A 47,534-nucleotide genomic window follows, 5' to 3' on the forward strand; every position below is an offset into this window, starting at 1 on the left:
GCCCGATCCGCTTCAACGGACCGATCAGGCCGCGCACGATCTGGTCGCTGCGCCCCATCGCGAAGGTCGAGAGCACCGCCAGCACGACGAAGGCGAACGAGGCCGCACTCGCGGTTTCGGTTCCGATGTGGTTGGCGGCGACGCCGGTCTGGATCACGACCAGCGAGAACTCGGAGATCTGCGCCAGGTTGATCGCCGGCAGCAGGCTGGCACGCAGGCCCTGCTTCATCAGATAGAGCGGCGTGAACGTCGTGATCAGGCGGCTCGCCACCGTGAAGGCCGCGATGACGAGCGCAAGCCAGATCACCGAGAGGCCCGGAATCGGGATCGTCATGCCGAGCGCGACAAAGAACAGCGTGATGAAGAAATCCCGCAGCGTCGTGACCTTGGCGGTGACGTCGAGCGCATAGGGAAAGGTCGAGATCGAGACGCCGGCGACCAGCGAGCCCATCTCGCGCGACAGATGCAGCCGCTCGGCGATCTCGCCGATCAGAAAGCACCAGGCGAGCGCGCCGAGCAGCACGAGCTCGGGCCGCCGCGCGATCTGGTGGAACAGCCGCGGCAGCACGTAGCGGCTCAGCACCAGCGCGGTCGCGACCAGCACCGCGACGCGGGCAATCGACAGCAGCACGACGCTGATCTGCAGATTGTCGAGGCTCGGCTGCACCGCCAGGAACAGGATCGCGAAGATGTCCTGCAGCACCAGCACGCCGAGCGTGATGCGGCCCGGCAGCGTATCCAGTTCGCGCTTCTCGTAGAGCACCTTGACGATGATCACGGTCGAGGACAGCGCGCAGGCGACGCAGAGATAGATCGCGTCGAACTTGCCGCCGCCGACCGCAAGCCCGATAGCGGCAAAGAACGCCACGCCGATCAGGCAGCCGCCGATCAGCTCGCCGGCTCCCGCGAACAGGATGACCTTGCCGGCACGGATGATCTTCTTGAGGTCGATTTCCAGCCCGATCATGAACAGCATGAAGATCAGGCCGAGCTCGGAGATGACGCTGATCGATTCCTGGGACTTGACCCAGCCCATGCCGAATGGACCAATGAAGAAGCCGGCGATAAGGTAGGCCAGTATCAGCGGTTGCCGAGAGAAATGGGCGAGCAGCCCAATCCCCCAGGCAAACAGGATACAGAGCGTGATATCGGGAATCAGTTCATGCATGCGTCAAAGACTTCCTGTTGCCGCAACCTAGAGGGCCGGGCGTGAGGATCAACCGAGCAATGTGTCACATCCGCGCAGGTGGCATTTTTCTCGCAGTTTTGCTCTGCCTGCTCACCGTGCGCATGTCAGAGGCGCTAGCACAATCCTCGGCAAGTATTGAACAAAATTTCGCGAACTCGTTGACGACGGTGCCATCGGAGGGCCTCACCGCCTCCGGTGCATTCTACGTGCCGGTGTATTCCAGCGTGTCGATGAGCCAGGGCAAGCTCAGGGCCGATTTTTCGGTGACGCTCAGCGTGCACAACGCCTCCGAGACGAAGCCGCTGGTGCTGAAGCGGATCGCCTATTTCGACACATCAGGCAAGATGGTGGAGAGCTACCTCAAATCGCCGGTCGCGCTAAAACCGTTTGCGACCGTCGAGATCGCGATCGCCACGACCGATACCCGCGGCGGCACCGGCGCGAATTTCGTGGTCGATTGGGCGGCCGCCGGCGAGATCGCGGAACCGGCGGTCGAGGCCCTGATGGTCGGCAGTGTCGGCGCAGGGCACTACGCCTTCATCAGCCAGGGCCGGCCGATCCGGCCGGTCGGCAAGAACTAACCTCATGGAAGGCCGCTCGCCGCGGCCTTCTCAACGATAACAACACGGAGCGAAACGTCCATGTCCACCTCAGCCCAGTTCGACTTTGCACCGCTACTACCGGCCGGCCTGCCTGCCCCGGCCGCACGCTGGACCGGGCTCGCCAAATACAGCTTCGTCGGCGGCAACAACGATCCCGACCAGGTCCCGGTCGACGGGCTGCTGGAGGCGGTCAACGCCGTGTTGAAGCGCGAGGGCAGGAATCTGGCGACCTACAATCTCGCGCACGGGCCGCAGGGCTATCTGCCGCTGCGCCAGTTTCTGACCGAGAAGCTGAAGCGCGACGCCGGGATTGCCTGCACCTCGGACGAGATCATGATCGTCTCCGGCTCGCTGCAGGCGCTCGATCTGGTCAATCACACCTTGCTCGCCAAGGGCGATACCGTGCTGATCGAGCAGGAAACCTATCAGGGCTCACTGAACCGGCTGACACGGCTCGGCGTCAATGCGGTCGGCATTCCCCTCGATGGCGAAGGCATCAGGATCGATGCGCTGGCTGCAGCACTCGCCGATCACAAGCGGCGCGGCATCACGCCGAAATACATCTACACCATCCCGACGGTGCAGAACCCGACCGGCTCGATCCTTCCCGAGAGCCGCCGCGCCGAGATGCTGAAGCTGTCAAAGGAATACGGCGTGCCGATCTTCGAGGACGATTGCTATGCCGATCTGATCTGGAGCGGCGAACGGCCGCCCGCGATCTATGCGATGAGCAAGCATGGCGGCGTGATCCATATCGGCTCGTTCTCGAAGTCGATCGCGCCTGCGCTGCGGGTCGGCTTCATCGTCGCGCCCTGGGAGATCATGTCGCGAATGCTGCCGCTGAAGACCGACGCCGGCTCCGGCGCACTGGAGCAGATGGTGCTCGCGGAATATTGCGCACCGCATTTTTCGACCCATGTGCCGCGCCTGACCAAGGGCCTGCGCGCCAAGCTCGATACGCTGATGGAGGCGCTAAACGAGCAGTTCGGCACTGCGGCCGAGTTCGAGGCGCCGAAGGGCGGCATCTTCCTCTGGGTCAAGCTGCCCGACAATGTCGACACGTTGAAGCTTTATCAGGCGGCGCTTGCCGCCGGCGTCTCGATCAATCCGGGACCGGAATGGTCGACCAGCAAGGCCCATTCCGGCAGCCGGCTCCGCCTCTGCTTTGCCAGCCCCTCGCACGAGCAGATCCGCGAGGGCGTTGCCGTGCTGGCCGAGGTGTGCCGCAAGGAGTTCGGCGTTCCGGCGCGCAGCAGCAATGTGGAGAAGCGCGGCTAGCTGTTTCGCTCGCCGGAAGATGGATTGCTTCGCTTTGCTCGCAATGACGGGGTAACCCGTCTCGACGTCATTGCGAGGAGCGAAGCGACGAAGCAATCCATGTTTCCACCTGCCCCTCACCTCACCGAGAACGGCGCCTGATAGGGCCGGCCGAACGGCACGCCGTTGACCACGGTCTGCACCGGCTTCAGCAGCAGATTGCCGTCGCGCTTGTTGTTGCGGGTGTCGACGAAGGAGACCGGGCCTTCGACGAGATCCATGATCGCGACGTCGCCCGGGGCGCCACGCTGCAGCGTGCCGACCTTCGGGGTCCGGTTGATGATCCGCGCCGGCACCGAGGTCGCCATCGCCACCACCTGATCCAGCGACGAGCCCATCGCCAGGAACTTGCTCATCACGTTCGGCAGGAACGGGATGCCGGGCGAGTTGCCCGAGAAGACATGGATGTCGGAGGAGATCGTATCGGGCGGGCAGCCGGCGGGGATCGCGACTTCGGCCACCGTGAAATCGAAGCTGCCGCCGCCATGGCCGACGTCGAACAGTACGCCGCGCTGCTTGGCCGCGAGCGCCGCCGGCAACAGCTTGCCCTCCTGGACGATATTGGTGAAAGCGCCGGACATGTTCGGCGCGCCGGAATAGGCATGGGTCAGGATATCGCCCGGCCGCAGCAGATCGAGGATGTCGGACATCAGCTCCCTGGTCTCGACGCCGCCGATGTGCACCATCATCCGCGCCGGCCAGCCGCACATCTCGCAGGCCTGAATGCCGCGCTTCAGCGGCTCGAGGCCATGCTTGAAGATGACGTTTTCCGACATCCGCACCTTGACCCCGATCAGGAAGTCGGGGTTCTCGGCCAGCGCCATCGCGCAGGCTTCGACCTGGGCGTTGTCGATGTTGTAGAGCTCGGCCACCGGGAATGCCGACAGGCCATTATTGGCGATATGGACGAAGGCGTAGATCCGCGCCCGCGATTGCGCCACGATGAAGCGCCGCAGCGCCGCGAGGTTGTTGACGCCGGCGTCGCCCGCCGAGACCACCGTCGTCGTGCCCTGGAATTGCACCAGTTCGTCGGCGGGAATGCCGATCGCCGATCCGTACGGGTAGACGTGGCAGTGCAGATCGACCAGGCCCGGCATCACGAGCTTGCCCGACGCGTCGATGGCCCTGGTGGCGCGAGCAGCTGGGATCTCGTCTTCGATCGACTCGATGATGCCCCAGCGGATGCCGATGTCGCGCTTGCCGCGCAGCGACTGGCTGGGATCGATGACATCGCCGTTCTTGATCACGAGGTCGAACTTGTCGTCCGGCCCCATCGCCGCAGCGGCCGGCCTCGCGATGGCTGCGGCAGCGGCCGATCCCGTCACTTTCAAAAAATCCCGGCGTGAAAATTCGCTCATGGCAACGTCCCCCCGAACATTGATTTTTATGGCGCGATGATGCGTCGGACGCAGCGGTTAGGCAAGGCCGGGAAAGCCGCCCGTGCGCTCGCTCATCGGTTGTGCGCACCAACACGCGACGGCAGCAGCGTTCGAGGCAGTTGCTGAACAAGCGTTCAGAAAACTCCTCTGATTCCTGCGGAACGTTTCAATCTCCGTACGGTTTTCTCTTCGCTTATTTGAGGAGGATGAGATGAAAAAGATTGGCTTTGTTCTCGCGGCGGTTGGTGCGCTTGCGGTGGCCGTTCCGTCGATCGCGAGCGCCGAGACGGTCGTGATCAGACATGGCGGTCATCATCACTGGGACCACGGCTGGGGCGCACGCGCCGAAATGCGCCATGACCGTGGCTGGCATCGCGGTTGGCATCATGGCTGGCATCACGGCCATGACCGCACGGTGATCATCAAGCGTCATCACTACTAAAGACCGACACAACGGAAAATGGCTCCTCACGGAGCCATTTTTTCTTTTCTGCTTCCTCGGGGCCAGCGGCCTCAATCCCACGCCGGCGCAAACCCCGGATTGACGCAGCGCATGTCCTTGCGGAGCGCCGCAATCGCCTTGCGGTCCTCGTCGTCGAGCTTGACCTTCAGTGCGTCGAGATTGGCCTTTTGGCTTTCGGCGCGCGAGGCTTTCGGAATGGCCGCCACGCCATCCTGATCGAGCAGCCATTTCAGCGCCACCTGTGCTGCGGTCGCATCATGCTTGCTACCGATTTTCGCCAGCGTCTCGTCGGTGGCGAAGCGGCCCTGGGCGAGCGGACAATAGGCCACCAGCGGGATCGATTTCGCGGCGAGATATTTGCGCACCGGCGTCTGGTCCAGCATCGCGTGATATTCGATCTGGTTGCAGGCGATCGGCGCCTTGATGTCCTCGACCACGGTCTTGAGCAGCGCGGTGGTGAAATTGGCGACGCCGATCGCGCGGGTGCGGCCTTCCTCCCTCAGCTTCATCAGCGTCTCGAAGACGGCAGGCAGCTTCATGCTCCGCGACGGCCAGTGCACCAGATAGAGATCGACGTGATCGAGCCGCAGCTTCTTCAGGCTGGCGTCGAACGCTGTTCGGATCGCATCCGGCGCCAGGTTCTCGTGCCAGACCTTGGTGGTCACGTGCAGGTCCTTGCGCGCGACATTCGAGGCAGCGATCGCCGCCCCGATCGCCTCTTCATTGCCGTACATCTCGGCGGTGTCGATATGCCGATAGCCGAGCCCAAGCGCGCTCTCGACCGCCGCGCGGCAGGTATCGCCCTGCATGCGGAAGGTGCCGAGCCCGAGCTGCGGCAGGCTGATGCCCTGTGTCTGCAGATTTTCCATGGATAGCTCCTGACGCGTGGGACGCCGATGCCATCGACGACGTCACGCCAGCAAATCGTTTCGTGGGAATGAAATTGGCAGGACTGCCGATACATAGTCTGCCCGCAAACCGGCCCTTCGGGCAAGACGCCGGCAATCAAGATGTCGCGACGGGATCAGAGAGGACGCTAGATGTGCTGCGCCATGATCTGGCCGGGCCGCGCGTCCGGCCGCGGCTCGATATCGACCGACCAGAGGTCGTGGTTGTCGACGTCCTTCAGCGTCACCGTCATCACGCCGGTCTTGCCGTCGATGTCGACGCGGCCGAAGAATTGCAACCCGAAGCACGGCGCGAGATTGTCGCCCTGTTCGGCCGAACAGCCCTTCTGGTACATCGCCTTCGGGCCAAAGGTGTTGTCGAGCTCGCCCGGCGACCAGGTGCCGGCATGCAGCGGGCCGGAGACGAACTCCCAGAACGGCTCGAACTCCTGGAACACCGCGCGATTCGGATCATAGTGATGCGCGGCTGTGTAGTGCATGTCGGCGGTGAGCCACACCGTGTTGCGGACCCCGGCGCGCTTCATGAAGGACAACAGATCGGCGATCTCGTGCTCGCGCCGCGCAGGCGGGCCGTCGCCGAGCGCGACCGCATCGAGGCTGACGAGGCCGATCGGCAGATCCGCCGCGATCACCTTCCACACAGCATCCGACGCCACCAGCTCCCGCTTCAGCCAGGCGAGCTGGCTCTGGCCGAGGATGCAGGCCTGCTCCGGATCGCCCTGCTTGTTCCAGCTGGAATCGCGGTACGAGCGCATGTCGATGATGAAGACGTCGAGCAGCGGCCCGTAGGGAATCTTGCGGTAGACGCGGCCATCGCGCTCCGGCGTCAGCCACATCGGCATGAATTCGTGGAAGGCGCGGCGTGCCCGCGCCACCAGACGCGAGCTGCCGTCCGCCTCATAGCCGGTCGCATCAGCGGTGCCGAGCGGTGACCAGTCGTCGGCCACCTCGTGGTCGTCCCACTGCGCAAACATCGGCACCTCGGCGTGGAAGGCGCGGAAATTCTCGTCGAGCCAATTGTATTTGTAGTTGCCGCGAAACTGATCGAGGCTTTGCGCGACGGCGGATTTCTCCTCGGTGACGATGTTGCGCCAGAGCTCACCGTTGGGGAGTTTCTGCTCCGACGGCACCGTGCAATCGGCGTAGATGTGATCGCCGGAATGGATGAAGAAGTCCGGACGCTCGTCCAGCATGGTGCGGTAGCTGCGCAAGCCGCCGCGCGCGGGGTCGATGCCCCAGCCCTGCCCGACGACGTCGCCGGACCAGACGAACGAGACGGGACGCCGGTCGGCCGGCGCGGTTCGGAAATGGCCGACCCGGCTTTCGCCTGATGTGCCGTCGCGGTCCTCGAAGCGCACGCGATAGAACAGGTCCTGGCCCGGCGGCAGGCCGTCGAGCAGCAGCTTGGCGGTGAAGTCGCGCTCGGGCAGCGCATCGGCGGACGCGGTGCGCAGGATGCTGGCGAAGCTTTCGACCGCGGCGCATTCGATGTGCATCCGCGCGGCGCGATCGGCGCGCGCCCAGATCACAGCGGAATCGCTTGCCACGTCGCCGGACTGGATGCCCGCAATCGCGGGCCGATCCGCGGCGCGGCTCAGATACGGTCTTGCCAGCACGCCGAATCCCGCCAGCGCCGCGGTCGACGCCGAGCGCACCAGAAGCTGGCGCCGGGTGAGGCCACGCCGCCTCGCGGAGTTCGCAGTCGGCATCGAATAACCTTCGTCGAATCGCAACGAAGGTTTTGCCTGCGCTCCTTGACTCCGGCCTTACGGTTTCTTGACTCTCCGCCGACGGTTTTGCGACGGCGGGATGACTCGGGGGGAGATGGAAATCGGAAAAGTTTGGAGTGCTAAGCACTCAGCCAAATCCGTCATCCTGAGGAGCGCGGAACGCGCGTCTCGAAGGATGAACGGCCCCCGTTCGTGGCCGATTCATCCTTCGAGACGGCCGCTTCGCGGCCTCCTCAGGATGACGGATTTGATATTGGTACGAACGCGCGCGCAAGTCGGCGTGAGACCGCCGAGCCGCCTCACCGATGCCAATTGCAGATGCCGCCGGTGCGGCACGGCCAGGTCTGGATCCTGGTGTCGCGAGCTTCCGCATCGAGCGGGTTCGAGTGGCGGCGCGCGAGCTTGGCACGGGCGGGCACGCGCGCTTCCGCGCGCTTCTTCTCGTGCGGTGCGGTCACCCTGGTGGTCCGCACGGCTTTCTTCGGCGCGACTTTCGGCTCCTCGACCTGCGGCTCGACGTTCGCATGCTGATCGGGGCCATGGTCGGTCTTCGCCTCGACCGGAACGGGCTCGAACTGCGCCGGCGGGCCAAGCGGCTTCGGCGACAACACTGCGCGTGAAAGATCGAGGCTGAAGAACTCGCTGGGGCGATACTCGTCAGCCAACGCCACGCCACCCCAAGCCAGGCACGCGGTACAAACGGTTGCAACAAAAGCATTTTTCAGGACCATCAAACGGCCTCCTGAAATCACTCGAACAGACAGCCATCATGTAGGGGCTCGGCCGTGCGAATCCAGCCACCGCTTGCAGGCAGGGTTACCGGTCAACCAGGGCGGCCGTGGAAAGTTCCCCGGCCTTACTCCGCCGCCTGCGCCAGCGGCTGGCTGATCGCGCGCTCCAGCCGAGCGCATTCGGTGCGGTAGCGGGCGACGTTGCCCTCCTTGATGTGGCCATAACCACGCACGAGCTCCGCAGCCTTCGCCAGCGCCACGAGGCGCGGCAAGTCGAGCGGCTTCTTGCCGTCGAGGTGACGCAGGATCATCGCCGAATACTCGACCGGCAATGCGCGCTCCATCTTGCGCTCGGCGGTATAGCCGAAGATGTCGAAGGCGGTGCCGCGCAGGCCCTTCAACCCCGCCAGCATGCCGAACGCGGTGAAAATCCACGGACCAAATTCACGCTTCTGCAGCCGCCCGGTGACGGGATCGCGCTGGGCCAGCAGCGGCGGCGCCAGCAAGACCTTCAAGCCGGAATTGCCTTGGAACTGCTCCCTCAAGGCCTTGCTGAACTCGCCATCGGAATAGAGCCGCGCGACCTCGTATTCGTCCTTGTAGGCCATCAGCTTGAACAGGCCCTTTGCGAAGGCTTCGGTCAGGTCCTGCGAGTCAGGCGCGGCGGCCGCCTCGGCGGCGCGGACGCGCGCGACGTCGTCGAGATAGCGCTTGGCGTAGGCCGCATCCTGATAGTCGGTGAGGAATTTGGCGCGGAACGCGATCGCCTCGTCCAGCGTCTTCTTTGCCGGCGCGGCGCCGGCGCTCTTGAAGCGTGCGGCGCTGACCACGCGTTGCAGATCATGCGCGGCGAGCCGGCCCCACGAGAACGCGGTCTTGTTCATCTCGATCGCGGCGCCGTTGAGCTCGATCGCCTTCAGGATCGCTTCCAGCGACAGCGGGATCGCGCCGCGCTGGAAGGCGAAGCCGAGCATGAAGGCGTTGGTGGCGATGCTGTCGCCCATCAGCGCCGTGGCAAGCCCGGTGGCATCGAGGATGTCGAGATCGCCAGGCGTCACCGCGCCGTTCAGCGCATCGCGCATCGAGCTGGCTTCGAAGTCGATATCGGGATCGATCACGAAGCTCGCGGTCGGCAAGAGATCGGCGTTGACGACGGCGCGGGTGACGCCGCGCTCGGCGCGGCTCAGCGCCGGCACGCTGGTGGCGACGACGAGGTCGCAGCCGAGGATCAAATTGGCATTGCCCGGCGCGATGCGCACCGTGGTCAGCATGTCGGAGGCGGGCGCGAGCCGGACGTGGCTCATCACCGCGCCGTTCTTCTGCGACAGGCCGGTGAAGTCGAGCGTCGAACAGGCGAGCCCCTCGACATGCGCGGCCATGCCGAGCAGCGCGCCGATGGTGATCACACCGGTACCGCCGATGCCGGTGATCAGGATGTTGTAGGGATTGCTCAACGCGGCCACAGGCGGCGTCGGCAAGTCGGCGAACAACGCCTTGGGATCGGCGGCAGCGCGGTCCGCCTTGCGCAGCTTGGGATCCTGCACCATCACGAAGCTCGGGCAAAAGCCCTCGATGCAGGAGAAATCCTTGTTGCAGTTCGACTGGTCGATGCGGCGCTTGCGGCCAAGCTCGGTCTCCAGCGGCTGCACCGAGACGCAGTTCGACGCCACCGAGCAGTCGCCGCAACCCTCGCAGACCCGCTCGTTGATGAAGACGCGCTTGGCCGGATCGGGGAACAGCCCGCGCTTGCGGCGGCGGCGCTTCTCGGCGGCGCAGGTCTGGTCGTAGATCAGGACGGTGAGGCCCTCGATCTCGCGCAGGGTGCGCTGCACGGCATCGAGCTCGCGGCGATGATGGATGGTAGCGCCGGGAGGGAAATAATTGGCGGGATATTTGTCCGGATCGTCGGAGACGATCGCAAGCTTCCTGGTGCCCTCGGCGGCGACCTGATGCGCGATCTGCGACACCGTGAAGCCGCCCTCGGCCGGCTGGCCGCCGGTCATCGCCACCGCATCGTTGTAGAGGATCTTGTAGGTGATGTTGACGCCGGCCGCGGCCGCCGCGCGCAGCGCCAGCAAGCCGGAATGCGTATAGGTGCCGTCGCCGAGATTCTGGAACACATGCTGTTCGCTGGTGAACGGCGCCTGCCCGATCCAGCTCACACCCTCTGCACCCATATGCGAGATGGTCTGGGTGTTGCGGTTCGGCACCGACAGCGCCATGCCGTGACACCCGATGCCGGCCATGGCGCGGCTGCCCTCGGGGATTTTGGTCGACGAGTTGTGCGGGCAGCCCGAGCAGAAATACGGCGTGCGCTGCAGCTTCGCGGTGCCCGTGCCCTCGGCCGGGCGATCGAACGCCTCGAGTTTTGCCAAGCGCTGCTCCAGCAGCGGGCTGCGGTGACCGAGCCGGCGCAGCCGCGCCACCACGGCGGCGGCGACCATGGTCGGCGTCAGCTCGCCCTCGCTCGGCAGCAGCGGCGCGCCGCTCTCGTCGCGCTTGCCGACCACCGAGGGACGCTTCGAGGCGTCCATGTTGTAGAGGATGCGGACCAGCTGGTCCTCGATGAAGCCGCGCTTCTCCTCGACGACCAGCACATCCTGCAGGCCCTCGGCGAAGGCGCGCGCGCCGCGCGCTTCGAGCGGCCAGGTCAGCGCCACCTTGTAGATGCGCAGGCCGAGCGCCTGCGCATCGGCGTCGGTGATGCCGAGATCGGCGAGCGCCTGGCGCAGATCGAGATAGGCCTTGCCGGTCGCCATGATGCCGAGCCGTGCGGGCTTCGAATCCAGCACGATGCGGTCGAAGCGGTTGACGCGGGCGAAGGCCGCGACCGCCTCCATCTTGGGCCCGTGCAGCCTGCGCTCAGCGTCGAGCGGCGGATCCGGCCAGCGGATCGAGAGCCCATCCGGCGGCATCTCGAAATCGTCGGGCATGATGATCTTGATGCGATCAGGATCGCTGACGATCGAGGCCGAGCTTTCCACCGTCTCCGAGATCGCCTTGAAGCCGACCCAGCAGCCGGAATAGCGCGACAGCGCGAAGCCGAGGATGCCGAGATCGAGATAATCCTGCAGCGTCGCCGGATTGACCACCGGCATCAGCGCCGAGGCAAATACCTGCTCGCTCTGATGCGCCAGGGTGGAGGATTGGCAGCCATGGTCGTCGCCCGCCAGCGCGATCACGCCGCCGTTCGGCGAGGTGCCGGCGGAATTGGCGTGCTTGAGCGCGTCGAGCGAGCGGTCGACGCCGGGGCCCTTGCCGTACCAGATGCCGAACACGCCATCGACCTTGGCGCCGGGGAACATGCCGACCTGCTGGCTGCCCCACACCGCGGTCGCCGCCAGATCCTCGTTGAGGCCGGGGACGAAGGCGATGTCGTGGTCCCTGAGGAAGGATTTCGCCCGCCACAACGCGTGGTCGTACATGCCGAGCGGCGAACCGCGGTAACCGGAGATGAAACCGGCGGTGTTCAGCCCCTGCGCGCGGTCTCGTTCGCGCTGCAACATGGGCAATCGGACCAGCGCCTGGGTACCGGAGAGGAAGATTCGTTTCGTATCCAACCGGTACTTGTCGTCCAGTCCAACTTCCATCAACGCCATCAGTTTCCCCGTCAGTCAGCCACGCCGGTCCGAACCGGTCTGATTATCTTCCGAAATGATCATGCATCAGCATGCACTGATTTTGTTATGCATGAACAGCCCCGTTCCATGGCCGCAGCACATATCTCATGTTGCGCATGCGAGGCCTTGTTGCCGCTGCAAGGCCTTTGTTGCTCTGCGAGGCTTGCCGAACCCCGGCATCTTTGAAACGGTGGCGCGCAAAGGGAGACCAAGGATGATTACAGTCGAATCCGCGTTCACGACGGAAATCGTGGAGAACGGCGATCTGCTGGTGGGTCCCTGGCGCAGCCCGAAGCAGATGCTGCAGGCCCAGACCTACGACTCCCACGCTTCGATTCACGACGACGCAACCGCGCAGAAGCTCGGCTTCCGCGGCGGCACGATCGAGGGACCGACCCATTTCAGCCAGTTCGCGCCGCTGTGCGAGCGGATCTGGGGCCGCGCCTGGTTCATGACCGGATGCCTCTCGGCGCATTACCGCAACCCGGTGTTCGAAGGCGAAGAGGTGCAGGCCCAGATCGAGAAGCCGAAGCCGGGCCAGACCGTTTGCACGATCGGGATGGTCAAGCGCGACGGCACCGAGATCCTGCGCGGCACCGCCTCGATCGACGGCGACGGCAGCGAGACGGCGCTGAGCCACCGCCTCGGCGAATTGAAGCCGCTGACCGATCCCGTCATCCTCGCCGACATCAAGGTCGGCATGAAGACGCCGCGGCAGGCGATCAAGATGGATTTCGACCAGAACATGGGCGACCTCTATCCGTTTTCGCTGGCCGACAAGCTCAAGGTGATCACCGAGCCATCGGACTATTATTCGCTGGAGCACAATCCCTGGGGCCGCGCCATCATCCCGATGGAGATGCTGAGCGTGCTGTTCCAGTACCGCGCGCGCGAGGACCGGCTGCCGGTCCGCGGCCCCGCGGTCGGGCTGTTCGCCGACCAGGAGATCCGTCTTTTGCGCGGGCCGCTATTCCCCGGCGAGACCTATTGGGTCGAGCGCGAGGTCGTGGCGCTTTCCGGCAGCAAGCGCACCGAGAGCATGTGGGTGCGCTCGACCGTGTTCGATGCCGACAACGCGGTGGTCGCAACGATGCTGCTCAACGGCGCCAGCATGAAGGATTCCTACGCCAACTACGAAAGCGAGCACAAAGCCCTCTACGGCTGAAACAACAGCCGCCTCTTCCGCAAGCCGCCGAAACAAGGACAACAACAATGGCCCGCCTGCCCTATCTCGAAGCCGATCAGGTCGCCCCCGAATATCGTGACATGCTCAAGCGCAACACCAATCTGCACAAGCTGCTGGTGAACTCGCCGGACATGGCGCGCGCCTTCAACGGCGTCGGCGGCTATATCCGCTTCAAGAGCAAGCTCGATCCGCGCTTACGCGAACTCGCGATCCTGCAGGTCGGCTGGCTCGAGCAGTCGGAATACGAATTCACCCACCATGTGAAGATCGGCAAGGAGTTCGGCGTCACCGACGAGGATATCCAGAGCCTGATCGCGGAGACCAAAGGCCAGCCGTCGAAGCTCGAGCCGCTGGCAAAGGCGATCCTCAAGGGCGCCCGCGAGATGGTGCGCGAGCTCGCGATGTCGGAGGCAACCTTCGCCGAGATCAAGCAACATCTGTCCGACGAGCACATGACTGACCTCGTGCTGACCATCGCATTCTACTGCGCCGTGGTGCGGGTGCTCGCCACCATGCAGATCGACAACGAACCTTACTACAAGGAGGTACTGCAGCAGTACCCGCTACAGGGAGTGAAGTGAGATGCGCCTGCAAGATCGCGTCGCCATCGTCGTCGGTGCCGGCCAAAGCCCCGGCGAGGGCATCGGCAACGGCCGCGCCACCGCGCTGACCTTCGCGCGCGAAGGCGCCAGGGTGCTGTGCGTCGATCACAATCTGGCTTCGGCGCAGGAGACGGTCGACCTGATCGCGGCCAAGGGCGGGACTTCAGTCGCCTTCAAGGCCGACGTCACCAATAATGCCGACATCAAGGCGATGGTGGCTGACGCACATGGCCGCTGGGGCAGCGTCGATATCCTGCACAACAATGTCGGCGTCAGCCTCTCCGGCGGCGATGCCGAACTGCTCGACATATCAGAGGAAGCATTCGACCGCTGCGTGGCGATCAATCTGAAGAGCTGCATCCTCGCCGCCAAGCATGTGATCCCGATCATGCGCACGCAGCAGCGCGGCTCGATCATCAACATCTCGTCGATGGCTGCGATCACGACCTATCCTTACGTCGCCTACAAGGCGACCAAGTCAGCGATGATCGCCTTCACCGAACAGCTCGCCTACCAGAACGCCCAATATGGCATTCGCGCAAACGTGATCCTGCCGGGATTGATGAATACGCCGATGGCGGTGGACACCCGCGCCCGCGAATTCAAGAAGAGCCGCGCCGAGGTCGAGGCCGAGCGTGACAGCAAGGTGCCGCTGCGTCACAAGATGGGCACCGGCTGGGACGTCGCCAATGCCGCGCTGTTTCTCGCCTCCGATGAAGCAAACTTCGTGACCGGCGTCACGTTGCCGGTCGATGGCGGCGCAAGTGTGCGGCGCGGTTAATCGAGACGATTAACCTGTGTGACAATTTGGGATTAATCACTGTGACGAAATCACGCGTTGTTGCGCCGCAATGATTCGAAAAAATTGAAGTATTCCAATGACACGGCGATGTGACGACGCGTCCACATAAATCGAAATCCTGACTCGTTGTGGTCGCACGAAATTCATCTGCGCTCTGTATCTCGCACGCCAAGAACTTCTGGAGTGCCTGGACCGATGAGCGAAGAATTCGAACTCAGACCCGATCAGTGGGATGCGCTGAAAGCGTTGCGGGCTCCCGCAGCAAACCCTTCACGGCTGAACAGGTTCGCCGTCGAAAGCCTGATCACGCTCGGCTATGTCGCCGTGCGCGGCGATTCGTTTGAACTGACGCCCGCGGGCCGCAAGGTGCTGGTCCGCGGTTCGTCACAATTGCTGCTCGATATCGCAGCCTGATTCCGTTCGAAGCTGACACGAACGAGAGCTTCAGTTTTGATTGAATCAAAGCCGAAGCTCTCGTTTTTTTGTCTTGCCGCGTTTTCTTCACGCGAACCGGTATCCACTTCGCTCGAAAACGCTCTGCACACGCGGCATCATGCCGCGTGTGCTTTTCCGGGGATGGTCGTCTCGCCGTGCTGCGTCAGCGGCTTCATCCCGGTGAGGCTGCGCAGCAGCACATAGAACACTGGCGTCAGGAACAGGCCGAACACCGTGACGCCGATCATGCCGGAGAACACGGCAACGCCCATCGCGCGCCGCATCTCCGAGCCCGCGCCGGTCGACAGCACCAGCGGCAGCACGCCCATGATGAACGCCATCGACGTCATCAGGATCGGCCGCAACCGCAGCCGGCTCGCCTCGATCGCGGCACGGATCGGTGACCGTCCCGCGAATTCAAGCTCGCGCGCGAACTCGACGATCAGGATGGCGTTCTTGGCCGACAATCCGACCAGCACGATCAGGCCGATCTGGGTGAAGACATTGTTGTCGCCCTTCGACAGCCAGACCCCGAACATCGCGGCCAACAGCCCCATCGGCACGATCATGATGATCGAGAGCGGCAGCGCCAAGCTCTCATAGAGCGCGGCGAGCACCAGGAACACCAAGAGGATCGCCAGCGGAAACACCCAGATTCCGGAATTGCCGGCGATGAACTCCTGATAGGTCAGGTCGGTCCATTCGAAGGCAAAGCCGGGCGGCAGCACTTCGGCCGCGATCCGTGTCGCCGCCTCCTGGGCCTGGCCGGAGGAATAGCCCGGCGCGGCAGCCGCGTTGATGTCCGACGACAAGAAGCCGTTGTAGCGGATCGCACGCTCCGGCCCCGCGCTCTGGCGGACCTTCAGCAAGGCCGACAGCGGCACCATGTCGCCCGACGACGAGCGCACCTTCAACTGCCTGATGTCGTCGGCACGCGCGCGGAACGGCGCATCGGCCTGCACATAGACCGAATAGGTGCGGCCGAATTTGTTGAAGTCGTTGACGTAGTAGGAGCCGAGATAGATCTGCAGCGTGTTGAAGACTTCCGTCACAGGCACGCCCAGTTGGAGTGCCTTGGTGCGGTCGATATCGGCGAACAGCTGCGGCACGTTGACCTGGAAGCTCGAGAACACGCCGGCAATTTCCGGCGCCTTCTGCATCGCCGCCATGAACGCCTTGGTCGCGTCGTTCAGCGCTTCATAGCCGAGGCCGGCGCGGTCCTCGATCTGCAGCTTGAAGCCGCCGATGGTGCCGAGGCCGTTGACCGGCGGCGGCGGGAACATGGCGATGAAGGCGTCCTGGATGCCGGCATATTTCTTGTTCAGCGCGGCCGCGATCGCCGGACCGCTGAGCGAGGGATCCTTGCGCTCGTCGAACGGCTTCAAGGTCGAGAACACGATGCCGGCGTTGGAGGAGTTGGTGAAGCCGGAGATCGACAGGCCGGGGAACGCCACCGAGCTTTCGACGCCGGGCTGGGTCAGCGCGATGTCGCTCATCTTGCGGATCACTTCCTCGGTGCGGTCGAGCGTCGCACCATCGGGCAGCCGGGCAAAGCCGACCAGATACTGCTTGTCCTGGCCCGGCACGAAGCCGCTCGGCACCTGCTTGAACAGCACGCCGGTCAGGCCGATCAAGAGCACGTAGAGACCGATCACCACGGCCTTGCCGTAGATCACCTTGGTGACGGTGCGGCCGTAGTTCTCGGAGGATTTTGTAAAGACCTTGTTGAAGCCGCGGAAGAACCAGCCGAGCGACCTCTCCATGATCCGGGTCAGCCAGTCCTTCGGCTCATGATGCCCCTTGAGCAGCAGCGCCGACAGCGCCGGCGACAGCGTCAGCGAATTGATCGCCGAGATTACGGTCGAGATCGCGATGGTCAGCGCGAACTGCTTGTAGAACTGTCCGGTGAGGCCGGAGATAAAGGCCAGCGGCACGAACACCGCGATCAGGACCAGCGCGATCGCGATGATCGGGCCCGACACTTCGCGCATCGCCTGGTTGGTGGCGTCGCGCGGCGACAGCCCGGATTCGATGTTGCGCTCGACGTTCTCGACCACGACGATGGCGTCATCGACCACGATGCCGATCGCGAGCACCAGGCCGAACAGGCTGAGCGCGTTGATCGAGAAGCCGAACAGATGCATCACCGCAAAGGTGCCGACGATCGACACCGGGACCGCGATCAGCGGAATGATCGAGGCGCGCCAGGTCTGCAGGAACAGGATCACGACCAGCACGACCAGCGCGATCGCCTCTAGCAGCGTGTGGATCACGGCTTCGATCGAGGAGCGCACGAATTGCGTCGGATCATAGACGATCTGGTACGTCACGCCTTCCGGCATGTTGTTCTTGATCTCGGCCATCGTGGCGCGGACGTGGTCGGAGATCTCCAGCGCATTCGACCCCGGCGCCTGGAAGATCGGGATCGCGACCGCCTGCTTGTTGTCGAGCAGCGAGCGCAGGCCGTATTCGGAGGCGCCGAGCTCGACCCGCGCGACGTCGCGCAGCCGCACCACCTCGCCTGCCGAACCCGTCTTCACCACGATGTCGCCGAACTGCTCCTCGGTCGACAACCGTCCCTCGGCGTTGACGGAGAGCTGGAGGTCGATGCCCTTGACGCTGGGCGAGGAGCCGACCACGCCGGCGGCAGCCTCGACGTTCTGGGCCTGGATCGCGCGTACGACGTCGCTCGCGGTCAGCGAATGCTCGGCGGCTTTCTGCGGATCGACCCAGACCCGCATCGAATAGTCGCCGGCGCCATAGAGCTGGACGTCGCCGACGCCGTCGATCCGCGCCAGCCGGTCCTTGACATTGAGTACCGCGTAGTTGCGCAGATACGTCATGTCATAGCGGTTGTTCGGCGACAGCAGATGCACGACCATGGTGAGGTCGGGCGAGCTCTTCTTGGTGATGATGCCGAGCTGGCGCACCACGGCCGGCAGGCGCGGCTCGGCCTGCTGCACGCGATTCTGCACCAGTTGGATCGCCTTGTCGGGGTCGGTGCCGAGCCGGAACGTCACCGTCAGCGTCATCGCGCCGTCGGTGGTCGCCTGGCTCGACATGTAGAGCATGCCTTCGACGCCGTTGATCTGCTCCTCGATCGGGGTCGCGACCGTCTCGGCGATCACCTTCGGATTGGCGCCGGGATAGGTCGCGCGCACCACGACCGACGGCGGCACCACGTCGGGATATTCCGAGATCGGCATCGCCAGCAGCGAGATCAGGCCGGCCAGGAAGATCAGGATCGAAAGCACGCCGGCGAAGATCGGCCGGTCGATAAAGAATTTTGAGAGATTCATGGCTCCGCCCCCGCGCGCAGCGCCTAGCGCTGCACGACGTGCTGGTTGGTTTCAGTGGATGCCTGCTGCATGCCGCGCGCGCCCATCTCGGCGACTTCCATCTTCAGAAGCGCACCCGGACGCACGCGCTGCAGGCCGTTGACGACGATGCGGTCGCCGGATTTCAGGCCGGCGGTGACGATCCGCAGGCCATCGACCGAGCCGCCAAGCGTGATGGAGCGATAGACAGCGCGGCTGTCGTCGCCGACCAGCATGACGAACTTCTTGTCCTGGTCGGTGCCGACAGCGCGCTCGTCGATCAGCACCAGCGTCTGCTGCTTGGGCTGGCCCATGCGCACGCGGGCGAACTGTCCCGGGATCAGCCGGCCGTCATCGTTCTTGAACACGGCGCGGACGCGGATGGTGCCGCTCTGCCCGTTGACCTGGTTGTCGATCAGCTGGATGTGCCCCTTGGCGCCGAGGCCGCCCGACGTCACCATGTCGACCGGAATCTGGTCGAGATTGCCGCGCTTGCCGGAGGCGTCCGCGATCGAGTTCAGCGCGCGCAGCACGACTTCCTCGTCGGCATCGAAGCTCGCATAGATCGGATTGACCGAGACCAGCGAGGTCAGGACCGGCGAGGAGGTGCCGGCGGCGACGAGATTGCCGACGGTGACCTCGATCCTGCCGACCCGGCCGTCGACCGGCGCCCGCACCTCGGTGTAGTCGAGATTGAGTTTGGCCGTCTGCAGCGCGGCCTCGGCGGCCTTGACGTTGGCGACTGCCTCGCGATTGGCGTTGTCGCGCTGGTCGAAATCGCGCTTGGTGACGATGTTGTTGCCAACCAGCTGTGCGCCGCGCTCGACCTCGCTCGTGGTGAACACGACGCGGGCCTTGGCGGCCTCGAGCTGCGCCTGGGCGCGATCGACCTCGGCGGCGTAGGGCGCGGGGTCGATCTTGAACAGGATGTCGCCGGACTTCACCAGCGCGCCCTCGGTGAAGTTGGTCGAAAGGATCGCGCCGGCCACCCGCGGCCGGAGCTGAACCCGGTCGACGGCTTCGAGCCGGCCCGAGAAGTCATCGAACAGCGTGGTCGGCCGCGGCTGGATCACGGCAACGGTGACCGGGACGGCCGGCTCGGGAGCCGCGGCAGTCGCGGTCGCCTGTGCGGCATGAAAATAGTGGCCGGTCGCGATCGAACCGGCCACCGCGAGGGCGCCAAGGATCACGATACCGCCGACGACACGTCGGAAGCGGCCGGAACGGGGATTTTGGATTGACGAGGGCATTCACGCGCTCCAGATATCTGTAGTGTTCGCTACAGATGTGAAGCTGGACGCCGGTTCGCAAGATACTTATGTATCAAGCACTATGAATTTCTTATCTCATTCATGGGGAAATGGGAAGTCGCGGAAAAACATCACGTGCAACAAGAGGATAAGCTAGGGACAATCCGTCGTAGAAACGGCACCCGGCTTACGGAGCAACGAAAAATGGGAATGGGACGCCCCCGCGCTTTCGACGCGGACGCCGCTTTGGACCAGGCCATGGACGTATTCTGGCGCCATGGTTACGAGGGCGCGACGATCGCCCAGCTCACCGAGGCGATGAATATCAATCCGCCCAGCCTCTACGCCGCCTTTGGCAGCAAGGAGGGCCTGCTGAAGGCCGCGCTCGACCGCTACACCGAGAAGCGCGACGCCTGGATGGAAAAGGTTTTGGGCGCCGCCACCGCCCGAGAGGTGGCCGAACGATTTCTCATGGAGCACGCGGACGCCCAGACCGATCCCGCCAACCCGCCCGGCTGCCTGCTGGTCCAGGGCGGCCTTGCCTGCGGCACCGGCTCGGAGAATGTTCCATTTGAACTGGCAGCGCGCCGCACCCGAACCGAGGACCAGCTGCACGAACGTTTTGTCCGCGCGAAGGCCGAACGCGACCTGGGCGAAAGCGCCGATCCGGCCACCCTTGCCCGCTATCTCTCCGCGGTGACATCAGGCATGTGCGTGATGGCTTCCTCGGGCGCCGACCGCAACGCGCTGCGCGAGATTGCAGCGGTGTCGCTCAAGGCGTTTGATGAGCAGGCGAAGGGGTAGAGCGGTTGAAGGGGTAGAGCGGTTCACGTCAAGCGCCTGCGGCCCCAACGACGTTGGGAGTGACCGGCGATGAAGCATTGGACCGGCTGGCTGCCAGGTCTCACCACGCTGCGTCGATATCAAGCGGCGTGGCTTCCACACGACATCGTCGCCGGGCTTGTGCTCGCGACCATGCTGGTCCCGGTCGGCATCGCCTATGCGGAAGCGTCTGGCCTGCCCGGCATCTACGGGCTTTATGCGACGATCATCCCGCTGCTCGTCTACGCGCTGTTCGGGCCGAGCCGAATCCTTGTCCTTGGGCCGGACTCGGCGCTTGCGGCCATCATCCTCGGCGTCGTCGTTCCGCTGTCGGGCGGCGATCCGATGCGTGCGGCAACCCTGGCCGCCATGATGGCGGTCGTCTCCGGAACGATATGCATCGTCGCGGGTATCGCGCGGCTGGGATTCCTGACCGAGCTTCTCTCCAAGCCGATCCGCTACGGCTACATGAACGGCATTGCCCTGACCGTGCTGATCAGCCAGCTGCCAAAGCTGTTCGGCTTTTCCATTGAAGGCGATGGACCTCTGCGCAGTCTCTGGGCGGTCATCGGAGCAATCGTCGACGGAAAGACGAATTGGGCGACCCTCGGGATCGGCCTTGCGACGCTGGCGGTGATCCTGCTGCTCGCCCGGAACAAGCGGTTGCCGGGCATCCTGATTGCCGTCGTCGCGGCGACGGTCGTCACCGGCGTTTTCGATCTCGGGGCCCGCTTCGGCGTGACGGTCCTGGGTTCGCTTCCCCAGGGCCTGCCGGGATTTGCGATTCCCCGGATCGGCTATGGCGACATCGTGCAGGTGCTGATCGGCGGCAGCGCCGTCGCGCTGGTGTCGTTCGCCGACACCAGCGTGCTGTCGCGCGCCTATGCGGGACGATTGGGCGATCGCGTTGATCCCAACCAGGAGATGGTGGGGCTCGGCGCGGCCAATCTGGCGGCCGGCTTTTTTCAGGGTTTTCCGATCAGCAGCAGCGGATCGCGCACGCCTGTTGCGGAAGCTGCCGGAGCGCGCACGCAATTGACCAGCGTCATCGGCGCGCTGGCCATCGCCTTTCTGCTGCTGATAGCGCCGAACCTGCTCCAGCACCTGCCCAACGCCGCATTGGCCGCCGTCGTCATCGCCGCCGCGCTCGGCCTGTTTGAGGTCGGCGACCTCAGGCGAATCTACCGCATTCAGCAATGGGAGTTCTGGCTATCGATGGTCTGCTTTGTCGGCGTGGCCGTGCTGGGGGTGATTCCCGGAATAGGCCTCGCCATCGTGCTCGCCATCGTCGAATTCCTGTGGGACGGCTGGCGGCCGCATTCCGCCGTGCTGGGCCGCGCTTCCGGCGTGAAGGGCTATCACGACATCACGCGATACCCGGATGCGCGCCAGATCCCCGGGCTGGTGCTGTTCCGGTGGGATGCGCCGCTGTTCTTTGCCAATGCCGAGTTCTTCAAGGAACGCGCGCTGGATGCGGTGGCGAAGTCTCCGACGCCGGTGCGCTGGCTGGTGGTCACGGCCGAGCCGGTCACCAGCGTGGACGTGACCGCGGGCGACATTCTCGCCGAGCTCGACGAGGCGTTGCACGCACAGAAGATCGAGCTGTGCTTTGCCGAGCTCAAGGACCCCGTCAAGGACAAGCTGAAGAAATTCGGCCTGCTGGCGCAGCTCGGCGAGAACAATTTCTTCCCGACCATCGGCGTTGCCGTTGCGCGCTACCTCGAGATCAATGACGACGTGACCTGGGAGGACTGGGAAGACCGCGCCGAGGCCTAAGGCGCGATGGGTTCAATCGTCAGCGCGCCATAGCGCTTTTGTTTGAGCATGATCTCCGCGCAAACGCTTCGCGTTTGTCGCAGGGAAAACCGCTTCGCACTTTTCCGGATCATGCTTCCCAGCCGTCCGGGCGCATCACCACATCGTCTGCCGCGCGCGCTCCGGCCATTCCCGATCGTATTTTTCGCCGCCGACCGTGTGCTCGCTCATCTCGGCAAGGATCTGGCCCGGCGTCGGCAAGACCTTCGGATCGACCCGCTTGTCCGGATTCCAGAGATCGGAGCGCACGATCGCGCGCGCACACTGGAAATAAATCTCCTCCACATGCATTACGATCACCGTGCGCGGTGCCTTGCCTTCCATCATGAAGGAGGCGAGCAGCTCCGGTTCGGCCGTGACATAGGCGCGGCCGTTGACGCGCAGCGTGCTGCCTGAGCCCGGAATCAGGAACAGCAAGCCGACGCGGGGATCGCGAACGATGTTGCGCAGCGAATCGCAGCGATTGTTGCCGCGGCGATCCGGCATCATCAGCGTCTTCGCATCATGGATGCGCACGAAGCCCGGCAGGTCGCCGCGCGGCGAGCAATCGAGCCCTTCGGGGCCTGCGGTCGCAAGCGACACGAACGGCGACTTCTCGATGAGCACACGATAGAGCGGCGTCACGTGATCGGCGACCTTCACGGTCGACGCGTCGTTCGGGAAGCCGTAGATCGCCTCAAGCTGCTCGACCGTTTCGATCACCGACATTCGTGCCGTTCTCCTTTGGTTGCTATTGGTCCCAGCGTTCGCCCTTGATGATGCGGACAAGCTGTCGCGCATGATAGTCGGCGGTGCCGGAATTGACGATGGTGAAATCGGGCGTCGACGTGCTCTCGTCGACCGTGCGGGCCAGCCGCTGCTCGAGAAGGCCGTCGCTGCTGCGCGCCCGCATTGCGAGCCGCGCGGCCAGCACATCCGGCGGCGCCGTGACCAGCACCACGACAGCATTGGCATAGTTGCGGCGCGCCGCCGCGATCACGGTGCGCGAGACGTTCGCGATCACCGTGCGTCCGGCACCGATATCGTCGTTGATCGACCGCGACAGCGCATAGCGATGGCCGTGCGCTTCCCAGTGCATGGCGAAGTCACCGGCGGCCACCGCGCGCTGGAAGCTTTCCGCACTGACCTCCTCATTGTCCTCCGACGCCGAGGCCTGGCGGGTGATCAGCCGGCGGGGAAACACGACATCGCGATCATCGCCACAGGCCGCCTTGGCGAACCCCAGCAGCGTATCCTTGCCGGCGCCGCTCGGGCCGACCACCAGGATCAGCCGGCCGGGACCGATTCCGGCGCGCCGGTCGGCGACGACGGATGCAACGGTCATGCGACCCTCCCTCCTTCGCGCCAGACGCTGCGCACGACAGGCAGATCGCGCGCGACATGCACGCGGATCAGGTCAGCGCGCCGGCCGACCGCGATCTCGCCGCGGTCGGTGAGCCCGACCGCTTCGGCCGGTGTCTTGGTCACGGTGCGCACGGCGGAAGCGAGATCGATCGCCGGCACATGCCGCGGCAATTGCAGCGCCGCCATCAGCAGGCTGGACGGGATGTAGTCCGACGACAGGATATCGAGCATGCCCTCATTGGCGAGATCGACGGCCGCGATATTGCCGGAGTGCGAGCCGCCGCGCACCACATTCGGCGCACCCATCAGGATGTCGATGCCGGCGGCGTGCAAGCCCCGCGCAGCTTCCATCGTGGTCGGGAACTCCGCCACCGCGACCTTGTCGTTGACGGCGTCGACCACGTTCTCATCCGTGGTGTCGTCATGGCTCGCCAGCGGGATCCGATATTCATGCGCCAGCGCGACGATCGCGCGGGTGTTCGCCACCGCATATTCCTTCTGATAGGCGAAGCGCCGCGCGAACAACACGTCGAGCTGGGCGTCGGTCATGCCGCCGCCCTTGCCGCGATAGTAGTCGCGCAGCTTGACCTCGTCGCGGAACTGGCGCTGGCCCGGGGTGTGGTCCATCAGCGACATCAGCCGCACGTCCGGCCGGTCGATCAGTTCCTTGGCCTCGGCAACCACGTCCGGCATCGGGACCTCGCAGCGCAGATGCAGGAAGTGATCGGCGCGCAGCAGATTCTCCTCGCGCGCCGCCGCGATCGCCGCCGCCAGCACGCCGGCGCGACCGTCGACATCCTCGGCGCCGTCCTCGCGCCAGACCCTCAGCGAATCCAGCACCGTGGTGATGCCTGAGGTCGCGAGCTGCCCGTCATAGGAGATCACGGCCGCGACCGGATTCCAGAACACCTTCGGCCGCGGCACATAGTGCATCTCGAGATGGTCGGTGTGCAGCTCGATCAGCCCGGGCATCAGGAGGTCGCCGCCTGCATCTTCGGCGGCCTCGGGCGCCCTGCCCTCGCCGAACTCGGCGATCTTGCCATCAGCAATCGCGACCCAGCCCTGCTCGATCACGCGATCGGCGAGGACCAGCCGGGCGTTGCCGATGATGGTGTCTTGCTTGGCGGTCATTTCAAACGGTCCTTCAGGCAGCAGCCGCGAACGAGGTCACATCGACGATACGGTCGGCGATCAGATGACGGATTTCGTCGTCATGGACAATCGCGACCATCGCGACGCCCTTGGTCTTTTTCTCGGCAATCAGCTCGACCACCACGGCGCGATTCGCCGCATCGAGCGAAGCGGTCGGCTCGTCCAGCAGCAGGATCGGCAGATCCGAGATGAAGCCGCGCGCGATGTTGACACGCTGCTGCTCGCCGCCGGAGAAGGTCGAGGGCGGCAAGGTCCACAGCCGCTCCGGAATGTTGAGCCGGCGCAGCAGCTGGCCGGCGCGCGCGCGGGCCTCCTCGCGTGCCACGCCGTTGACGATCAAGGGCTCGGCGACGACGTCGATCGTCGCCACCCGCGGCACGGCGCGCAGGAACTGGCTGACATAGCCGATGGTCGAGCGGCGGATGCTCAGCACCTGGCGCGGCTCGGCGGTGGCAAGGTCGACAACCTTGCCGTGATGGCGGATGCCGATCCGGCCGCTGTCGCAGCGGTAGTTGCCGAAGATCATCTTCAGGATGGAGGATTTGCCGGCGCCCGACGGGCCCGACAGCACCACGCACTCACCCGGATCGGCGTGAAACGAGACGCCGCGCACCACGGGCAGTTCGACGCCGCCCTGCAGGTGCATGGTGAAGGTCTTCTCGGCGTCGGCAAGTTCGATCATCGCGGTCATTGGCACGCTCATGGCGGAAGAATCGAGGAAACGAGTAGCTGCGTATAGGGCTCACGCGGATCGTCAAGCACCTGGTCGGTGAGGCCGGTCTCGATGACGCGGCCGCCCTTCATCACCATCACGCGATGCGAGAGCAAGCGCGCCACCGCCAGATCGTGGGTCACGACGATCGCGGCAAGCCCGAGCTCGCTGACGAGGTTGCGCATCAGGTCGAGCAGGCGGGCCTGCACCGAGACGTCGAGGCCGCCGGTCGGCTCGTCCATGAACACCAGCCGCGGCTCGGTGACGAGGTTGCGGGCGATCTGCAGCCGCTGCCGCATGCCGCCGGAATAGGTCTTCGGCGCGTCGTCGATGCGGCCGGTATCGATCTCGACCCGCTCCAGCCAGGTCGACGCGGTGTCGCGAATGCGGCCGTAATGATTCCAGCCGACCGCCATCAGCCGCTCGCCGACATTGGCGCCGGCCGACACGCCCATGCGCAGGCCCTGCGCCGGATCCTGGTGCACGAAGCCCCAGTCGGTGCGAAACAGGAAGCGCCGCTCGGCCTCGCCGAGCTCGGCGAGATCGCGCAGCACGCCGTCGCGCATCCGATAGCACACCCGGCCGGCGCTCGGCGCGAGCTGCGCCGAGAGCAGCTGCAGCAGCGTCGACTTGCCCGAGCCGGACTCGCCGACGATCGCCAGCACCTCGCCGGGATAGAGTGCGAACGAGACGTCGCGGCAGGCCGCCAGCCGGCCGTAGTTCTTGGCAAGCCCCTCGGCCACCAGCAGCGGCTCATCGTTGTCGAGGCTTGAGAGCTCAGACATGCGCCTTCTCCTTGTGCGGCGCTGCGCTCTCGGTGCCGTGATGGCCGGCGGCCTGGCGCTGCTCGCAGAAGTCCGTGTCGGAGCAGACAAACATCCGCCCGCCCTTGTCGTCGGTGACGATCTCGTCGAGATAGGAATTGTCGGCGCCGCACAGCGCGCAGGGCGCGTTGAAGCGGTAGCGCGTGAACGGGTGATCCTCGAAGTCCAGCGAGACCACGTTGGTGTAGGGCGGGATCGCGTAGATGCGCTTTTCGCGGCCGGCGCCGAACAGCTGCAGCGCCGCGCAATTGTCCATCTTCGGATTGTCGAATTTCGGTGTCGGCGACGGGTCCATCACGTAGCGCGCGTTGACCTTCACCGGATAGGCGTAGGCGGTGGCGATATGGCCGAAGCGCGCGATGTCCTCGTAGAGCTTGACGTGCATCAGCCCGTATTCGGCGAGCGCGTGCATGCGCCGCGTCTCGGTCTCGCGCGGCTCGAGGAAGCGCAGCGGCTCGGGGATCGGCACCTGATAGACCAGCACCTGCCCGGCATGCAGCGAGGCCTCGGGAATGCGATGCCGGGTCTGGATCACGGTCGCGTCCGTGGTCGAGGTCGTGGTCGCGACACCAGCGGTCTTGCCGAAGAACTTGCGGATCGAGATCGCGTTGGTGGTGTCGTCCGAGCCCTGGTCGATCACCTTCAGCACGTCGTCGGGACCGAGGATCGCGGCCGTCACCTGCACGCCCCCGGTGCCCCAGCCATAGGGCATCGGCATCTCGCGGCTCGCAAACGGCACCTGATAGCCGGGGATCGCGATCGCCTTGAGGATCGCGCGGCGGATCATCCGCTTGGTCTGCTCGTCGAGATAGGCGAAATTGTACGTCGGCGCGTTCATTCCGCGGCCTCCTGCATTTCCACGGCCTCGTTGGCTTCCGCGAACTCCTGTCGCAGCTTGCGCAAGAGGCCGAGCTCGGACTGGAAGTCGACATAATGCGGCAGCTTGAGATGCTCGACGAAGCCGGTCGACTGGACATTGTCGGAGTGCGACATCACGAACTCCTCGTCCTGCGCCGGCGCCGCCGCCTCCTCGCCGAGCTCGCGCGCACGCAGCGCGCGATCGACCAGCGCCATCGACATGGTCTTGCGTTCGCTCTGGCCGAAGGCGAGGCCATAGCCGCGGGTAAAGCACGGCGCCTCGGTGGTCGAGCCCTTGAACTGGTTGACCATCTGGCACTCGGTCAATTCGATCGAGCCGAGCGGCACGGCAAAGCCCGCGTCCTCGGCGAAGAACTCGACCTCGACCTCGCCGAAGCGGATCTCGCAGGCAAACGGGTGATTGCGGCCGTAGCCGCGCTGCGTCGAGTAGCCGAGCGCGAGCAGGAAGCCCTCGTCGCCTCGCGCCAGATTCTGCAGCCGCAGATCGCGGTCGGCCGGAAAGCTCAGCGGCTCGCGCGTGAGGTCGCCGACCGGCGTGTCGCTATCGGCCTGCGGCGAGGATTCGATCAGGCCGTCACGGCCGAGAATGTCGGTGACCCGCGGCGTCGCCGCCTGCGAGGCTTCCGCGGTCTCCGGCTGCTCGGGTACAAAACCTTCCGCAAGCTGCGGATCGAGCAGGCGATGGGTGTAATCGAAGGTCGGCCCCAGGATCTGGCCGCCCGGAACGTCCTTGAAGGTCGAGGAGATCCGCCGCCGTACCTGCATCTCGCCGGTGTTGACCGGCTCGGTGGCGCCGAAGCGCGGCAGCGTGGCGCGGAAGGCGCGGACCAGGAAGATCGCCTCGATCATGTCGCCGCGCGCCTGCTTGATCGCGAGCGCCGCGAGCTCGCGATCGTAGAGCGAACCTTCGGTCATGACGCGATCGACGCCGAGCGCGAGTTGCTCGGAAATCTGTGCCAGCGTCACCTCGGGCACGTCGCGGTCGCCGCGCCGCTCATGCGCGAGCAGACGATGGGCGTTCTCGATGGCGCGCTCGCCTCCCTTGACGGCTACATACATCGCTCACACTCCGCTTGCGATCAGCCGCGTGGTGCGCGGGATCGCCACAATGGCATCGTCATGGACCAGCACGACATCGATGCCGCGCGGGAACAGGGCTTCGTTGATCGCAAGCCGCTGGAACAGGTCGCGCGGCTTGAGCATCGCCTGCAGCACGGCGCTGCCGTCGATGCCGGGCCCTTTCAGCTCGAAGGCCGGCCCCTGCGTCAGGCTGTCGACCTGCAGGATCAGCGTGGTCGACCGGTCAGGATATTCGCTGCTGCCGAATGCGAAGCGATCGAGCGCCGGCAGGCTCGCGGCATCGCCGATCAAAGCGAAGCTCGCGATCGAGGAATCGGCCACCACCGGCGCGCTGGCGTGAAACTTCAGCCAGCGGGCGACGTCCGGCGTCGCCGACATCGCAGCGTCAAGCCAGATCGGCGTGTCGTGATCGAACAGCGTCGCCGCGATCGCGGCCGAGCCGCGCATCATGCCGGCCGGTGTTCCGACGCTCGCGGCGACGCGCTGCACGCTGCCCGGGCGCGCCATCGCATCCATCACGGAACGGAAAGTCGACTGCGCCGACAGCACCTTGTCGGCAAAGCCCGCGGGCATTTCGGCAATCGTCGTCATTGCATCATCCCTCACCGCGCACCATCGTGTAGAAATCGACCCGCGTCGCCGCGGTTTCCGCCGCCTTGCGGCCGCGTTCGGCGTTCATGGCGACGCGCAGCGGCGCGATCACCTTGGCCTCCACCTCCCCGGACAGCTCCGCCGACTGCACCATGGCGTCGCACAGTGCGATCATCTGCGCCTTCCGCGCGTCGCGGCCGAGCGTGTAGCCGAAGCCGACCTCGCCGGTCGCAAGCCGCACCGCCGCGCGCGACACCGTCGCCTCGCCGAGATTGAACGGCGCACCGTCGCCGCCGATCCGCCCGCGCAGCATCACAAGGCCGTTTTCCGGCTCACGCAGGTTCTCATGCGCGGGCAGCGCGATCGCCGCCAGCCTGCCGGCGATATCAGCAGCGGCGGCGTGCGCCAGCACCGTCATCGCGGCCTTGCGCTGGGCCTGTTTGCTGTTTGGTCCGGTCGAACTCATGGGCAAACCTTTGGGCAACCTTGCTTGCATCAAGTTGTCTATGATACTAGACAACTTGATAGCGGAGCGCCATGACTGTTTCGTGACAAACCAAAGATTTCTGGTATCACCGCGCCATGAGCATGCAGGAAAGTTCCGGCGTCGCCTTGTGGCGGCAGGTCGCCGACGGCATCGAGCGCGGCATCGCTGACGGCCGCTTCGCCGCCGGCGAAAAGCTGCCCGGCGAGATGGAGATCGCCGAGACGTACCGGGTCAACCGGCACACCGTGCGGCGGGCGCTCGCCGCATTGGCCGAGCGCGGCCTGGTGCGCGCGGAACGCGGTAGCGGCACCTATGTCGAAGCCCAGCGCCTCGCCTATCCCTTGCGCTCACGCACGCGATTTTCCGAGATCGTCGGCGCCGGCGGTCACGAGCCGCGCGGCCAGCTGATCGATGCGAGCAGCGACACCGCCAATCGCGAGATCGCGCGCGAGCTCGGCCTGAGGATCGGTGCGCCGCTGATCCGGATCGAAGCAGTGCGGCTCGCCGACCGGACGCCGATCTGCGTTTCCACCACCTGGCTGTCGGCCGAGCGGTTTCCCGATGCCGGCAGCGTGTTCGCCAACGTCCGCTCGATGACGAAGCTGCTCGGGCATTACGGCGTCAAGGACTACCACCGCGCCTCGACCCGGATCACCGCGGCGATCGTCGATGCGACCGACGCCGCGCGGCTCGACCTGCCGCTGGGACGGCCGGTGCTGGTGGTCGACGCCACCGACGTCGACATGCTGGACCAGCCGCTGGTGACCAAGCGCTCGCGCTTCGCCGCCGAGCGCGTGGAGTTTCTGGTCGAGAACGGCTGACGATGAACTCTTCTCCCTCGCCCCGCTCTTGCGGGGAGAGGGTTGGGGTGAGGGGCTGTCTCCGCGAATCCTGGAAGCCGTGAGTCCCCGGAGAGTCCCCCTCACCCGGAATTTGCGCTACGCGAAAATTCCGACCTCTCCCCGCAAGAGCGGGGCGAGGTAGGGTCCTACACCACCGCCCTTTGCCCGATGATCGCAAAGCGCAGCTTGCTCGAGATGAAGTCGATCGCGGCGACCGCGATCAGGATCATCAGGATCAGGAACGACACCTTCTGCCACTCCAGCACGCGGATCTGCTCTGCAAGCTGCAGGCCGATGCCGCCGGCGCCGACGATGCCGATGATGGTGGCCGAACGGGTGTTCGACTCGATGAAGTAGAGCACCTGCCCGGCGATCACGGGCAGCACCTGCGACAGCAGGCCGAAGCGGATTTCGTGCAGCGCGTTGCCGCCGGAGGCGCGGATGCCCTCGACCTGCTTGCGATCCGCGGCCTCGATCGCCTCCGAGAACAGCTTTCCAAACGCGCCGAAGTCCGACACCATGATCGCGAGCACGCCGGCGAACGGGCCGAGGCCGACGACGTTGATCCAGACCAGCGCCCAGATCAGCGTATCGACGCCGCGGATCGAATCGAGGAAGCGGCGCACCGGAAAGCGGATCAGGTTCGAGGGGATGATGTTGCGCGCCGCCAGCAGGCTGACCGGCAGCGCCAACAGCGCGGCAAGCGTGGTGCCGAGCACCGCGATCGACAGCGTCTCGCCGAGCGCCTGCATGTAGAGCGGGAACGACGAGCCCGGATTCGGCGGGAGCATCAGCATGGTGATCCAGCCGAGCTGGCCGAGGCCCGCGATCAGCCTGGACGGCGAGAAATCGAGATCGACCAGTCCGAACACGAAGATCGCGAGCGCCGCCGCGATCATGGCCGGCATCGCCAACCGTGCCGATGCGGGACGTTCGAAGACGTTGGGGTACTTCGCGCGCAGTTCCGTGGTGTTCGGCCTCGGCATCTGGCTCATCGACGGGTCTCCTTGCCGAACAGCCGGCCGCGCAGCCAGCCGGTCGAGATGTCGATGATGAAGACGGTGACGATGATGGTGATGAGGATGGCGCTGACGTCGGAATAGTAGAACTTGCGGATCGCGACCACCAGCTCCTGGCCGATGCCGCCGGCGCCGACGAAGCCCATCACCGACGCCTCGCGGACGTTGATCTCGAAGCGCAGCAGCGCATAGCTGGCATAGCCGGCCGAGACCTGCGGCAGCACGGCAAAGCGCATGCAGGACAGCCAGCTCGCGCCGGTGGAGCGGATGCCCTCGACCGGCTTCATGTCGGCATTCTCGACGATCTCGGCAAACAGCTTGCCGAGCGCCCCGGTGGTGTGGATCGCGATCGCCAGCACGCCGGCCATCGGCCCGAGGCCGAACGCGATCACGAAGATCAGCGCGAACACGATGCCGGGGACGGTGCGCGCGAATTCCAGCAGGCGGCGGATCGTGAAACGTACCCATGGGCCCGGCGACGTATTCTGGGCCGCGAAGAAATTGAGCGCGAAGGCGAGCACCGCACCCGTCAACGTGCCGACATAGCTGATCAGGATCGTCTCGCCGAGCATCTTCAGCCACTTATGCCAACCCCAGAACCATTCGGCGGGATCGGTCCAGATCCGCGCGCCGGAATCCAGCGTCAGGATGCGATCGAAATAGCTGACGAAATTGCCGAAATAGGTGAACAGCGTGCGCAGGTTCACTTCCGCGCCGAACGCCGCGATCACCAGCACCGCACAGAATGCCGCCGTTGCCAGCGCGGCCTTCAACCGCTTGCGTGCGACGGACTTGCGGTAGGCGTCCTCCAGCGTCGCCAGCTGCTGCGCTGGAAGAATGGATACGGCGGTCGCCATCGACGCGTGCCAGTCCGGTTCGGAGTTGAGTGGGGAGAAAGGGCCGGGCTATACGCCCGGCCCTCGTGACGTCAGGCGTGCGATCAGCTCGCCTTCTTGCGCAAACCGTCGACGAACTTGATCAGCTCGATGGTGCCGTCCCAATCCTTGGTGGTGGCGGGATGGAAGCCCTTCTTCTGACCGTCGGACAGACGGTCGAAGGCGGCCTTGTCCTTGGTCGGGGCGTCGAAGAAGGCCTTTGCGATCGCAGCCTTCAGGCCCTCCGGAAGATCGGTGTTGTACGCATAGGGGCCGTTGATGATCAGCGCCGACTTGTGGATGATGCGGAAATCATCCTTCTTCATCGCCGAGCCGTCGGCATTCTTCAGCATGCCCTTGGTCAGCATCTGGGCGAGCGTGGAATCGTCCTCGTTGGTCCACTGGTTGGCGGCCACATCAACAGTTCCCTGCGACAGCGCCAGGACGGCGTTCTCGTGGCTGCCGGTGAACACGACCTTGCCGAAATAGCCTTCGGCATTCGCAATGCCCATCTTGTTGAGTTCGAAGCGCGGCACGTTGTTGCCGGATGTCGAGTTCGGATCGACCAGGCCGAGATTCTTGCCTTTCAGGTCCTCGACGGTCTTGTAGGGGCTCGACGCCTTGACGAAGAACACCGAGTAATAGCCGGTCGAACCGTCGGCGTTCATATCGTTGGCGAACGCGTCGGTCTTGACGCCGGTCAGGCGCGCGCGAGAGAACGAGGCCGAGCCGTAGCTGGCGATCTGGATGTTGCCGGCGCGCTGGCCTTCGATGACGGCCGCGTAGTCGTTGGCGATGCGCAGTGTGACCTTCACGCCGAGCTCCTTCGACAGATACGCCACGAACGGCGTCCAGCGCTCGGTGACGCCGGAGGCGTTCTCGGCCGGCACCACCGCGAAGGTGAGCTCCGGGTATTTTGCCTTCCAGTCCTGCGCGGAGGCCGAACCGGCAAATGCCAGCGCGGCGGCGCCGGCCAGAATGATGCGACGAGTGAACATGACTACCCCTCTTTGTTGTAGTTGCACCTGTTGGCCGGGCAAAATGCCCGGCCCCCCAGATTGAAAAATGCGCGACGCTCAGGCCGCGGCTGCGGTGCCGAGTGCCGGCGCAGTTGTACCGTCGGGCGCGGGCAGCGGTGCTGCGCCGATGACGTCATTGGCCTCGAGGTCATAGAGCTCGCGGGCGATATGGTCGGTGAGCGCCGCGGGAGCGCCATCGAACACCACGCGACCCGCGGCCATGCCGACCAGGCGATCGCAATAGGTCCGCGCCAGGTCGAGCGAGTGCAGATTGCAAAGCACCGTGATGCCGAAATGCTTGTTGATGCGCAGCAGCGCGTCCATCACGATCTTGGTGTTGCGCGGATCGAGCGAGGCGATCGGCTCGTCGGCGAGAATGATGTCGGGCTCCTGCACCAGCGCGCGCGCGATCGCGACGCGCTGCTGCTGGCCGCCGGAGAGCTGGTCGGCGCGCTGTGCCGCCAGCTGGGCGATGTCGAATTGCTCGAGCGCCGACAGCGCGAGCGCCCTGTCCTGCTCCGGCCAGACCTGCGCCAGCGAGCGCCATGACGGAATCTGGGCCAGCCGGCCCATCAGCACGTTGGTCAGCACGTCAAGGCGGCCGACCAGATTGAACTGCTGAAAGATCATCGCCGAGCGCGCGCGCCACCGCCGCAGTTCCTTGCCGCGCAGCGCGGTGACGTCGGTGCCTTCGAACAGGATACGGCCGGAGGTCGGATCGGCGAGACGGTTGATCATCCGCAACAGCGTCGACTTGCCGGCACCGGAGCGGCCGATCACGCCGACAAAGCTGCCCGGCGCGATCGAAAAGGACGCGTTGTCGACTGCGGCTTTCGTGCCGAAACGGCACGTCAAACCTTCCACCACCAGCATGTAATGCTCCAACCGCGCCTCGTTGGGCCATCGCTATCCCCGGCGTTTTACAGTTATGTGACGACAGCGCTGCGGTGCGGCGATCGTCCACACCCGTCCCTTGTCGCTCCCTTGCCGTCATCGCAACGTCATGATGTTGTCATCAAGCATCCCGATGACGAGCGCGCATCCCCCGGAAGCCCAAGATTCTTGAAGATTTGCGGAGGCCCTGATGGCCGGAAAAACACTCTCGGTTGTGCCGACCGTCGACCCGACCGCGTCAGTCCGTGAGAGCAAGCTCGGCAAATATACCGAGGTCGGCGCGCGCACGATCCTGCTTGAAGTCAGCATGGATGACTATTCCTACGTCGTGAACGACAGCCAGATCACCTACACCTCGATCGGCAAGTTTTGCTCGATCGCGGCGATGACCCGCATCAACCCCGGCAACCACCCGATGCATCGCGCGACTCAAGCGCACTTCACCTACCGCGCCAGCGCGTATTTCCCTGGAGAGAGCGACGACACCGACTTCTTCAACTGGCGACGTGCGCATCACGTGCATATCGGCCATGACGTCTGGATCGGTCATGGTGCGATCCTGTTACCAGGACGGAACATCGGAACCGGCGCCGTCGTCGCCGCCGGCGCGATCGTGACCAAGGACGTTCCCGCCTACACCATCGTGGCCGGTAATCCGGCGCGGCCGGTGAAGCGGCGCTTCTCCGAGACGATCGCCGACCGCCTCGCCGCGCTCGCATGGTGGGATTGGGATCACGAAACACTTCGTCGTGTCCTGCCCGACTTTCGCAAGCTCGCGGTCGAGGAATTCCTCGACAAGCATGAGGCCGAGGCCGTATCCCAATCACGGAACAAACAACGGAGCGCCGCATCGTGACGGACATTATTTTCATCGAGGGCGGGCGCACGCTGGTTGACGGCGCCCTGGTCGAGACCTCGCTGCGGACCTCAGGTCGCGACATCGGCGCGCTCGACGCCGAGCAGGGTCGCGCCGCGCTTCACATCGATGCCAGTGGCCTCCTGGTGCTGCCCGGCATCATCGACCTGCATGGCGATGCATTCGAGCGGCAGATGATGCCGCGCCCCGGCGTCGACTTCCCGACCGACGTGGCGCTGATCGACAGCGACCGGCAGGCGATCGCCAACGGCATCACCACCGTGTTCCATGGCACGACCTGGTCGTGGGAGCCCGGCCTGCGCAGCGCCGAGAATGCGCGCAAGCTGCTCGACGCGATCGAGGCGCTGCGGCCGCAGCTCGCCGCCGACACCCGCTTCCATCTGCGCCACGAGACCCACAATCTCGAGGCCGAGGCCGAGATCATTCAATGGCTCAGTGAAGGCCGCATCGACCTTTTCGCCTTCAACGACCACAGCAACGTCAAGCCGAAGAAGCGCAACCAGCTGGCCGAGCGCACCGGGCTCTCCGTCGAGGCCGTCAACGACATGCTCGACCGGATCGTGGCGCGCCGCCCCGAGGTGCCGGCCTCGATCGCGCGACTGGCCGCTGCCGCGCGCGCGGCCGATATCCGCATGCTCTCGCACGACGACAACAGCCCGGCGATGCGCCAGGAGTTTCGCGCGCTGGGCGCCACGATCGCCGAATTCCCTGTCAATGAGGAGACCGCGCGCGATGCCGCTGGGGCGGGCGACTTCATCGTGTTCGGCGCGCCCAATGTGGTGCGCGGCGGCAGCCACACCGGCTGGACCAAGGCATCCGACATGATTGCACAGGGCCTCTGCTCGGTGCTGGCGTCGGACTATTACTATCCGGCGCAGCTGCTTGCGGCGTTTCGCCTCGTCGCCGACAGCATCCTGCCGCTCGCCAAAGCCTGGGACCTGATCTCGTCGGCGCCGGCCCGAGCGGCCGGGCTCGCCGACCGCGGCGTGCTCGCCGCGGGCCGCCGTGCCGACATCATCGTCGTCGACGAAAAGGCGCCGTTGCGGCCGCGCATCGTCGCCGTGATCTCAGCCGGACGGCTGGTGCATCTGGCGGACGCGAGCTGCCTCGTTCATTCGCGCGCACCGCGCAAGACGGTTGCGGCGGCGTAGCCCAGTCCTATGACCAGCACTCCGCGCTACGCGATCTATTATGCGCCGTCGCCCGACAGCGCCCTGCACCGCTTCGGTTCGACGCTGCTCGGCTACGATGCGGTGTCGGGCGACGACCTGCCGTTTCCCGATGGCGTCGCGTCCGACTGGCGCGAGGTGACCGAAGATCCGCGCAAGTATGGATTCCACGCCACGCTGAAAGCGCCCACCGCGCTCGCCGACGGTCGGAGCGAGGCCGAGCTTCTCGATGCCTGTGCCGCCTTCGCCGGCCGCGCGCGGCGCATTCCGGTGATCGAACCGGTGGTCGATGCGATCAGCGGCTTCATCGCGGTGATCCCGGCCAGCCGCTCGGACGACCTGCAGCAGCTTGCCGCCGATTGCGTCACCGAATTCGACGCGTTCCGCGCGCCGCTGACGCCGGAAGATCGCGCGCGCCGCAGGCCAGAGAAACTCACCGCGCGGCAGTGCGACTATCTCGACCGCTGGGGCTATCCCTACGTCATGGAGGAGTTCCGCTTCCACATGACGCTGACAGGGCGGCTGAGCGACGAGCGGCGCGGCCCGATCGTGGCGCAGCTGCGCATACGGTTCGCGGCGGTCGACCTCACGCGGCTCGCAATCGACCGCATCGCGCTGTTCAAGCAGACCGACAGCGCATCGCGCTTCCGCATCATCGGCAGCTGGCCATTGCGCGGCGACCAATAGCGACGCCTCCCTCCTGAGAGAATGTGGCGCTTTGCGCCGCCGTCATTGCGAGGAGCGATAGCGACGAAGCAATCCATCGTTCCGCACATGCGGTGCGATGGATTGCTTCGCTCCGCTCGCAATGACGGGCACCATGAAGCGCTCGTGACACGAGTAGGCTAGTTCGGCTTCAAGAGCTCGGCCAGCAGCCACTTCTTGAATTTCTGCAGCGCGCGACTGCGCTGCGCGCCCGGCGGATGAACCAGCCAATAGCTGCCGGTGACGTGGCCGCCCGGCAGGAGCCGGCGGATCGTGCCGCGCCGCTCGCTTTCGGCGATGAAGGGTTCGAGCGCGAGCGCGACGCCGGCACCGCGTTCGGCGGCCTGCAGCGCGGCTACGAAGCTGTCGACAGAGATCGCGCGCGTGGCAGCCGGCACGGGTTCGCCGGCATGCCTGAACCAAAGCGGCCAGGCTGCGGGGAATGTCGTCACATGGATCAACGCAGCGCGGCCGAGGTCGGCGGCACTGCGCAGCTTCAATCGCCGCGCTAATGCCGGCGCACCGACCGGAACGGTCCTCACCTCCATCAAGCGATGCGCGACGACGCCTTCCGGCTTGTCGGGCCCGAAGCTGATGCCGGCATCGAATGTCTCGGCGTCGAAATCGACATTGCGGTTCGAGGTCTCGATCGCAAGATCGAGCTCGGAATGCCGTGTGAGGAACGAGGATAGCCGCGGGATTAGCCAAGCCGACGCGAACTGCGGCAGCACCTTGAGCCGTAGCCGGCGCTGGCCGGCCGCCTCGACCGCCGATTCCGCCTGCGCCAGCAGTGCAAACGCACGACCGGTCGCGGCGGCCAGCTTCTCACCGGCAGGAGTCGGCCGAACCACGCGATGGGCACGGTGAAACAGCGCGACGCCGAGATGGATTTCGAGATTGCGAATGCGATGGCTGATCGCCGAGGCGCTGACATTCAGCACGCCCGCGGCCTCCTTGAAGCTGCCGAGCCTGACTGCGACATCGAACGCCTGCAATGCCAGCAGATGAGCCGGCCGAAGGCTCGATGCAGCGAGGTCGTCCCTGCCTTGCGACGGTGGCCGGCGCCCCGGCCTCGGGTTGTTCCTGCTCATGGGACCGATCCTAGCGGCCGCCCGCCGTCGATGTCGCGCAGAAAAATGCATTCGGATGAATGTCATTCATCCGAGTGCGGCTCGTTTCGCTTGTCGCCTGAGGCGCAATACGAAATCCTGCCGCTCGAAGCAGACCGGCGGCAAGCCCGGCCAACAGAGCGGGAGGACAGCAATGAAGGCACAGCTCGCGGACGAAGCCTCCATCGTCGACCGCATCCTCAGGCATATCGATGCGAAATCGACCGATCTCAGCGACGGCGTCTGGCACGAACCCGTCGCGCATTATCTGTCGCAGGTTCGCTTCGCCGCCGAGATCGAACATGTGTTCCGCCGCACGCTGACGCCGTTCTGCCCGTCGGCCGCGCTCGCCGAGATCGGCGCCTATGTCGCGCGCGACGCGGCGCTGACGCCTGTTGTCGCGATCCGCGGCGCGGACGGCGTCGCGCGCGCCTTCCGCAATGCATGCCGTCACCGCGGCGTGCAGCTGGTCGACGGCGCCGGCTGCCGCAAGGCGCTGACCTGCCGCTACCACGGCTGGACCTACGGCCTCGACGGCCGGCTCCGCGGCATCCCCGACGACTACGGCTTTCCCGACCTCGACAAGACCACGCATGGCCTCGTGGCGGTCACCTGCATCGAGCGCGACGGTCTGGTGTTCGTCTCGCAGGACGATCCGGCCGCAACGTCGGATGCGAGCGACATGCCGACATTGTTTGGCGACGGCTGGCAGCTCTACTCGACAGCCTCTCAGGACGTCGAGGCCAATTGGAAGATCGTCGCTGAAGGCTTTCTCGAAGGCTACCACATCCGATCGACGCATCAGGATACGTTCTATCCTCTGCAATACGACAATCTCAACGCGATCGAATCGTTCGGCCGCAACAGCCGGATCAGCTTCCCCTATCGGCGCATCGAGAAGCTGCGCAATGTGCCCCCGGGCGAACGCAGAACGACCGGCATGTTGACGCACGTCTATCACCTGTTTCCCAACGTGATGCTGTCGACCTTCCCGACCAATCGGTTGATGACGGTGCTCGAACCGCTCGCCGTGGACCGCACCCGGCTCGTCACCTACACGCTCTCGAACCAGATCACCGCGGAAGACGAACGCGCCGCGGTCGCCCAGGGACGCGACTTCGTCACATCAGGCGCCGCCGAAGATCGCGAGATGGCCTGCGCCGCGCAGCGCGGGCTAGCAACCCGGGCGAACACCCACTTCACCTTCGGCCTGTTCGAGGGTGCGATCAGGCATTTTCACCAGAACCTTGCGGCGGTCATCGAAAGCCGCGCAAGCGCACGCTGAGCCGCTCCAACATTGCGTAGCGAGAACCGAACATGTTGGACCACCCGACCGTCAGATACCGAACTGAGCAGGCCATCGCGATCGTCACCATCGATCGCTACGACGAGGCGCGCAACGCGGTCAATCCGGAGACGGCGCAGGGGCTCGCACAGGCCTTTCGCACCTTCGATCGCGATCCGTCGCTGTCGGTGGCGATCCTGACCGGCGCGGGCGGCGCGTTCTGCGCCGGCTTCGACCTGAAGCGCACCGCGGCCGGGCATCGCGGCCACCGTGTCGAGAACGGCGACGGCCCGATGGGCCCGACGCGGATGAAGCTGTCGAAGCCGGTGATCGCCGCCGTCGAGGGACCCGCCGTGGCGGGCGGCCTCGAGCTTGCGATCTGGTGCGATCTTCGGGTCGCCGCGCGTGACGCCACCTTCGGCGTCTATTGCCGGCGCTTCGGCGTGCCGTTGATGGATCTCGGCACCGTGCGCCTGCCGCGGCTGATCGGGCACAGCCGCGCGATGGACATGATTCTCACCGGACGCGGCGTCTCCGGCGAAGAGGCCGGACGGATCGGGCTCGCCAACCGCGTGGTCGTCCCCGGCACGGCGCTGGCCGAAGCGCGCAGCCTCGCCCATGATCTGTGCCGCCTGCCGCAGGCGGCGTTGCGCAGCGATCGGCTGTCCGCGATCGAGCAATGGGAACTCGGCTGGGAGCAGGCCACGCTGAACGAATTTCGGCTCGGGCTTTCGACGGTTGCGAGCGGCGAAACCGAGGCGGGCGCGCGACGCTTCGCGGCCGGCAAGGGCCGCCACGGCGATTTCGCCGACATCGCCTGAGACAACGCGCGAGCCGGCGGCGGCGCTAGTGCTCCTCCACCCGGGTGCGGGCGATGATCTCGGCGGCGCCCTTCTCCAGCAGCTCCATGCCCACGGCGCGGCCGAGCTCGCGCGGCCGATCCGCCGGCCCGCGCCGCGTCACCTCGATGAAGCCGGCGCCGGCCTCGTCGAGCACGGAGGCGCGCAGCGTCATCTCGCTGCCCGCGAGCGTGGCGTGGCCGGCGATCGGTGAATTGCAATGACCGTTGAGCACCCACAGCACCTCGCGCTCGGCCTCGGCGGCGAGCCGCGACTGCACGTTGTCGATCCCGGCAAGCCGCGCACGCGTCGCCCAGTCGGTCTCGGCGCATTCCACCGCGACAATGCCCTGGCCGACCGCCGGCAGCATCTCGCCGACCGAGAAATCATGCGCGATGCGCGCGGTCATGCCGATGCGCTCCAGGCCCGAGCGCGCCATCACCAGCGCATCCGCCGGCCCGACCTCGCCGCCGCCGGGCAGCCGCTGCTTGTCGCCGCGATCGAGCTTGGCCACGCGCGTGTCGGCGGCGCCGCGATAATGGATCACGGTCGCTTCCGGAAACAGCCGGCGCAGATAGGCGGCGCGGCGCACCGCGTTGGTGCCGATCATGAATCCCTTGCCGCGCGCGGCGCGGAGGGTGTCCAGCGACAGGCCGGGACGCAGCACGAGGCTGTCATTGGCGGCATCGCGCGCCAGCATCGCGGCGATGACGAGACCCGGCGTCTCCTCGTTGCCCGGCACGTCCTTCAGCGAATGCATCGCCGCCTGCAAGGTGCCGGCGCGCGTGGCTTCGCGGATCTCGGCGACGAAGGCGCCGCCCTTGCCGCCATGGCGCAACAGCTTGCTGGTCTGGTCCTGGTCGCCGCGGGTCTCGAACTTGACGATGTCGACGGCAAGGTCCGGCGCCGAAGCGCGCAGCAGGCGCGCGACCTCATCCGTCTGCGCGAGCGCCATCGCGCTCTTGCGCGTCCCAATCCGCAAAACCTGTCCCGACACGAAAGCTCCGCTGCGCGTGATCATCAACGGTGGGGGATTAGAACAAAAAGCCAGTCAAAACAACGGTTTTTGCCCCTTTTTGGCGACGCTCAGACGAACTCCTCGACAAGCTCCACCCCGGCCGCGCGCATCGCCGCGGTGGCGACGGCAAGCGAACCGCCGAGATCGATGGCGCGGCAGCCTGCCAGCACCACCGTGGTCCCGAAACCGAGCCGGCGCGCATCGAGCGCCGAATACTGCACGCAATAGTCCGTGGCGAGCCCCGCCATCACGATGCGCCTGAGGCCGCGCTCGCGCAGATAGCCGGCGAGCCCGGTCGGCGTCTTGCGGTCGTTCTCGAAGAACGCCGAATAGGAATCGATCGCGGACCGGAACCCCTTGCGGATCACGAGCTCGGCCCGCTCGGTGGCGAGGTCAGGATGAAACGCGGCGCCCGCGCTGCCCTGGATGCAATGATCCGGCCACAGCGTCTGCGGCCCATACGGCATGGCGATCGCGGAGAACGGCGCCGCGCCCGGATGCGAGGTCGCAAACGAGCTGTGGCCCGCCGGATGCCAGTCCTGGGTCAGCACGACATGGTCGAACCGGCCGGCCAACCGGTTGACGACCGACACGACGGCATCGCCGTCCGCGACCGCCAGCGCACCGCCGGGGCAGAAATCGTTCTGCACGTCGATGAGCAGGAGCAGATCGTCGGGCGCAATCTTCATCAGGTGCCTATCCGCAATGACGCGCGCAGCTTGCGCAGGCAGGCGATCACCGACAGCGCGGTGATGCGGCCGGTCTTCGGGTTCTCCGAGGGAATGTTCTCGATCATCATCGAGAACCGCGCGGAATCGGAATCGACCTCGATCCGGTGGGTGTTGCGGGTCACGGTCGGATCCGCCCAGATCTCGACCCTTGTGCGGTCGGGGCCGATGCCGGCCAGCGACAGCGCCACCGCGACGTTGAGGTTGGCCGGAAAACCCTTTGCGGCGTCGCGCGCACTGCCCTCGAAGATGCGCAGCGGCTCGGTGATGCCTTCGATCCGGATGTTGTTCTCGACCAGATGCGGCGCGCCGACGAGGCCCGCGACCGGCTTGCGCGTCACCAGCCTCGCCGAATGAATGGTCCCGATCGCCGCGGCGGTCACCGCATCGAGCCCGATCAGCGCGCCGGTCGGCACGATGATCTGGCCGCCATGGGCTCTCGCAAGATCGACGAGGTCCTCGTTCTGCAGCAGCGCGCCGACGCTGAGCACGACCGCGGTCTTGCCGCGCTCGACCACCGGCGCCACGATTGCGCGGACCAGCTTGCTCGGCGCGCACTCGACCACGATGTCGGCGACCTCGGCCAGCTGCTCGATCGGCACCAGCTTCGGCGCAGACTTGAGCTCCGCCACCCAGCCGCGATGCTTGTCGGGGCTGTTCGCCGACACCGCGACCAGCGTCAGGCCCTCGATGCCCTGATCGAGCGCCTTGACGACGTCGGTGCCGATCGCGCCGAGGCCGGCGACCGCAACCCGTGTCCTTGTCTTGCTGTCAGCCATCATTTCCCGCCGGCGAGCATCTTGACCAGGCGATAGAGATACTCCTCGCCCTCGTAGAACGACTTGACGAGCACGCGCTCGTCCTTGCCATGGATACGGTTGTCGTCGACATCGGCGGCCAGCCCGGAGTGACCATAGGTCGGAATCCCCGCGTTACGCAGATAGCTGCCGTCGGTCGCACCGGTGCTCATGACCGGAACGATCGACGCATCCGGCCAGAACTCCTTCGACAGCTTCTCGATCGAACCCATGATCTCCTCATTGAGGGGCGACGGCGGGCTCAGCACGGCCTTGCCGGTCGGAGCCACCGCGATCTCCTTGTCGGCGAGCACCCGCTCGATCGTCGCCTGCACGCCCTCGACCGGCTCGCCGGGCAGGATCCGGCAGTTCACCTTGGCGGTCGCCAGTTGCGGCAGCGCGTTAATGGCGTGGCCACCCTCCAGCATGGTCGCGACGCAGGTGGTGCGGAGCTGCGCATTATAGCCCGGATTCTCCGACAATCGCGCCAGCGCCGCCGGGTCGGGCTGCGGCGCCAAAATGGCCTTGATATCGTCGGCATGCGAGTCGACCTCGGCGGTCTTGGTGAAATAGATTCGCGTGATCTCGTTGAGATTCATCGGGAAGTCGTATTTGGAGAGTCGCACCAGGCCTTCGGCGAGGCGATAGATCGCATTGTCCTTGCGCGGCAGCGACGAGTGGCCGCCGCGATCCTTCACCGTGAGCTGGTAGCCGATCGAGACCTTCTCGCTGGTCTGCACGCTGTTGCGGATCGCCTTGCCGTTCTTGAGACCGACGCCGCCGCCTTCATTGAGCGCGAACTCGGCATCGATCAGATCGCGGTGGTTCTTGATCAGCCACTGCATGCCGAGACCGTTGGCATCGAGGATCTCCTCGTCGGTCTCGAGCGCCACGATGATGTCGCGATCGGGCTTGTAGCCCTCCTTCTTGTAGCGGATCAGATTGGTGATGAAGGCGGACGCCATGTATTTGTCGTCGCTGGAGCCGCGACCGTAGAAATAGCCGTCCTGCTCGGTGAGCTTGAACGGATCGACCGACCAGTCCTCGCGATTGGCGGGGACGACGTCGATATGGGCAACCAGGAGGATCGGCTTGCGCGCGCCGGAGCCGTGCAGCCGCGCCACCAGATTGCCCTTGTGCGGCGCCGGCGAGAACACGTGCACGTCGGCCTCGGGGAAACCCGCCGCGCGGAGCCGCGCGCCCATCGCCTCCGCCGCCTTCTGGGTATCGCCGGTCGCGGTGGTCGTGTTGATCTCGACCAGTTCCTGGTAGATGCCGCGGGCGAATTGCTGCTGCTCGGTCAGCCCCTGCGCCGCGGCGCCGGCTGCCAGCAGCACCGGACCGAGCGCCGCCGCGAGCCGCAGCAATCGAACCGTGTCTCTAGCCTTGTGCGACATCGTACTCTCCCGGAATTCCGCCGCCTGATTGGAGACGAATTCAGACAGGCGACACGCGCTTTGGCAAGACGGCGAGCCCTTCAATTTCCGCGCGCATGCTCCGCGGTTTCGCGCACGCTATTTGCAGTCCTTATTTCGAGTCCTTGGCCGCGATCACCTCGATCTCGACCAGGAATCCGGGATTGGCGAGCGCTGCGACGCCGACCACCGAGCGCGCCGGCAGGTTCGGCTGGCTGCCGCCGAAGAATTGGGTGTAGCCCTCCATGAAGGCCTTGAAGTCCATCGGCGCGGATGCGTTGTGCACCAGGAATACCTGCATCTTGACGACATCGCCCATGCCAAGGCCCTGGCCTTCCAGAATGCCCTTGATGCGGTTGAGCACGCCGACGGTCTGCGTCTTGGTATCGCCATAGGCCTGCGGGCTCGACGGATCGGCGTCCTTGTTGATCGCCGGCGGCACCTGGCCGCTGACATAGACGGTCGTGGTGTTGCCGGTGACGGTCACGGCCTGCGCGATCGGGAATGTCGAGTTGGGAATCGGATGCCTGACCACATCCGCGCAGGCGACCGTCGCCACCGCGGATAGCGCCGCGCCCAGTGCGATACCGATGAATTTCATCAAACTCTCCCCGAGTGTTTTTGTCAGCGGCGGGCGTCCTGGACATCCTTGGTCGTCACCGCGTCCTCATAGTTGTTGCTGAAGTGCGTCCGCAGATAATTCACAACGGCGGCGATCTGACCATCGGTCATCATGTCGCCGAACGCCGGCATGCCGCGGCGGCCGTTGATGACCAGGAAGACCGGATAGCTGCCGGCCTCGAGATTCTTGTTGCCGGCCAGCGACGGATAGCTGCCCGCCCCGCTCGCGCCCGTCGCATCCGGCATGTGGCAGCCCTGGCACACATTGGCGAACAGCTCCTCGCCGGTCATCTCGACGAAGCGGTAGCCCGAAGAGAAGGTGCGCTTGCCCGCGCCACTGTCCTGCCCAAGGGCTGCCGTCGCCGACAGCAGCGCCAGTGCAGCGATGGCGGATGTTGCGGTCCGCATCATCATGTCTTCACCACGCGTTCGTGCAGCCGGGAGATGACGTCGAGCGCGGACAGGATGGCGCCCTCCTGCCAGGCCGGCAGTTGCGAGGCGTGCTCGCCCGCCAGCACGATACGGCCGTCGATCTGGCAGAGATTGCGGTAATGCTGCGCGCGGGCGGCTTCGGTCCATTCGCCGGCGCAGCCGAGCGTGAACGGCACGCGATGCCAGGCCACCGCGACACCGTTCTCGAATTCGTTTCTGTACTGCGGATGGATTGCGGCGCCGAACTCGACCGCGCTGGCGACCCGCTCGGCCGGCGTCATCGCGGTGAACTCGAAGGAATTGGCACCGCCATACATGTAGGCGCCGAGCAGGATGCCGCGGCCGCCGCGGTTGAAGCCATAGTTCGGATAGGCGATCTGCCGGATCGGCAGGTCGGTGTAGCTGATGCCGCCATAGATCGCGTCATCCTCCTCCCAGAACCGCCGCTTGAACTGCAGGCCGATCTTCACCGAGGCGGCATAGGGCACGGAGTCGATCGCACTCTTCATCGGCGCGCTGACATCGACCGGCAACTGGCTCAGGATCGGCAACGGGATGGTGCAGATGCACCAGTCGGCGGTGGCCTGCTGCACCGTGGATGGACTGGCGGTGTCGACATAGCTCACGGTGACGCCGGAGCCGTTCTGCTGGATCTGCGTCACCTTGGCACCATAGCGGATGAGATCGCCGACCTCGCGCGCGAACGCCTTGCCGATCATGTCCATGCCGCCGACCGGCTGGAACATGGTGGTCTGGAAATCGTAGCGCGCAAACGTCTGCAGATAGCGCCACATCCGCGACCGCAGCAGCTCCTGCAGCGAGATCGGGTCGCTGGGCAGCGGATCGCCCATCAAGCCGCCGCCGGGATCGCGCGCATAACCGCGGAACTCGGCCGACACGAGGTTGGCATTGTACTTGTAGTCGCGATCCAGCGCGCCCCAGTCGCGCAGCGACTGCAACAGAATCTCCTGATCTTCCTTGCCGACGGTCTCGTCGAGCCGGCCCTGCTGGGTGATCTTTGCGAGCAGCTCCGAAACCCCGCCCTGGAAATCCGCCTTGATGCTGCGAAAGCGCTGCGGCTTGCCGCCGAATGCACGCGTCGCGTGCAGATAGGCGTTGTGATTGAGCTGGATGAAGGGTTCCAGCGTCACATTGAGCCGGCGGCAGTAGTCGAGCAGCGCACGGTGATGATAGGGAATCCGCCACGGGCCGGGATTGAGATAGAGCCCCTGTTCGAACTGGCTGGTCTGCCTGAAGCCGCCGAGCTCGACAAAACTGTCGCCGCCGCGGATCGACCAGTTGCGGCCGCCGGCGCGGCTGTTAAATTCGAGGATCTGGACCTTGTAGCCGGCCTTGCGCAGCTCCAGCGCCGCCGTCATCCCGGCAAGCCCCGCGCCGAGAATCAGCACCGAGGCGCCCTTCACGTCGCCCGCGAGCTTGAGCGGCCCCTTGTAGGCGGATTCGGACGCGAAGCCGAGGCTCGTCATCGCGTGATACATCGCCGAACTGCCGGCAATGGTGCCAATCAGCGCCAGCAGATCCCGCCGCCTGATCACAGATTCGTTCTGCACCCGCGCTCACCCAGCCGCTGACGTCGATGGCGAAGGGAAACGGTTGACGCGATCCGTGTCAAGAAAGGGCGCACGCTTCCACATGCACCCACACGCGCTTTTGATGCATCACGCGACCGACACATCACACCACGCGTTCGCGATGCACGCGCCGGCAATCCATTTCGAAGTCGAGGCCAACCACCGGCGGCCGGTCGAAATGCCAGGTCAAGCCGTTGCGAAGCACGCCGCGGCGGCCGAGCTCGCTTTCCAGCACCGGATAGGCATCGTGCACGGTGTAGAGCTGCACCGCGGTGGTGTCCTGCCAACGGCCGCCGAACGCGCTCATCCGGCGTTCCATCTCGTCGGCCACGAATTTCGCCTTCGCCAGGAGGCCGGCCGGGCTGGTGTCGCCAAGGGCTACGGTATGATCGCGATAATTGGCCTTGCCCTCGACCGACTCGCCGCTGCCGGCGACGACGAAGCTGGTTGGTTCGTCCTTGGCGGCCGGCACCGTGTAGCAGAAGGCGTGGAAGCTCGGCTCGCCGGGCGGATCGAGCTTCGGACAGACATTGCTGCGAGCCACCGGATTGACGCCGTCCCGCATCACGTCCCAGGCGACCAGCGTCTTGATGTAGATCTCGTTGAAGGCCCTGAACCCGTCCTCGGTGAACGGCGCCGGGGAACGCAGTTCGCAGGCGCCGAATGCCGTCAGCGGACGACCCGCCGCTTTGATGATGTCGGCAATCCTTGCAAAACCCGCGGCCAACGGTACCGGTTCAGAGAACCTGACGCGCTCGATGGCAAAGCCGGGCAGCGCAGCGATGCCGCAGGAATACTGGCTGACGCCGGGCATGAAGCGGTAGCCGCCGTCGGAAGCCTCGATGGTGTTGGTCATGGTGCCTCGTGAACACGGTGATGTGGCCGTCGCGATGACGTCTCGCTTGATTTCACCACAGCTGTCGTCCCTGCGAAAGTTTGGTCCCTGCTGATTGGTTTGATGGAATCGGTGTAGAACGAGGCGTGGCCTTTGTCAGGGAGCACCTCGGGTCATGGAACTGAGCCTGCACGCGAACGCCACGACGACGCCGAAGACGCGCGCC

Annotated in this window: 45 protein-coding genes (1 of these 45 only partly in view); 15 read left to right on the forward strand and 30 right to left on the reverse strand. The window is 65.4% G+C overall.

Annotation, left to right across the window (positions count from 1 at the left end):
* Positions 1-1,168, reverse strand: the 5' portion of a protein-coding gene (locus tag I6F38_RS21075) for a cation:proton antiporter (protein WP_225161653.1). Its footprint begins 566 nt before the window's first position; 1,168 of the gene's 1,734 nt are visible here — the first part of the coding sequence; the start codon lies at positions 1,166-1,168; the stop codon falls past the left edge of the window.
* A 122-nt stretch (positions 1,169-1,290) separates the two neighbouring features.
* Here I6F38_RS21075 and I6F38_RS21080 point away from each other — a divergent pair, with 122 nt between their 5' ends.
* Complete coding sequence (locus tag I6F38_RS21080; protein WP_176936953.1) at positions 1,291-1,770, forward strand: DUF3124 domain-containing protein; 480 nt, start codon at positions 1,291-1,293, stop codon at positions 1,768-1,770.
* 60 nt (positions 1,771-1,830) lie between these two features.
* A complete protein-coding gene (locus I6F38_RS21085) occupies positions 1,831-3,069 on the forward strand; it encodes a PLP-dependent aminotransferase family protein (protein WP_225161654.1) in 1,239 nt (412 codons plus the stop codon).
* Between the two features lie 116 nt (positions 3,070-3,185).
* On the opposite strand, the gene I6F38_RS21090 is transcribed toward I6F38_RS21085, so the two are convergent.
* Positions 3,186-4,466 carry an amidohydrolase/deacetylase family metallohydrolase gene (locus tag I6F38_RS21090; RefSeq protein WP_225161655.1) on the reverse strand — a complete coding sequence of 427 codons (1,281 nt, stop codon included), beginning with the start codon at positions 4,464-4,466 and terminating at the stop codon, positions 3,186-3,188.
* 232 nt (positions 4,467-4,698) lie between these two features.
* Between I6F38_RS21090 and I6F38_RS21095 the strand changes: the two genes are divergently transcribed.
* On the forward strand, positions 4,699-4,929 hold the full coding sequence (locus I6F38_RS21095; protein ID WP_225161656.1) for a hypothetical protein: 231 nt from the start codon (positions 4,699-4,701) through the stop codon (positions 4,927-4,929).
* Between the two features lie 71 nt (positions 4,930-5,000).
* Here I6F38_RS21095 and I6F38_RS21100 read toward each other — a convergent pair whose 3' ends face one another.
* The 4 genes from I6F38_RS21100 to I6F38_RS21115 form a co-directional block, all read right to left on the reverse strand.
* Positions 5,001-5,819 carry an aldo/keto reductase gene (locus tag I6F38_RS21100; protein ID WP_225161657.1) on the reverse strand — a complete coding sequence of 273 codons (819 nt, stop codon included), beginning with the start codon at positions 5,817-5,819 and terminating at the stop codon, positions 5,001-5,003.
* Positions 5,820-5,986: 167 nt separating this feature from the next.
* Positions 5,987-7,567, reverse strand: a complete 1,581-nt coding sequence (locus I6F38_RS21105; protein WP_225161658.1) for an alkaline phosphatase D family protein — start codon at positions 7,565-7,567, stop codon at positions 5,987-5,989.
* Between the two features lie 320 nt (positions 7,568-7,887).
* Positions 7,888-8,319, reverse strand: a complete 432-nt coding sequence (locus I6F38_RS21110) for a hypothetical protein (RefSeq protein WP_225161659.1) — start codon at positions 8,317-8,319, stop codon at positions 7,888-7,890.
* Positions 8,320-8,444: 125 nt separating this feature from the next.
* A complete protein-coding gene (locus I6F38_RS21115) occupies positions 8,445-11,918 on the reverse strand; it encodes an indolepyruvate ferredoxin oxidoreductase family protein (protein WP_225161660.1) in 3,474 nt (1,157 codons plus the stop codon).
* 235 nt (positions 11,919-12,153) lie between these two features.
* Between I6F38_RS21115 and I6F38_RS21120 the strand changes: the two genes are divergently transcribed.
* The 4 genes from I6F38_RS21120 to I6F38_RS21135 all read left to right on the forward strand — a co-directional run bounded on the left by I6F38_RS21120 (position 12,154) and on the right by I6F38_RS21135 (position 14,943).
* On the forward strand, positions 12,154-13,104 hold the full coding sequence (locus tag I6F38_RS21120; RefSeq protein ID WP_225161661.1) for a hypothetical protein: 951 nt from the start codon (positions 12,154-12,156) through the stop codon (positions 13,102-13,104).
* A gap of 47 nt (positions 13,105-13,151) precedes the next feature.
* The gene (locus I6F38_RS21125; protein ID WP_225161662.1) at positions 13,152-13,706 is read left to right on the forward strand and encodes a carboxymuconolactone decarboxylase family protein; all 555 of its coding nucleotides are present in this window, start codon (positions 13,152-13,154) and stop codon (positions 13,704-13,706) included.
* 1 nt (position 13,707) lies between these two features.
* Positions 13,708-14,508, forward strand: a complete 801-nt coding sequence (locus I6F38_RS21130) for an SDR family NAD(P)-dependent oxidoreductase (RefSeq protein ID WP_225161663.1) — start codon at positions 13,708-13,710, stop codon at positions 14,506-14,508.
* 216 nt (positions 14,509-14,724) lie between these two features.
* Positions 14,725-14,943, forward strand: a complete 219-nt coding sequence (locus tag I6F38_RS21135; RefSeq protein WP_076828992.1) for a hypothetical protein — start codon at positions 14,725-14,727, stop codon at positions 14,941-14,943.
* Positions 14,944-15,080: 137 nt separating this feature from the next.
* On the opposite strand, the gene I6F38_RS21140 is transcribed toward I6F38_RS21135, so the two are convergent.
* Positions 15,081-18,263, reverse strand: a complete 3,183-nt coding sequence (locus tag I6F38_RS21140; RefSeq protein ID WP_225161664.1) for a multidrug efflux RND transporter permease subunit — start codon at positions 18,261-18,263, stop codon at positions 15,081-15,083.
* Between the two features lie 23 nt (positions 18,264-18,286).
* Positions 18,287-19,531: an efflux RND transporter periplasmic adaptor subunit gene (locus I6F38_RS21145; protein WP_225161665.1), complete on the reverse strand. Its 1,245-nt coding sequence runs from the start codon at positions 19,529-19,531 to the stop codon at positions 18,287-18,289.
* Positions 19,532-19,735: 204 nt separating this feature from the next.
* Here I6F38_RS21145 and I6F38_RS21150 point away from each other — a divergent pair, with 204 nt between their 5' ends.
* Together I6F38_RS21150 and sulP are read left to right on the forward strand one after the other, a co-directional pair.
* A complete protein-coding gene (locus I6F38_RS21150; protein WP_028339538.1) occupies positions 19,736-20,335 on the forward strand; it encodes a TetR/AcrR family transcriptional regulator in 600 nt (199 codons plus the stop codon).
* 69 nt (positions 20,336-20,404) lie between these two features.
* The gene (sulP, locus tag I6F38_RS21155) at positions 20,405-22,129 is read left to right on the forward strand and encodes a sulfate permease (RefSeq protein ID WP_225161666.1); all 1,725 of its coding nucleotides are present in this window, start codon (positions 20,405-20,407) and stop codon (positions 22,127-22,129) included.
* Positions 22,130-22,264: 135 nt separating this feature from the next.
* Here the strand turns inward: sulP and I6F38_RS21160 are convergent, their stop codons facing one another.
* Genes I6F38_RS21160 through phnG form a run of 9 tightly spaced genes read right to left on the reverse strand, consistent with a single transcriptional unit; the run spans position 22,265 to position 29,216 of the window.
* Positions 22,265-22,876 carry a pyridoxamine 5'-phosphate oxidase family protein gene (locus tag I6F38_RS21160; protein ID WP_057015434.1) on the reverse strand — a complete coding sequence of 204 codons (612 nt, stop codon included), beginning with the start codon at positions 22,874-22,876 and terminating at the stop codon, positions 22,265-22,267.
* Positions 22,877-22,898: 22 nt separating this feature from the next.
* Positions 22,899-23,492, reverse strand: a complete 594-nt coding sequence (gene phnN, locus I6F38_RS21165; RefSeq protein ID WP_225161667.1) for a phosphonate metabolism protein/1,5-bisphosphokinase (PRPP-forming) PhnN — start codon at positions 23,490-23,492, stop codon at positions 22,899-22,901.
* Positions 23,489-24,643 (reverse strand): alpha-D-ribose 1-methylphosphonate 5-triphosphate diphosphatase, encoded by a 1,155-nt coding sequence (locus I6F38_RS21170; RefSeq protein ID WP_225161668.1) that lies wholly within the window; start codon positions 24,641-24,643, stop codon positions 23,489-23,491. The genes phnN and I6F38_RS21170 overlap by 4 nt, the downstream gene beginning before the upstream one ends.
* 13 nt (positions 24,644-24,656) lie before the next feature.
* A complete protein-coding gene (gene phnL / locus I6F38_RS21175) occupies positions 24,657-25,355 on the reverse strand; it encodes a phosphonate C-P lyase system protein PhnL (RefSeq protein WP_028334536.1) in 699 nt (232 codons plus the stop codon).
* 8 nt (positions 25,356-25,363) lie between these two features.
* Positions 25,364-26,161, reverse strand: coding sequence for a phosphonate C-P lyase system protein PhnK (gene phnK, locus I6F38_RS21180; protein ID WP_028339544.1), 798 nt, complete (start codon positions 26,159-26,161; stop codon positions 25,364-25,366).
* Entirely contained in the window at positions 26,154-27,038 is an 885-nt protein-coding gene (locus I6F38_RS21185) for an alpha-D-ribose 1-methylphosphonate 5-phosphate C-P-lyase PhnJ (RefSeq protein WP_225161669.1), read from the reverse strand. Before I6F38_RS21185 ends, phnK begins: the two co-directional genes overlap by 8 nt.
* Entirely contained in the window at positions 27,035-28,138 is a 1,104-nt protein-coding gene (locus I6F38_RS21190; RefSeq protein ID WP_225161670.1) for a carbon-phosphorus lyase complex subunit PhnI, read from the reverse strand. The genes I6F38_RS21185 and I6F38_RS21190 overlap by 4 nt, the downstream gene beginning before the upstream one ends.
* A gap of 3 nt (positions 28,139-28,141) precedes the next feature.
* On the reverse strand, positions 28,142-28,750 hold the full coding sequence (gene phnH / locus I6F38_RS21195) for a phosphonate C-P lyase system protein PhnH (RefSeq protein WP_225161671.1): 609 nt from the start codon (positions 28,748-28,750) through the stop codon (positions 28,142-28,144).
* Positions 28,751-28,754: 4 nt separating this feature from the next.
* Positions 28,755-29,216 carry a phosphonate C-P lyase system protein PhnG gene (gene phnG, locus I6F38_RS21200; RefSeq protein WP_225161672.1) on the reverse strand — a complete coding sequence of 154 codons (462 nt, stop codon included), beginning with the start codon at positions 29,214-29,216 and terminating at the stop codon, positions 28,755-28,757.
* Positions 29,217-29,332: 116 nt separating this feature from the next.
* Here phnG and phnF point away from each other — a divergent pair, with 116 nt between their 5' ends.
* Entirely contained in the window at positions 29,333-30,058 is a 726-nt protein-coding gene (phnF, locus tag I6F38_RS21205) for a phosphonate metabolism transcriptional regulator PhnF (protein ID WP_225161673.1), read from the forward strand.
* Positions 30,059-30,225: 167 nt separating this feature from the next.
* Here phnF and phnE (I6F38_RS21210) read toward each other — a convergent pair whose 3' ends face one another.
* From phnE (I6F38_RS21210) to phnC, 4 genes are all read right to left on the reverse strand, one after another.
* Positions 30,226-31,074 carry a phosphonate ABC transporter, permease protein PhnE gene (phnE, locus tag I6F38_RS21210; protein WP_225161674.1) on the reverse strand — a complete coding sequence of 283 codons (849 nt, stop codon included), beginning with the start codon at positions 31,072-31,074 and terminating at the stop codon, positions 30,226-30,228.
* The gene (phnE, locus tag I6F38_RS21215) at positions 31,071-31,955 is read right to left on the reverse strand and encodes a phosphonate ABC transporter, permease protein PhnE (protein ID WP_225161675.1); all 885 of its coding nucleotides are present in this window, start codon (positions 31,953-31,955) and stop codon (positions 31,071-31,073) included. The genes phnE (I6F38_RS21210) and phnE (I6F38_RS21215) overlap by 4 nt, the downstream gene beginning before the upstream one ends.
* An 83-nt stretch (positions 31,956-32,038) precedes the next feature.
* Entirely contained in the window at positions 32,039-32,971 is a 933-nt protein-coding gene (gene phnD / locus I6F38_RS21220; RefSeq protein WP_225161676.1) for a phosphonate ABC transporter substrate-binding protein, read from the reverse strand.
* Positions 32,972-33,049: 78 nt separating this feature from the next.
* On the reverse strand, positions 33,050-33,865 hold the full coding sequence (phnC, locus tag I6F38_RS21225; RefSeq protein WP_225161677.1) for a phosphonate ABC transporter ATP-binding protein: 816 nt from the start codon (positions 33,863-33,865) through the stop codon (positions 33,050-33,052).
* A gap of 211 nt (positions 33,866-34,076) precedes the next feature.
* Between phnC and I6F38_RS21230 the strand changes: the two genes are divergently transcribed.
* The 3 genes from I6F38_RS21230 to I6F38_RS21240 are packed head-to-tail and all read left to right on the forward strand — an operon-like array spanning position 34,077 to position 36,619.
* Positions 34,077-34,742, forward strand: coding sequence for a chloramphenicol acetyltransferase (locus tag I6F38_RS21230; RefSeq protein WP_225161678.1), 666 nt, complete (start codon positions 34,077-34,079; stop codon positions 34,740-34,742).
* Complete coding sequence (locus I6F38_RS21235) at positions 34,739-35,914, forward strand: alpha-D-ribose 1-methylphosphonate 5-triphosphate diphosphatase (protein ID WP_225161679.1); 1,176 nt, start codon at positions 34,739-34,741, stop codon at positions 35,912-35,914. Before I6F38_RS21230 ends, I6F38_RS21235 begins: the two co-directional genes overlap by 4 nt.
* Positions 35,915-35,923: 9 nt before the next feature.
* Positions 35,924-36,619, forward strand: a complete 696-nt coding sequence (locus I6F38_RS21240; protein ID WP_225161680.1) for a DUF1045 domain-containing protein — start codon at positions 35,924-35,926, stop codon at positions 36,617-36,619.
* Between the two features lie 158 nt (positions 36,620-36,777).
* On the opposite strand, the gene I6F38_RS21245 is transcribed toward I6F38_RS21240, so the two are convergent.
* Positions 36,778-37,728 carry a LysR substrate-binding domain-containing protein gene (locus I6F38_RS21245; protein ID WP_225161681.1) on the reverse strand — a complete coding sequence of 317 codons (951 nt, stop codon included), beginning with the start codon at positions 37,726-37,728 and terminating at the stop codon, positions 36,778-36,780.
* Between the two features lie 172 nt (positions 37,729-37,900).
* Here I6F38_RS21245 and I6F38_RS21250 point away from each other — a divergent pair, with 172 nt between their 5' ends.
* Positions 37,901-39,031 (forward strand): SRPBCC family protein, encoded by a 1,131-nt coding sequence (locus I6F38_RS21250; RefSeq protein WP_225161682.1) that lies wholly within the window; start codon positions 37,901-37,903, stop codon positions 39,029-39,031.
* Positions 39,032-39,063: 32 nt separating this feature from the next.
* Positions 39,064-39,852, forward strand: coding sequence for a crotonase/enoyl-CoA hydratase family protein (locus I6F38_RS21255; RefSeq protein WP_225161683.1), 789 nt, complete (start codon positions 39,064-39,066; stop codon positions 39,850-39,852).
* 25 nt (positions 39,853-39,877) lie between these two features.
* Here I6F38_RS21255 and hemC read toward each other — a convergent pair whose 3' ends face one another.
* The 8 genes from hemC to I6F38_RS21295 form a co-directional block, all read right to left on the reverse strand.
* On the reverse strand, positions 39,878-40,891 hold the full coding sequence (hemC, locus tag I6F38_RS21260) for a hydroxymethylbilane synthase (RefSeq protein ID WP_225161684.1): 1,014 nt from the start codon (positions 40,889-40,891) through the stop codon (positions 39,878-39,880).
* Between the two features lie 65 nt (positions 40,892-40,956).
* Positions 40,957-41,577 carry a bifunctional nicotinamidase/pyrazinamidase gene (gene pncA, locus I6F38_RS21265; protein ID WP_225161685.1) on the reverse strand — a complete coding sequence of 207 codons (621 nt, stop codon included), beginning with the start codon at positions 41,575-41,577 and terminating at the stop codon, positions 40,957-40,959.
* Positions 41,577-42,395 carry an aspartate dehydrogenase gene (locus I6F38_RS21270; protein WP_225161686.1) on the reverse strand — a complete coding sequence of 273 codons (819 nt, stop codon included), beginning with the start codon at positions 42,393-42,395 and terminating at the stop codon, positions 41,577-41,579. Before I6F38_RS21270 ends, pncA begins: the two co-directional genes overlap by 1 nt.
* Positions 42,395-43,810, reverse strand: coding sequence for a M20/M25/M40 family metallo-hydrolase (locus I6F38_RS21275; RefSeq protein WP_225161687.1), 1,416 nt, complete (start codon positions 43,808-43,810; stop codon positions 42,395-42,397). The genes I6F38_RS21270 and I6F38_RS21275 overlap by 1 nt, the downstream gene beginning before the upstream one ends.
* 130 nt (positions 43,811-43,940) lie before the next feature.
* On the reverse strand, positions 43,941-44,429 hold the full coding sequence (locus I6F38_RS21280) for a Rid family hydrolase (RefSeq protein ID WP_225161688.1): 489 nt from the start codon (positions 44,427-44,429) through the stop codon (positions 43,941-43,943).
* Between the two features lie 23 nt (positions 44,430-44,452).
* The gene (locus I6F38_RS21285; RefSeq protein ID WP_225161689.1) at positions 44,453-44,863 is read right to left on the reverse strand and encodes a cytochrome c; all 411 of its coding nucleotides are present in this window, start codon (positions 44,861-44,863) and stop codon (positions 44,453-44,455) included.
* Positions 44,860-46,452, reverse strand: a complete 1,593-nt coding sequence (locus tag I6F38_RS21290; protein ID WP_225161690.1) for a flavin monoamine oxidase family protein — start codon at positions 46,450-46,452, stop codon at positions 44,860-44,862. Before I6F38_RS21290 ends, I6F38_RS21285 begins: the two co-directional genes overlap by 4 nt.
* Positions 46,453-46,576: 124 nt before the next feature.
* Positions 46,577-47,329, reverse strand: a complete 753-nt coding sequence (locus I6F38_RS21295) for a hypothetical protein (protein WP_225161691.1) — start codon at positions 47,327-47,329, stop codon at positions 46,577-46,579.
* Positions 47,330-47,534 lie beyond the last annotated feature (205 nt).

Origin of the sequence: Bradyrhizobium sp. BRP56 (genome assembly GCF_020194035.1) — a bacterium.
Taxonomy (GTDB): Bacteria; Pseudomonadota; Alphaproteobacteria; order Rhizobiales; family Xanthobacteraceae; genus Bradyrhizobium; species Bradyrhizobium australafricanum.

What these genes read in the sequence shown, in the direction of transcription:
- I6F38_RS21080 (WP_176936953.1), top strand. Translation starts at nt 1,291, where the DNA reads ATGTCAGAGGCGCTAGCACAATCCTCGGCAAGTATTGAACAAAATTTC.
- I6F38_RS21085 (WP_225161654.1), top strand. Translation starts at nt 1,831, where the DNA reads ATGTCCACCTCAGCCCAGTTCGACTTTGCACCGCTACTACCGGCCGGC.
- I6F38_RS21090 (WP_225161655.1), bottom strand. Translation starts at nt 4,466, where the DNA reads ATGAGCGAATTTTCACGCCGGGATTTTTTGAAAGTGACGGGATCGGCC.
- I6F38_RS21095 (WP_225161656.1), top strand. Translation starts at nt 4,699, where the DNA reads ATGAAAAAGATTGGCTTTGTTCTCGCGGCGGTTGGTGCGCTTGCGGTG.
- I6F38_RS21100 (WP_225161657.1), bottom strand. Translation starts at nt 5,819, where the DNA reads ATGGAAAATCTGCAGACACAGGGCATCAGCCTGCCGCAGCTCGGGCTC.
- I6F38_RS21105 (WP_225161658.1), bottom strand. Translation starts at nt 7,567, where the DNA reads ATGCCGACTGCGAACTCCGCGAGGCGGCGTGGCCTCACCCGGCGCCAG.
- I6F38_RS21110 (WP_225161659.1), bottom strand. Translation starts at nt 8,319, where the DNA reads ATGGTCCTGAAAAATGCTTTTGTTGCAACCGTTTGTACCGCGTGCCTG.
- I6F38_RS21115 (WP_225161660.1), bottom strand. Translation starts at nt 11,918, where the DNA reads ATGGCGTTGATGGAAGTTGGACTGGACGACAAGTACCGGTTGGATACG.
- I6F38_RS21120 (WP_225161661.1), top strand. Translation starts at nt 12,154, where the DNA reads ATGATTACAGTCGAATCCGCGTTCACGACGGAAATCGTGGAGAACGGC.
- I6F38_RS21125 (WP_225161662.1), top strand. Translation starts at nt 13,152, where the DNA reads ATGGCCCGCCTGCCCTATCTCGAAGCCGATCAGGTCGCCCCCGAATAT.
- I6F38_RS21130 (WP_225161663.1), top strand. Translation starts at nt 13,708, where the DNA reads ATGCGCCTGCAAGATCGCGTCGCCATCGTCGTCGGTGCCGGCCAAAGC.
- I6F38_RS21135 (WP_076828992.1), top strand. Translation starts at nt 14,725, where the DNA reads ATGAGCGAAGAATTCGAACTCAGACCCGATCAGTGGGATGCGCTGAAA.
- I6F38_RS21140 (WP_225161664.1), bottom strand. Translation starts at nt 18,263, where the DNA reads ATGAATCTCTCAAAATTCTTTATCGACCGGCCGATCTTCGCCGGCGTG.
- I6F38_RS21145 (WP_225161665.1), bottom strand. Translation starts at nt 19,531, where the DNA reads ATGCCCTCGTCAATCCAAAATCCCCGTTCCGGCCGCTTCCGACGTGTC.
- I6F38_RS21150 (WP_028339538.1), top strand. Translation starts at nt 19,736, where the DNA reads ATGGGAATGGGACGCCCCCGCGCTTTCGACGCGGACGCCGCTTTGGAC.
- sulP (WP_225161666.1), top strand. Translation starts at nt 20,405, where the DNA reads ATGAAGCATTGGACCGGCTGGCTGCCAGGTCTCACCACGCTGCGTCGA.
- I6F38_RS21160 (WP_057015434.1), bottom strand. Translation starts at nt 22,876, where the DNA reads ATGTCGGTGATCGAAACGGTCGAGCAGCTTGAGGCGATCTACGGCTTC.
- phnN (WP_225161667.1), bottom strand. Translation starts at nt 23,492, where the DNA reads ATGACCGTTGCATCCGTCGTCGCCGACCGGCGCGCCGGAATCGGTCCC.
- I6F38_RS21170 (WP_225161668.1), bottom strand. Translation starts at nt 24,643, where the DNA reads ATGACCGCCAAGCAAGACACCATCATCGGCAACGCCCGGCTGGTCCTC.
- phnL (WP_028334536.1), bottom strand. Translation starts at nt 25,355, where the DNA reads ATGACCGCGATGATCGAACTTGCCGACGCCGAGAAGACCTTCACCATG.
- phnK (WP_028339544.1), bottom strand. Translation starts at nt 26,161, where the DNA reads ATGTCTGAGCTCTCAAGCCTCGACAACGATGAGCCGCTGCTGGTGGCC.
- I6F38_RS21185 (WP_225161669.1), bottom strand. Translation starts at nt 27,038, where the DNA reads ATGAACGCGCCGACGTACAATTTCGCCTATCTCGACGAGCAGACCAAG.
- I6F38_RS21190 (WP_225161670.1), bottom strand. Translation starts at nt 28,138, where the DNA reads ATGTATGTAGCCGTCAAGGGAGGCGAGCGCGCCATCGAGAACGCCCAT.
- phnH (WP_225161671.1), bottom strand. Translation starts at nt 28,750, where the DNA reads ATGACGACGATTGCCGAAATGCCCGCGGGCTTTGCCGACAAGGTGCTG.
- phnG (WP_225161672.1), bottom strand. Translation starts at nt 29,216, where the DNA reads ATGAGTTCGACCGGACCAAACAGCAAACAGGCCCAGCGCAAGGCCGCG.
- phnF (WP_225161673.1), top strand. Translation starts at nt 29,333, where the DNA reads ATGAGCATGCAGGAAAGTTCCGGCGTCGCCTTGTGGCGGCAGGTCGCC.
- phnE (WP_225161674.1), bottom strand. Translation starts at nt 31,074, where the DNA reads ATGAGCCAGATGCCGAGGCCGAACACCACGGAACTGCGCGCGAAGTAC.
- phnE (WP_225161675.1), bottom strand. Translation starts at nt 31,955, where the DNA reads ATGGCGACCGCCGTATCCATTCTTCCAGCGCAGCAGCTGGCGACGCTG.
- phnD (WP_225161676.1), bottom strand. Translation starts at nt 32,971, where the DNA reads ATGTTCACTCGTCGCATCATTCTGGCCGGCGCCGCCGCGCTGGCATTT.
- phnC (WP_225161677.1), bottom strand. Translation starts at nt 33,865, where the DNA reads ATGCTGGTGGTGGAAGGTTTGACGTGCCGTTTCGGCACGAAAGCCGCA.
- I6F38_RS21230 (WP_225161678.1), top strand. Translation starts at nt 34,077, where the DNA reads ATGGCCGGAAAAACACTCTCGGTTGTGCCGACCGTCGACCCGACCGCG.
- I6F38_RS21240 (WP_225161680.1), top strand. Translation starts at nt 35,924, where the DNA reads ATGACCAGCACTCCGCGCTACGCGATCTATTATGCGCCGTCGCCCGAC.
- I6F38_RS21245 (WP_225161681.1), bottom strand. Translation starts at nt 37,728, where the DNA reads ATGAGCAGGAACAACCCGAGGCCGGGGCGCCGGCCACCGTCGCAAGGC.
- I6F38_RS21250 (WP_225161682.1), top strand. Translation starts at nt 37,901, where the DNA reads ATGAAGGCACAGCTCGCGGACGAAGCCTCCATCGTCGACCGCATCCTC.
- I6F38_RS21255 (WP_225161683.1), top strand. Translation starts at nt 39,064, where the DNA reads ATGTTGGACCACCCGACCGTCAGATACCGAACTGAGCAGGCCATCGCG.
- hemC (WP_225161684.1), bottom strand. Translation starts at nt 40,891, where the DNA reads ATGATCACGCGCAGCGGAGCTTTCGTGTCGGGACAGGTTTTGCGGATT.
- pncA (WP_225161685.1), bottom strand. Translation starts at nt 41,577, where the DNA reads ATGAAGATTGCGCCCGACGATCTGCTCCTGCTCATCGACGTGCAGAAC.
- I6F38_RS21270 (WP_225161686.1), bottom strand. Translation starts at nt 42,395, where the DNA reads ATGGCTGACAGCAAGACAAGGACACGGGTTGCGGTCGCCGGCCTCGGC.
- I6F38_RS21275 (WP_225161687.1), bottom strand. Translation starts at nt 43,810, where the DNA reads ATGTCGCACAAGGCTAGAGACACGGTTCGATTGCTGCGGCTCGCGGCG.
- I6F38_RS21280 (WP_225161688.1), bottom strand. Translation starts at nt 44,429, where the DNA reads ATGAAATTCATCGGTATCGCACTGGGCGCGGCGCTATCCGCGGTGGCG.
- I6F38_RS21285 (WP_225161689.1), bottom strand. Translation starts at nt 44,863, where the DNA reads ATGATGATGCGGACCGCAACATCCGCCATCGCTGCACTGGCGCTGCTG.
- I6F38_RS21295 (WP_225161691.1), bottom strand. Translation starts at nt 47,329, where the DNA reads ATGACCAACACCATCGAGGCTTCCGACGGCGGCTACCGCTTCATGCCC.